Origin of the sequence: Sphingomonas fucosidasi (assembly GCF_036663855.1) — a bacterium.
Classification (GTDB): Bacteria; Pseudomonadota; Alphaproteobacteria; order Sphingomonadales; family Sphingomonadaceae; genus Sphingomonas; species Sphingomonas faeni_B.
This window is the reverse complement of record NZ_JAXOJR010000005.1, coordinates 111,315-168,985: the sequence shown is the minus strand read 5'-3', so window position 1 is coordinate 168,985 and position 57,671 is coordinate 111,315. Positions and strand designations below refer to the sequence as shown.

Below are 57,671 nucleotides of genomic sequence, written 5' to 3'. Positions count from 1 at the left end.
CGCTCGGCATGCTCGGCACCGCCAAGCGCGTCACGATCGACAAGGACAACACCGTTATCGTCGACGGTGCTGGCGATCACGACACGATCAAGGGCCGCACCGAAGCGATCCGCCAGCAGATCGAGAACACGACCAGCGACTACGACAAGGAGAAGCTTCAGGAGCGTCTCGCCAAGCTTGCCGGCGGCGTTGCCGTCATCAAGGTCGGTGGTTCGTCCGAGGTTGAGGTCAAGGAGCGCAAGGACCGCGTCGACGACGCGCTGCACGCAACCCGCGCAGCCGTCGAAGAGGGCATCGTCCCCGGTGGTGGTACGGCGTTGCTGTACGCGACCAAGGCCCTCGACGGCCTGACCGGTGCGAACGAGGACCAGACGCGCGGTATCGATATCGTGCGGAAATCGCTGACGGCTCTGGTTCGCCAGATCGCGCAGAACGCAGGTCATGACGGTGCGGTGGTTTCGGGCAAGCTGCTCGACGGCAACGACACGTCGATCGGCTTCAACGCCGCGACCGACACCTACGAGAACCTGGTGGAAGCCGGCGTGATCGATCCGACCAAGGTCGTCCGCACCGCGCTGCAGAACGCAGCATCGGTCGCAGGCCTCCTGATCACGACCGAAGCGGCCGTGAGCGAAATGGCCGAAGACAAGCCCGCCATGCCCATGGGCGGCGGCGGCATGGGCGGCATGGGCGGCATGGACTTCTGATCTTGGACCGGGCCAGCGAAGGCTGGCCCGGACACAAGATCAGAACGGCCGGCGGGCTGGCGGCGAAGCCACCAGTCCCGTCCGACGAAAAGGGCCGGCTTCACCGGTCCTCCGTTCCAAACAGACGACCAAAGCAAAGGGCCGGGGAGCAATCCCCGGTCCTTTGTTTGTCCGCCCGAAGGGTATACCCTGCCACCCATGGCTGCAGTCCGTCTAGATCCCGCCTATCGCCGAGTCGAAGTCGATGAATTCCTCGACATGGATTTCGGCGGCGCGAAGGCCGAGCTCGAAGACGGACTGATCTACATCATGGCGGGTGGAAACGAGGTTCACGCCCGTATTGCCGCCAATCTTCTGGCATATTTCCACCCCAAGCTCCGTGGCACCGGCTGCCGCCCCTACGGCTCCAACTTCGCCACCCGCACCGGCGAGCGGTCGATACGATTTCCCGACCTCAGCATCTACTGCAACAACCCTTCGGCCCCTGGCAACGACCGCAAGAAGCTTCTCGGCGACCCACAGGTCGTGTTCGAAGTGCTTTCGCCGTCAACCTCCTCCTACGACCAGAAGGTCAAGCTCGAGGAGTACCGCCAGCTCGACGGCACTCGCGAGATCGTACTGGTCGACCCGACCGACGAACGCATCCGCCTCGTCCGGCGCACGCCGAGCGGCGGCTGGACCGACGACTGGCTTCCGGACCGTGCCGATGTCCTTTTGCCGTCACTCGATCTCACCATCCCGCACGCCGAAATCTTCGCCCGGGACTAACGCCTGCCATTTCTTTATCGGACTTTCTCAAGGGCTGCAGGGAGTGTCGCCAGCGGCGCGATAGGATGTCCCAAGAGCCACGCCATCACATGCGAACGCCGGCTTCCAGGCGATCGCGCTGGGCGACGCGAGCCATAGTCCGGTCAGTTTGTTCCCACATCGAGCGCGATCTGGCTGTCTGGCACCGGGACTTTCCTCCAATCTCAGCACCCTGCGCGATCGTCCCGCAGAGCGTGCATCTTGATGCAAGTGAAAGGTGCAACCCAGGCGAGTTCGCGCTACCATCGCGCCATGACCGCAGAACGCATCGAGCAGTTGACCGAGGCCCAGCGCGCCTGCCTGCGACTGGTGCTGACGCATCACAATTCGAAGGAGATCGCGGCACGGTTCAACGTGTCGCCTTCGGCGATCGACAAGCGGATCGAGCGTGCGGTCCAGGTTCTTGGCGTTGGCACTCGGTTCGAGGCTGCGCGCCGTCTTCAGCAGCATGAGCACGGTAGCCCGGTGACATTTGACGGGACAGCCGACGGGGGAGCCGGCGGGGCGGCTGGCTGGGGGGGGGCAAGACCGGGACCAGGCGGTCGGCGAGACGGCGGTGCAGGCCGTTCCGATGCGCCGCCCGCGGCATACGAACGTCTCCCATCCGAACCATTCGACATTCCCAATCCCCCAATTGTCCGGGCAGACAGTGCGGCGACCGGGCCGTGGGGGCTTGTTCGCCGCTTCCTGGGACTGTCCCAGGGCAGTGGTTCGATGGGAGAGGCGCGCAACCGGGTTTCGGTCGGCGACCGGCTCGTCAGACTGATCGGACTCATGGGCCTGATCGCTGTCACGTCGATGGCGATCGTGAACATGGCAATGACGCTGACCAGCCTGTTGCGAGCGAACCGGGGGAACACGGCTCCCATGCACGGTGCCGTAACGCCGGCGCCAACGGGGAGAGTTTCGATGCTGAGACAGCGACGCGACGCCACCAATGCGGTGACGACGATATTCTTGAAGGCGGAGGCTGCGGTCGACCAGGCGGCTATGTTGGCGGCATCATGCGTGTCGACGCTGTTACAGCAGCGTGTAGCCGCCAACCTTCCGGTGGGGACGGGCACGGCGGCGTTGCAAATGGTCTCGCAGGCATCGTTCGATATGATCAATGCGCGTCAGCGCTTCGTCGAAGCGCACCGGGCGCTGATCGATGTCCGTCACGACATCGGGCTGGGCCAGTTCTACGGCTATGGCGATACGGCGGAATGTCCGCCCAACGAGGGTGTGCTTGGCGGAATTTCGCTGGGCGACGCTCCACCCCGCTTGGCAGCAGTCGCCTGAACGACCGGTTTCGGTCCAACCTCGCCGGTTTGGGAGCTATGCGTTGGATCGAGTCTGGGCGTTTTATGCAATTCAACTGGCCGCGTCCGGCTACGCGCTGTGGCGTGGGGGAGCGCCGGAACGGCTGACCGGCTTGGCGTTGCTTATAGCGGCAGCGTCGACCGGTATCCTCCAACGGGATATTCCCTCGCTCTTCTCGGGGTTGGAAATCGGCGTGATGATCGTCGATCTGCTGTTGTTGGCGACGATGATCGCGATCACGTTGCATGCCGATCGGTTTTGGCCGGCCTGGGTGACGGCGCTGCATGCGTTGGGATCAGGCGCGCATCTGGCAAAGGCGGTCAGTCCCGACGTCATTCGGCTCGTCTATGCCGTGCTCGCGGCCGCGTGGAGTTATCCCATCGTCCTGGTGCTCGTGATCGGCACGCTCAGGCATTCGCAACGGATCCGGGCGCGCGGCTGGGATCTCGACTGGAGTCGGCAGGACCCGACGCTCGGCTAATCGCTTTTCGGAAAAGAGGCTCATGAACCACGCACTCTCCACCGCGCCGGTGCTGGCGCCGCTCATCGCCCCACCGGGGAGCCAGATCGTCGCTATGCCGATCTCACTGCCGCGGAACGTCGGGCATCCTACGCTACCGTCGCAGGCAATACTCGTGCAGGTCGCGCGGCGCCTGTACGAAGTGCGCCAGTTGCGGGATACGCTTCTTGGCGGAACGCTCTTTTCCGAACCCGCCTGGGACATCCTGCTCGACTTGTTCATCTCGGATCACGAGGGGCGCCGGCTCAGCGTATCGGCGGTCTGTATCGGTGCCCGGTCGCCTTCCGCCACCGCGTTGCGCTATCTATCGATCCTGCAGGACGCCGGACTGGTCGAACGCACGCGCGACGAACGCGACGGTCGCCGTTCGCACGTACAGCTGACGGTGTCGGGTCAGCGGCGCATGGCGACGTTGTTGAGCCGCCTGACGACGCCGTGAAGATTTTCCGTATGGGGTGTCGCGAACGGGACTAATTGGAGCGGGTAACGGGAATCGAACCCGTGTATTCAGCTTGGAAGGCTGCTGTACTACCATTGTACTATACCCGCCCGGCACGCTTGAGCGAGCGGTGGAACTAGCGTCGCAGAGCGCACTGCGCAAGCGTCCGTGTGGTCGCACCCAAACATGCTTCATGCCTTCATTACCTTATTGCGCTAGGCCGCCGGCATGGATCACGACCCAGCGATTGCCGTTCCTGCCACGACTGATCCCCGACCGAAGTCGGCGGTCAGCCACGGCGCCGGCTTGGCCGGGCTCGCCGGCGTGCTCGCCTGGATCGGCATCGCGCGGCATTTCGGCATGGACGGGCCCTATTCGGCGCTGATCAACGTCGCCGCGTGCGGCGCACCGATGATCGTCTGGTCGCTGCTCGTCGATAAAGTCCATCTGAGCACAAGTACTGGTATCGACTGGTCTGCGGGCAACCCCTGGCGTGATACGTTGGACCTCAGTTTGACCAAGCTGGCCGGGCTATGGGCAACTTGGGCAGCGATCGCGGTGATTTATGGCGCCGGACGTTTCTACTGGCAGGGCAATTTCGCGTTCGCGATGTGGTGCTTCACCAATGCCGCACCGATCCTGTTCGTCGCCTCCATCCCATACGTGCTCTGGATCGACCGCTATCTGGTCGAGCCGCGTGACGGCGCGTGGCATCTCGGGGCTTGGATGACGGGGCAGGCGGGCGTCGACCATGAGGCGATCTATGGCCATCTGCGCGCGTGGGGCGTGAAGACCTTCTTCCTCGCCTTCATGCTCGCGATCGTCCCGCCGGGGTTCGGCGACTTCGTCCGCGGCGATGTCGCATCCGTGCTCCGCGATCCGGTCGCGTTGGCGAGTTGGCTGGTGACGCTGATGTTCCTGATCGACGTGGCGTTCGCAACGGTCGGCTATCTTCTCACCTTCCGCCCCCTCGATTCACACATCCGCAGCGCCAATCCGTTCGCGGCGGCGTGGATGCCCGCGCTGATGTGCTATCCGCCGTTCATTCTCATGACCACGGGCGGCCCGCTCGATTACCATCCCGGCACGTCGGACTGGGCCTACTGGTTTCAGGGCCATCCAATCCTGCTGACCCTGATCGGTGCGGTGCTGGTCGGACTGACCGCGATCTATGCGTGGGCGACAATGGCGTTCGGCCTCCGCTTTTCGAACCTCACCAACCGCGGCATCCTGACACACGGGCCGTATGCGATCTCGCGTCATCCGGCCTATCTGTCAAAGAACCTGTTCTGGTGGATCTCGACGATCCCGGTCCTGACGTTCGGCAGCATGGTCGACGCGGCGCGCGCGACGCTGCTGATGGCAGCGGTCAGTGGCGTGTATTACTGGCGCGCCAAGACAGAGGAGCGACACCTGAAGCTCGACCCGGACTACCGCGTCTATTTCGACTGGATGTCCCGCAACGGCCTAGTGCCGCGCTTCTTCGCGAAGCTGCGGGGGCAAGGGGAGGCGACCACATCCAAGCCGTCACCCTGACGAAAGTCCGGGCCCAGAGCCACGAATGGCGGCGTTCGTAACGCTGGATCCTGACTTTCGTCAGGATGACGGATGAGGTGGTCGGCTACCGCACGCCCGAAGCGACAAGCGAGTTAGAAGCTCGATTCGTCGTACACCTTCGAGACGTCGCCACCCCAGGCCCCGTGATACTTCTCAAGCAACACCTCCGCCGGCACCTTGCCGCTGCGAACGATCTCACGCAGCGGATCGAGGAAGCCGCTTTCGTTGTCGCCAGCCCGGTTGAACCGCGCCCGCGCCGTCAGCCCGGCCCCGGCAATGTCGAGCGCTTGGCCCGCGATGTCGCGCAGCTTGCCGCCGCCCGCGATCGGCGCGTCCAGCCCCAGCTTCGGCACCGCATCGCGCAGCGCCTGACGCTCGTCGATCGTCCAGTCCTTGACCAGATCCCACGCCGCATCGAGCGCACCCTGATCGTACAGCAGCCCGACCCACAAGGCCGGCAGCGCACAGATCCGGTTCCACGGCCCGCCATCGGCACCGCGCATCTCGAGGAACGTCTTCAACCGAACCTCGGGGAACGCGGTCGAGAGATGATCGGTCCAGTCGTCGAGCGTCGGCTTTTCCCCCGGCAACACCGACAATTCGCCCTTCAGGAAGTCGCGGAACGAGAGGCCAGCGGCGTCGATATATTTACCGTCGCGGTAGACGAAGTACATCGGCACATCGAGCGCGTACTCGGCGTAGCGCTCGTACCCGAAGCCATCCTCGAACACGAACGGCAGCATGCCGGTGCGGTGCGGATCGGTGTCCGACCAGATATGGCTGCGATACGACAGCATGCCGTTGGGCCGCCCTTCCGTGAACGGCGAGTTCGCGAACAGCGCGGTGGCGAGCGGCTGGAGCGCGAGGCCGACGCGGAATTTCTTCACCATGTCCGCCTCGGACGCGTAATCCAGGTTCACCTGGATCGTGCAGGTCCGCAGCATCATGTCGAGGCCCATGCTGCCGACGCGCGGCATGTGCCGCAGCATGATCGCATAGCGCCCCTTGGGCATGATCGGCAGTTCGGCCCGCGTCTTGTCCGGCCACATGCCGAGCCCGAGGAAACCGATCCCGAGCTTCTCGCCCGCAGCCTTCACCTGTTCCAGGTGACGCCCGGTTTCGGCACACGTCTCGTGCAGGCTATCGAGCGGCGCGCCGGAGAGTTCGAATTGGCCCGCGGGCTCCAGGCTGATGCTGCCGTCGGGACCCGACATGGCGATCGCGTTGCCGCCCTCCATGACCGGCTTCCAGCCATATTGCTCCAGCTCGCCGAGCAGCGCGCGGATGCCGCTCGGCTCGTCATACGAAGGCGCATGGTGATCGCCGTTCGCATAGACGAACTTCTCATGCTCGGTGCCGATCCGCCACGCATCCTTCGGCTTCTCGCCGCCCGCGAAGCTAGCGATCAACTGGTCGCGCGACTCGATCGTCGGGCTGAACTTTTTCGGAGCTGGAATCGTCGTCATCGCCGCGCCTTACGCGGCGATGAACGTGCCCGCTAGAGGGGATTCGGACCAATCGGTAGGTATTGCGCCGCAGCCCGTTATCCCGCCCCCTTATCTGTCCCCGCCACCCGCCTCGTTGCCGCGCCAGTCGCCCGCCGCCGCCATCCACAACGCGACCGCAGCGCCCGCCGCGGTTTCCGCTCGCAGGATGCGCGGCCCGAGCCCGATTCCAACCGCTTGCGGATGCGCGCGGATCGCCTCGCGCTCGTCGGCATCGAAGCCACCCTCAGGCCCGATCAGGATCGCCGCCGGGCCGGGCCGCGTGCGCATCGCCTCCAGAGCGGGCACGCCGCCGGTCTCGTCGGCGAAGAACAGCGCGCGGTCTTCAGGCCAGTCGCGGAGCAATGCGGCAAACTTCACCGGTTCGGTCACCTCGGGCAGCGCGGTGCGCCCGCATTGCTCGGCCGCCTCGATCATCTGCGTGCGCAGCCGCTCGGTATTGGGCTTGTCGACGATGGTGCGGCGCGTGACGACGGGCTGCAGGCGCGCGACGCCGAGCTCGCACGCCTTCTCCGCCATCCAGTCGACCCGGCTCTTCTTGAGCGGTGCAGCGCACAGCCATAGATCAGGCACGTCCTCGCGCGGTCGCAGCAATTCGGTGACGTCGAGCACGAGGTCGCGCTTGCCGACGCTCGACGCGACGCCGAGCCATTCGCCGGTGCGATCGTCGAACAGCTTCACCGGATCGCCGATCTTCATACGCATCACGCCTGCGAGATAATGCGCGGCGGGGCCGTCGATGTGGAGCGGGCCGTGCGCGAGGAGGCGATCGACGAAAAGGCGCGGCGTGGATTGCGGCGGCCAGGCGGGGGTTGCGGGCATAACTCGCCTCTAGCAAATCCTCCCCGGCACGGGGAGGGGGACCAGCGCAGCTGGTGGAGGGGGGCTTCCGCGAAGTTAACGGCGGCGTCCGGGGCGTTAACAGAAGCGGCACTTGCGAGGCTCTCCGCTACCAGCGGAACGCTCGCGGTGATCCCCCTCCACCCTTCGCCGATGGCGAACGGTCCCCCTCCCCGTGCCCGGGAGGATTTTAGGAGGGGCCTCTCCGGGAAGCGGCGTTCAGCGTTTGCGCCGCACCCACATCTTCCGCGCCACCACCCACGCAACAACCAAAACCACGACGCCGAGGATCAACACCCCGGCAACCGCCCCCGCGACGCGGAAAATACCCCAGAACAACGCCTCGACGAAGCGGCCGACCGCGACCGAAAGGCCGATCATGCGAGAGGGTCCGAACGCGCCACTCCGCCGACCCTAGCCGGCAAAGACTTGCGCGCCAAACCCCGTCTTCCTACGCCTCCGCCATGCAGACCAAGCCGAGCCACGCGGAAATCGTCCCCGACAGCGAACACCGAGGGCTGGTCGGTCGTCTCCCGCCCACTCTCCGCGGCCTCGCGCTGCTCGCGCGTTTCGACCGCCCGATCGGTTGGTGGCTGCTGTTTTGGCCCGGTGCGTGGGGCGTCGCGCTGGCCGGTGGCGCGGTGCAGCGCTGGGACCTGATCCTCTGGCTCCTCCTCGGCAGCATTGCGATGCGCGGCGCAGGGTGCGTGTTCAACGACATCGTCGACCGAGACCTTGACGCGCAGGTCGCCCGCACCCGCGCACGCCCGATTCCCAGCGGCCTCGTCTCGATCAAGCTCGCCTGGATCTGGCTCGTTGCGCTCTGCCTGATCGGCTTTGTAGTTCTCCTGCAACTCACCTTCTTCGCCGCGATCGTCGCGCTCGCCAGCCTCGCGCCGGTCGCCGCCTACCCCTTCATGAAGCGCATCACCTGGTGGCCGCAGGCATGGCTCGGCATCGTCTTCTCCTGGGCATTGTTGGTCGGCTGGAGCGACATCGCCGGCGCGCTCGATACGCCGATGTGGCGGCTCTATGCCGGCTCGATCGCGTGGGTGATCGGCTACGACACGATCTACGCGCTACAGGACCGCGAGGACGACGCGATGATAGGCATCCGCTCGTCTGCCCTCCGCATGGGCAGCCACGTAAAGGCCGGCGTCGGTGCCTTCTACGTTACCGCCGTCGCTCTATGGGCCGCAGCGTTCTGGCAAGTCCGCCCCGATCCGCTCGCGATCGCCGCACTCGTCCCCGTCGCGCTTCACCTAGCCTGGCAGGTCGTCACCCTAAAACCCGACACGCACGACGGCGCCGGCACCGCAGCACTCGCCCGCTTCCGCGCGAACCGCTTCGCCGGACTGCTCATGTTCCTCGCCTGCGTGGTTGTCGGCACGAGCCTGCATCCTTAAGTCGCTGCTATGCTGACCCCAGACCAAGCCCGCGACCGCGCCCACGACATCGTCCAGCGCGCGAGGGCGGCGGGCGCCGACGCCGCCGACGCGGTCTTCGCCGCCGACGCCGCGCTCGACGTGTCGATCCGCCTCGGCAAACTCGAGGACATCGGCCGTTCCGAAAGCGAGGATTTGGGCCTTCGCGTGTTCGTCGGCCAGCGCTCCGCGAGCGTCTCCACCTCCGACCTGTCGACCGCCGCGATGGACGCACTCGTCGAGCGCGCGGTGGCAATGGCGCGTGAAGCCCCCGAGGACCCCTGGGCCGGCCTAGCCCCCGCCGATCGCCTGCTCCACGGCATCGTCCCGATGCTCGGTCTGGACGACGGCGGCGAAGCCAGTCCCGAGCAACTCCGCGACGCCGCCCTCGAAGCCGAAGACGCCGCCCGCGCCGTCCCAGGCGTCTCGAACAGCGAAGGCGGCGGCGCCAGCGCCTCGCGCAGCGTCTGGGCGCTCGCCACCAGCCACGGTTTCGCCGGCGCCTATGCCGCGACCGGCTACGGCGTGTCGGCCAGCGTCCTGGCAGGAGAGGGCGGCGGTATGCAGCGCGATTACGCGCACAGCAGCGCCCGTCTCCGTGCGCATCTCGAAGCGCCCGACGCGATCGGCCGCCGCGCCGGCGAACAGGCCGTCGCACGCCTGAATCCTGGTCGCCTCGTCAGCGGCCCCACCACGATCGTCTACGATCGCCGCGTCGGCGGATCGCTGGTCGGCCATATGCTCGGCGCGATCTCCGGCCAGGCGATCACGCGAAAGACCAGCTTCCTGCTCGATTCGCTCGGCAGCCAGGTGTTCGCGCACGGCATCACGATCCGCGACGATCCGCACCGCCCGCACGGCCTGCGCTCGCGCCCGTTCGACGGCGAGGGCCTTCCAGTCTCGCCGAGCGAGATCATCGAGAACGGCATGCTCGAACGCTGGCTGCTCGACTCCGCCTCGGCACGCCAGCTTGGCCTCGAACCCACCGGCCACGCCGCCCGCGGGGTCGGCGGCGGCCCCGGCGTGGCGACCAGCAACGTGTTCATGGAGCCGGGCCATGTCCCGCTCGAAACGCTGATCGCCGACATCGCATCGGGCGTCTACGTTACCGAACTGATGGGCGGCGGCGCGAACGGCGTGACCGGCGACTACAGCCGCGGCGCCGCCGGCTTCAGAATAGAGAACGGCCAGATCACCACGCCGGTCGCGGAGTTCACGATCGCGGGCAACGTCAAGGACATGTTCCTCGCGATGACGCCCGCCAACGATCTCGAATTCCGCTACGGCGTCAACGTGCCGACCCTGCGCGTGGAGGGCATGACGGTGGCGAGTGGCTGATCCGCGCCGCCGCGGGCCGGAACGGTCGCCGGAATGGCTGCGCGCGATGGCCGACGCCGTCGCGAAGATCGCCATGGAGGCCGGCGCGATGGCGCACGACCGCTTCGACACCGATTTCCAGCGCTGGGAAAAGACCCCCGGTAGCCCGGTCTGCGAGCTCGACATCGCGATCGACCGGATGCTCAAGTCCCGCCTGTCGACCCTGCTGCCCGAAGCCGGCTGGCTGTCCGAGGAAACCGCCGACAACGGCGACCGCCTCGCGCACGACCTGCTCTGGGTGGTCGACCCGATCGACGGCACGCGCGACTATATCCGCGCGCGGCCCGGCTGGTGCGTTTCGATCGCGCTGGTCGACCGCGGCCGCCCGGTGATCGGCATCCTCGACGCCCCCACGCGCGACGAGCACTGGCGCGCCGTGGTCGGACAGGGCGCCACCCGCAACGGCGTGGCGCTCCAGACCGGCACCCGCACCGAATTCGCCGGCAGCCGCACCCCCGTCGACGCCCTCCCCAAAGCCGACCGCGACCTCGTCATGGTCCACAAACCCAACTCGATCGCACTCCGCATCGCCATGGTCGCCGCCGACGAAGCGGACCTCGTCGCCACCCTCCGTTGGGGCAACGAATGGGACATCGCCGCGGCCGTGCTGGTCGCGAGCGAGGCGGGGGCGACGGTGAGCGACGCGCTGGGCGCGCCGCTGGTGTTCAACAAACCACGGCCGCAGGCGTTTGGGGTGCTGGCCTGCATCCCGGGAATTCATGCCGCAGCCGTCGAGCGGTTAGCGCACCGGGCGCGCACAGTGCTGGGGTGACGACGATCATTGGGAAGGAAAGCGGACGTCAAACGTCGTCTGCTAGCCACGCGAAGAGCACATAGCCGCGAAAGAGGACGATCAGAATTATTCCTGCGATTACAGGACCGATGAAGGTCCGGCCGCAGTCGATGGGCGCTGTCATGCCTGATGCGAGGCTTCCTAGGCGAATGTCTACGATTGGGCGGAAGCAAAATGGCAGGGATGAAGAATAATATGATGTGCCCCTCCCGCGCGTCATCCCGGACTTGATCCGGGATCCAGAGCAACGAGCGGTGCCGTCCGAAACTCTGGATCCTGACTTTCGTCAGGATGACGGAATTGGGAGGATTGCCGAAAGCCCGCTTACGAGCGCAAAGACTAACTCGGTTCCAAGGCGCGGTAGCTGGTGCTCGTGTAGGGTGCGCGTCTATGTTACGAGGCCATGATCGACTTTCACGACACAATCGACACCATCAAACGGCATCTGGCTGACGGGTCGGACCGCTCGCTGACCTATGCCGCGCTCGAGTGCCGCCTTGCCATCGAGCGTATCTGCTATGACCGGCTGGCGCGAGCGCACGACTATATATCGCACGAGGAGGTTCGCCGCTGGCAGCCGCATCTCGTGATCAAGCTCCTCACAGAGGATGTCGATCCGCATGTCGCCTCCACCTACACGCTAAGCATCAGCACCCAGCCCGCCGTGGAAGGCGAAGACCTGACGAAAAAGGATTATGTTCCGGTCGGAACGCAGCAGGGCTTCAATGGCGCGCGCCTCGCCAAGCTCTGGAATGCCCTTTCGAATACCGCGCTGCATGTCTCGTTGCCAAAATCGAGCGATGTCGGTGTTACGCAATTTGGCAGCGCCGGCGCGATCCGCACCAAGGTCGAGCAGGCGCTGATCGAGCTCGAACGGATTGCGACCGGAACCATGACTTCGAACGGCTTCGGTCCTGGTGTCTCGTTCACCTGCGAATGCGGTCAACTCGTCAAGCGCCGCTCCGAGCAGCTGTCGGCCGGCAAGGTCGTCCATTGCATCAACCCAGCCTGCAACGAAAGCTACGAGGTCGAAATCGAGGGCGACAACATCAATTTCGGGGTCCGGGCGGTCTATTTAACCTGTAAGTGCGGCGAGGAACGCCGGTTCCCGAAGGCGCCCCTCGATAAAATGAGAGTGAACGAGATAGCACGCTCGCATTGCTCCTGCGGTGCCGAAACCATCTTTTGCTGGAAGCTTTTCAGCGCCGTTCGCGATCCCGATGCGACAAAAAGGGTGACCTAGGCTAGAAGCATCAATCAGCCCACCCGAACCGGCGTCTGCTTTCGCCCGGTCGAGTCCCAAAGCTGCCCGGCAGCTCCCGGCCCACATTACGGTCGCAGCATCACATCTGAAGCAACGTCCGCCCTAGGCGGCGCCGACGACAGCGCAGATAGCCGTCATTGTACGAAAACTAATGTTCTCGCGATCCAACGCCTTTGCCCTTTGTCCTGCTGGTCAAATGAAACTGGCCACAACGGTCGCACCGATACACTTTGAGCGGTACGCGTCCGACTCCCGCCACCACCAGCGCATCAGCCGCCGACACGAAGCGCGCCTTGCGGCGGCAGACGCTGAGCCGGGTGCGTTTCACCGGCTCACTCCTTGTACTTCATCTCCAGGAAGCGCCCTCGCGTCGACAGATTGTCGAGATCGCTCTGTGCCAGGCGCGCGGTCATTTCGCCGATTTCCTGTTCGATCAGTTTCAGCCCGTCGACCAGTTCGGCGTCGGGCGTGCGGCCGTTGCGTGGCGTAGTGCGCAGCGATGCCGGGACCTTTTCGTAATCCTTGACGAAGGCGGGCAATTGTTCGCCGATCAGTTTGCGCACGTCGACCGCTTCCTGCGTGTTTGCGTCGAGCGTCGCGAGTTGCGGCGTCAGCGTTTCGAGGCGCAGGCCGATCTTGTCGACCAAAGTCATCGCCGGCGCGGGGAGGGCGGGGCGCTGTGCCTCCAGCCAGCGTTCGGTCTGCGCGGGGAGGGCGCGGATGTCGACTGCGGCGAGGCGCTCGGGTGTCGGTGCGCGTTCCGCTGGCCAGACCGCGAATAGCACCGTGGCGGCGACCAGCAGTGCCATCACCAGCATCGCGCCACCTATCCCGAGCGGCACGATCCAGCCGATCACCATCGCCGCGATCAGGATCGCCACGTCGGCGACCGCGATCCGGGTCAGCCGCTTGCCGATCGCCTGCGTCTGCCTTGCCCGGCCCCGCGATGGCACGCGTGCGATGACGGTGCCCGTCCGGTCGTCGGAAATGCGCGACCAGGAGGCGCGGGCGCTGGCGATGGCGTCGTCGACTTCGCTCACGAGGGTTACATCGCCTCCAGCTTGAACGGGCTGGCGGAAGGTCCGCCGAGCTGGCCTTGGGTGGCCCCTTCAGCACGCGCGATATACCCGCGCGATTTGTCGACCTCGTTCGACAACGCGCCGACCGTCACTTTCATCGAATCAAGCGCCTTCAGCTTGAACACGTCGATCGCGTCCATCGTGTCGTAGATATTCTGGAACGCGCGTTGCAGCGTCTCCAGCGGGATCGTCGCCGACGCGGCCTGCTCGTGGATCTGCGCGGTCTGCGATTTGAGCAGCTTGCCGGTCGAATCGATGATGTTCGCGGTCGTCGTGTTGAGCGCGGTGATCTGCTCCAGCACCAGCTTCTGGTTGGTCAGCGCCTGCGCCACCGTCACCGCGGTGCGCAGCGCCGAGACGGTCGTGGTCGAGGCGCGATCGACGCCCTTCACCAGCTCGACATTGTTCTTCTTGACCAGATCGAGCGCGAGATAGCCCTGCACGGTGACCGCCATCTGCGTCAGCAGGTCCTGCGTCCGCTGGCGCGTGTAGAAGAGCGCGGTCTCGCGGATCGCCTTGGCCTTGGCGGGATCGCTGTGGTCGAGCTCGCCCGCGACATCCTCAAGCTTGGCGTCCATCGTCTTCGACAGATGGATCATCTGCTCCAGCCGACCCATCGCCGCCCACAGATTGGCACGCTCGGTATCGATCGCGGCATTATCCATCAGCAGCTCGTCCTTGCCCGAGCCGAGGCTCTTCAGGATCTGCGCGATGTGCGTCTGCGACGACTTATAGCCGTCGAAATAATTGCGCATCTTGCCACCGAACGGGATGATCCCGAACAGCTTCTGCGGCGCGGTGAGGTTGCCCTTCTTGCCGGGATCGAGATCCTCGACGACGCGGCGCAGCTCGGCGAGATCCTTGCCGACGCCGGTCTCCTGATCCATCGCCTTGACCGGGCGATCGAGGAAGCGGTTCGACTGGCCGGCGGCCTCGCGGATTTCCTTCGCGCCCATCGCGGTGATCGCATCGACCCGCTTGCCGAACTCCGGCGAATTGACGTCCTGCGCGACGAGATCGGTGACGAACCCCGACACGCGCTCCTCGAGCTGCGACTTCACGCTGGCGTCGACCGGTACCAGCCCGGCGGCCTTTGAGGCGGCCACGGTCGGCACCGGATCGGGCGGGGTCAGCACCAGGCCCGGCTCTTCGTTCAGCGTTTCGGGTGTCGTCGCCATGCGTTATCTCCGTTCGATGGGACATGGTGGCTGCAACCCGTCCCGCGTTCAAGTGGCATATATAGATAGCACACTGCTCTTGCCAACCGCGCCTTGAAACCAAGGGACGGCGTCGACAGCTTGGGGCCGACATCACAGGAGTTCCAGCATGCGCGCCATCGGCTACACCCAGTCGCTTCCGATCGACGATCCGCAGTCGCTCGTCGATCTCGACATCGCCAAGCCCGAAGCGACCGGCCGCGACCTGCTCGTCCAGGTGAAGGCGGTGTCGGTCAACCCGGTCGACACCAAGATCCGCCAGAACCGCGCCGATCCCGACGGCAAGCCGCAGGTGCTCGGCTGGGACGCGGCGGGCGTCGTCGTCGTGGTCGGCCCCGACGTGACCAAGTTCGCGGTCGGCGATGCGGTGTTCTACGCCGGCGCGATCGACCGGCCCGGCACCAATGCCGAATACCACCTCGTCGACGAACGGATCGTCGGCCACAAGCCGCAGTCGCTCGATTGGGCGCAGGCGGCGGCGCTCCCGCTGACCTCGATCACCGCGTGGGAGACGCTGTTCGACCGCCTCGACGTGCGCAAACCCGTGCCCGGTGCGGCCAACGCGATCCTGATCATCGGCGGTGCCGGCGGGGTAGGATCGATCACGATCCAGCTCGCGCGGCAGCTCACTGACCTGACCGTGATCGCCACCGCGTCGCGCGACGAGACGCGCGGCTGGGTTGAGGATTTCGGCGCGCATCACGTGATCGACCACCGCAAGCCGCTCGCTGAGCAGGTCGATGCGCTCGGGCTTGGCGCGCCGGCGTATGTGTTCTCGACGACGCATACCGACGAGCACATTACCGAGATCGCCACGCTGCTCGCGCCGCAGGGCCGCCTGGCGCTGATCGACGATCCCAAGACGCTCGACATCGCGCCGCTGAAACAGAAGTCGATCTCGGTCCACTGGGAGCTGATGTACACGCGCTCGCTGTTCCAGACCGCGGATATGGGCGAGCAGGGCAGGTTGCTCGACGAGGTCGCGGCGTTGGTCGATGCGGGGACGATCCGGACGACGCTTGCGGAGAATTTCGGGAAGATCGATGCGGTGAATTTGCGGCGGGCGCACGAGCGGATCGAGACCCATACGGCCAAGGGGAAGATCGTGCTCGAGGGATTCTGACACCGCCCTAGTCCTCCCTGCGCAGGCGGGAATCCCTACTGGCAAGCCGAGAGATAAAGTCGCCAGCCTCCTGAGAATATGGGTCCCCGCCTCCGCGGGGATGACTTGCAAGGGTGTGCACCACCCCGGCGAAGGCCGGGGTCCAATTGGGGGACGTTGCTAACGGACGGCGGCACGTCGTTATTGCCACCTTCCCAACTGGGCCCCGGCCTCCACCGGGGTGAATAAAATGGATTGCGGAGCGTTGCAGGTCGCCGCCACCTCACGATCCTCCCCCGCAAGGGGAGGTGGCAGGCTTTCGCCTGACGGAGGGGGAGGCAAGCCACCACGCCTGCTCAGTGTCCTCCCCCTCCGTCACCTTCGGCGACACCTCCCCCTTGCGGGGGAGGATTGCGATATCCCCTCTGGCGTCCCGGCAAACACGCGATACTCTACACCATGCTCCGCCCGCTGATCCTCGCGCTCGCCCTCCTCCCCGCGGCCGCCACGAATCATCCCCCGCCAGCGGACCCGCTAACCGCCACGATCCACACCGAGGACGCCGACCGCTTCGCCGGCCTCTATGCCAAGACCAAAGGCAAACCCACCGCCGCACAACTGAAACGCGACTATCTCGACAAGGGCAGCTTCGGGATCGGCGTCTTCACCCCCGGCCGGATCGTCGACGCCGACACGCTCGCGCGCGCGATCGCCGCCAACCCGACCCGCTACGCACAGGCGATCAAGACCTGTCTCCCCGCCGCCAAGGCAGCCACCGACGATCTCCGCGCGATCTATCTCGGCCTCCACGGCGCGCTCCCCGACGTGAAGCTGCCCCAAGTCTATATAGTCTTCGGCGCGGGCAATTCCGGCGGCACTGCAGGTCCCGGCGCGCAGGTCCTCGGCCTCGAAGTGCTCTGCCGCATGTCGCCCACGCCCGAGAAACTCCGCCAGACGCTGCGCCATTTCTTCGCACACGAGACGGTACATTCCTTCCAGCAGGACGCCGGCATGACGCTCGCCCGCGACCCGTTGCTAACCGCGATCCTCGTCGAGGGCGCGGCCGACTTCATCGCGCAACTCGTCACCGGCGAGGAACCGGACGCCGCGCGCGCTGCCTGGGCCGCCCCGCGCGAGGCGGAACTCTGGCGCCAGATGCAGGCCGACATCGCGCTCACTCGCAAGCTCACCGACCAAGACGACCCCGAGGAAGGCTCGCCCGAAGCCAAGGCCTATGCGCGTTGGATCGGCAACTACTCCACGCCGCCCACAGGCTGGCCACCCGAACTCGGCTATTGGATGGGCCTGCGGATCTGGCAGCGTTATTACGCCGCCGCGCCCGACAAACACGCCGCATTGAGAGCGATGCTGGCGGTCCGCGATCCTCGGGTCATTCTCGCCGCCGGACCATACAGGCGCCGATGACCGCAAACGCTCCGTCATCCTGACGAAAGTCAGGAGCCAGGGCCAAGAAACGCTGCGTTCTGTTACCCTGGGTCCTGACTTTCGTCAGGATGACGGGAGGGGTGCGGAGGACCCGAACACCACCCACTCTTCCCGCGGCGCAACAATTACGCTATGGCGCGCGCCAACCCCGTTCCTCGTTTCAAGAGAATACATTCATGAGCCTCCGCAACGTGGCGATCATTGCGCACGTCGATCACGGCAAGACGACGCTGGTCGACCAGCTCTTCCGCCAGTCCGGCACCTTCCGCGACAACCAGCGCGTCGAAGAGCGCGCAATGGATTCGAACGACCTCGAAAAAGAGCGTGGCATCACCATTCTCGCCAAGCCGACCTCGGTCGACTGGACCCCTCCCGGCGAGTCCGAGAGCATCCGCATCAACATCGTCGACACGCCCGGCCACGCCGATTTCGGCGGCGAAGTCGAGCGCATCCTGTCGATGGTCGACGGCGTCGTCCTGCTGGTCGATTCGTCGGAAGGCGCGATGCCGCAGACCAAGTTCGTCACCGGCAAGGCGCTGGCACTCGGCCTGAAGCCGATCGTCGTCGTCAACAAGGTCGATCGTAACGACGCGCGCATCCAGGAAGTGCTCGACGAAGTGTTCGACCTCTTCGTGTCGCTCGACGCGAACGACGACCAGCTCGATTTCCCCGTGCTCTACGCATCGGGCCGCAACGGCTATGCCTCGACCGACATGGACGCGCGCGAAGGCACGCTGATCCCGATGTTCGAGACGATCGTGAAGCACGTGCCGCCTCCCGCCGTGGAAGTCGCCGGCGTGCCGTTCACCTTCCTCGTCACGCTGCTCGACCGCGATCCGTTCCTCGGCCGCGTCCTCACCGGTCGCGTCAATTCGGGTACCGTGAAGACCAACCAGGCGATTCACGCGCTCGATAATGACGGCAAGATCATCGAGACGGGTCGTGCGTCCAAGATCATGTCGTTCCGCGGTCTCGACCGCGTGCCGGTCGACGAAGCCAAGGCCGGCGACATCATCTCGCTCGCAGGGCTTTCGGTGGCCACGGTCGCCGACACGATCGCCGACATCACGGTGACCGAACCGCTGCACGCGCAGCCGATCGATCCCCCCACGCTGTCGATGCGTTTTGCCGTGAACGATTCGCCGATGGCGGGCCGCGAGGGCACCAAGGTGACGTCGCGCATGATCCGCGAGCGCCTGTTCCGCGAAGCCGAGTCGAACGTCGCCGTGAAGGTGACCGAGGCGGCCGACAAGGACAGCTTCGAAGTCGCCGGTCGTGGCGAGCTTCAGCTGGGCGTGCTGATCGAGACGATGCGCCGCGAAGGCTTCGAGCTCGGCATCTCGCGTCCGCGCGTGCTGTTCGGCGAGGACGAGGACGGCAAGAAGACCGAGCCGTACGAGACCGTCATCATCGACGTCGACGAGGAGCATTCGGGCACCGTCGTCGAGAAGATGAACATCCGTAAGGCCGAGATGACCGACATGCGTCCGTCGACCGGTGGCAAGACCCGCATCACCTTCTCGGCGCCGAGCCGCGGGATGATCGGCTATCATGGTGAGTTCCTGTCCGACACGCGCGGCACGGGGATCATGAACCGGCTGTTCGAGAAGTATGGTCCGCACAAGGGCCAGATCGAAGGCCGCAAGAACGGCGTGCTGATCTCGAACGGTTCGGGCGAGGCGAACAACTACGCACTGGGTCCGCTCGAAGAGCGCGGCATCCTGTTCGTGGGCCACGGCGAGGCACTCTATGAGGGCATGATCGTCGGCGAGAACGCCAAGCCGGACGACCTCGAGGTCAACCCGATGAAGACCAAGGCGCTGACAAACTTCCGCGCCTCGGGCGGCAAGGACGACCAAGTCCGCCTGTCCCCGCCGAAGCGTGCGACGCTGGAGCAGGCGATCGCCTACATCGACGACGACGAGATGGTCGAAGTCACGCCGAAGTCGATCCGCCTGCGCAAGCGCTTCCTGGATGCGAACGAGCGCAAGCGGGCTAGCCGGGCTAAGCAGAGCGCGTAAGCCTGACACGGCGAAGCCGGCCAAGCTTACAAGCTCGGCCGGTCTCGCTCAGGCGAGGTCCGACGACGCGGCTTTGCCGCGGCGCGCTGGGCCAGAAATGCAGAAGGGTCGGGGGGAAACCTCCGGCCCTTTTTGTTTGTGCTGAAACCTAGGCGAAGGGGGCCTCCTTCGATCCTCCCCCGCCAGGGGGGGTGGCTGGCGCTTGCCAGTCGGAGGGGGCGGTAAGGGATACGTCTGTTCCGTATCCTCCCCCTCCGTCACCTTCGGTGCCACCTCCCCCTGACGGGGGAGGATCGCAAAGTCACCCGATCAGCCGCATCACCCGCTTAACCCCGCCACCCGGTGCCCCGACCCGGAACGTGTTCCGCCCCGCCGTCTTCGCCGCGTACAGCGCCGCATCCGCCACCGCGAACATCGCCTCCGCATCATAGGCGTAAGCATCGCCCGCCGCCGCGATCCCCGCCGACGCACCAACCCGCAGAATCTCGCCCGCCCACGCGATCGGCATCCGCAGATCGGCCAGTGCCGCAGCGAGTCGCAGTTCGAGCGCCGCGCCCAGCGTTTCCGCGCCGACCAGCACCGCGAACTCGTCGCCACCGATCCGCGCGATCATCGGCGCATCGGGAAACCCCGCCGCCAGCCGTTCCGCCACCACCCGCAGGCACGCATCGCCGGCGGCATGCCCAAATCGGTCGTTGACCTGCTTGAAGCCATCCACGTCGAACAGGATCAGCGCCCCCAGCGGCACGAATCCGGACCCGCCCGCGGGCGCATCAAGGAAACGGCTCTGGAACACCGCGCGGCTCGCAAGCCCGGTCAGCGCGTCATGCTCGGCAAGCTGCCGCATCGCCTCCCAGCGCAGCTTCTCCTCGGTGATGTCCTGCTTGAGTCCATAAAGCCGACGCGCCCGCCCGCCTTCGACGACGACGTTGCCGGTCAGCCGCATCCACCGCCGCGTGCCATCGGTCCGGACGATTTCCGCATCGACCGAAAACCGGCCCCGCTTGGCGTCCCCGCTCGTCCCGGCATCCGCAATCGCCTGAGCGCGTGCCCGTTCCATCGTCTCGCGTGATTCCTCGGCGTACATAGAGACGGTCTCGCGCCGATCGACCCGCTTGTCCGCGGGCAGCCCGAAGAGGTCGTAGATCCCTGCGGTCCACAATAGCGACGAATCCGCCAGGTCACAGCTCCAGGCACCCATTCCCGCCAGCGCGAGTGCGCGTTCTATCAGCGCCGCCTTGTCGAATGTTTCTCCAGACGTCGTCGGCGACCAGATATCGATCGTCGTCGTCATGCCTTGAGCCTGTTTCGCCCGCCCCGTTTTGCCATGGCAGGAGGATATTCGCTCAACCGTTAAGAGCGAATGGCAATACAACGAGTTTGGGTGTTAGTTGCTTACAAGGTAGACCGATTACGGTTCGCCCGCCTCAAGCAGCAGTGATCCGCCCGCCGCGCGACAACCTCTCGCCGCTCGTCACGATCACGCGGTCGCCGAGCTTCACCTGCCCGAAGATCAGCTTGGCAAACGCGGTCGGCACCCCGACACAACCATGCGTGGCATATTTCCCCTCCATCAACGCGCTGCCATGGATCGAAATCCCGTCATTGGTAAGCCGCAGCATGTACGGCATCGGCGCGCCGTAGAGGTTCGACACATGATGCGCGTCCTTTTGGGTGATCTTGAACACCCCCAGCGGCGTCGGTTTCTCGTCCGCGCCATAGATCACCGCAGCCGTCCCGATCTCGTACCCGGCGCGAAAAATCGACAAGGTCTGCGCGACCAGATCGACGGTGATTACGATCGGCCCCTCGGGCACGCCTTCCGTATCCCAGTAATAGGCGCCGTGGCGCAGCGGCTCGGGCACATCCAGCACCCGCTTCACGACATACCCCTCGTCCGGCTCCGCCGCGGCGGCGATGACAGGGGCGAAGACAGTCGAAGGTTTAGGGGCAGGCGGCGCGACCTGCGCCTTGACCACCTGCACAGGCGCTTCCGTCGCGCGCACCATCACCGGCGATCCCGACAAGGCCAGCCCGCCGATCAGCACCGCACTTCCGCCAAGAACGGCAAAAGCGATCGCTCGCGTCGTCATGGTTTTGCGCATCCCACAACTCTAGCCGATATTCGTGAACAATACCCAACCGGGTGCACGCGCCTGAGTCCCCGCCCGGGACCCTCTCCCCCAGCTATACCGTGGGTTAACAACCCGTTCCGAACCAGTTCAGGCCGAATCGCCTAGAGGCTGAAACACGGTCGGACACTTATGCGTTTGTCCCAGGCGGACCGGGCGTAATCAGTAACGGAGTTCGGAAGATGAACGGATTTTTGAAGAAGGCAGGTTTGGGGGTAGCCCTTGCAGCGACCGCGCTGACAGCCGCGGTACCGGCCGATGCACAGCGTTGGGGTCGCGGCGGCTATGGTCGCGGCTGGCACGGTCATCGTGGCGGCGGTAACGCAGCCGGCGCAGCCGTACTCGGCGGTATCTTGGGCCTGGGCGTCGGCGCAGCGATCGCCAGCAGCAAGAACCGCAACCGCTATTACGACCGCGGTTATTACAATGGTGGCTATTACGCGCCGCCGCCGGTAGCCTATTACAACCCGCCGGTCCGTACCTACTACCGCGAGGATTATCGTCCGCGGTGCTGGAACGAGTGGCGGGTCGACCCCTATTACGGCGACCGGGTGTCGGTGCAGGTCTGCAGCTGATCCGATCGAGCGATCGCAGGGAGGCGTCGGGAGGATTCCCGGCGCGTCTTTTGCGTCAGGTGCCTTTTTTCTGGCGCGGGGCGGGCGCTTGCCGCTAGACGCGCGACCATGACCGACACGCCCAACACGCCCGAGACCGAAGCCGCCGCCACCCCGGCCGCAACCGGCGACACGCCCCCCGATCGCCTCTCGATCAACCAGCGCAGCCCGTTCTTCCAGCAGGAGCTGCTCGAGCGCGGCATCGGCATCCGGTTCAAGGACAAGGTCCGCCACGACGTCGAGGAATATTGCATCTCGGAAGGCTGGATTCGAGTCGCGCTCGGCAAGAAGGTGGATCGCAACGGCAATCCCCTGACGCTCAAGCTGGTTGGGCCGGTTGAGGCCTGGTTCGAGCGTCCGGCGGCGACGGACGAAGACGAGGGCTGAGCCAGCCTCCCAAGCAGTCACCGCAGCCAAATTCCGTCACCCCAGCGAAAGCTGGGGTATCCCGGTTGGCGGACGGCGCGACTCCGAACGGGGAGATCCCAGCTTTCGCTGGGATAACGGGGGCGGGGGGAGCCCAGGCTTAGACGTGGCTTAAGCCTCCACGCCCTCCAGCGCCTCGCTAGCCTCCAGCCACTTGGCCTCGCTAGCCTCGAGCTTCGCATGCACCTCGGCGCGACGCTTGCTCAGATCCCCCATCGACATCCGCGAGAACCGCGGTTCAGCATTAGCCGGATCGACCATCGCGCGGTCCAGAGCATTGCGCTCCTTGGTGAACTTCGCGGTCTGCTCCTCGATCTCGCGCAGAGCTTTCCGCAGAGCGGCGTCATTGCTCTTCGCCTCGGCCGCAGCCTTCTTCCCCGCCTTCTTGTCGGCCTTCGACGCAGCATCGCCCTTGCCGCCATCGCCCTTCAAGACGAACGCGATATAATCGTCGAGGCTGCCGTCGAATTCCTTCGCCGTCCCGTCGTCAACCAGCACCAGCCGATCGGCGGTAAGCTCCAGCATATGCCGGTCATGGCTGACCAGCACGACGGCGCCGGTGTACGCGTTGAGCGCCTGCACCAGCGCCTCGCGCGCATCGACGTCCAGATGGTTGGTAGGCTCATCGAGGATCAGCAGATGCGGCGCATCGCGCGTGATCAGCGCCAGCGCCAGACGCGCGCGCTCGCCACCCGACAGCTTGCCGACCCGGGTCGTCGCCTTGTCGCCCGAGAAGCCGAACCGTCCCAATTGCGCGCGCACCGCGGCCGGCGTCGCGCCCTTCATCAGATGCGACATATGCTCGATCGGCGAATCGGTCGGATCGAGTTCCTCGACCTGATACTGGGTGAAATACCCGACCTTCATCTTGCCCGACGACGACATCTCGCCGTCCATCGGCGTCAACTGCGCCGCCAGCAGCCGCGCGAGCGTGGTCTTGCCGTTGCCGTTGCGCCCGAGCAGCGCGACCCGGTCGTCGGGATCGAGCCGCATGTTGAGCCGCTTCAGGATCGGCACGTCGGCATAACCGACCGTCGCCATGTCGAGCGTGATCAATGGCGGCCGCAGTTCGGTCGGATTCGGGAAGCCGAACGACAGCGTCGGATCATTGTAGCTCTCGGCGATCGGCTGCATCTTCGACAGCATCTTCTGCCGCGACTGCGCCTGCTTGGCGGTCGAGGCGCGCGCGGAATTCTTGGCGATATATTCCTGCAGCTTCTCGCGCTGCACCGCCTGGTTGGCGCGCGCCGCCTCGATCTGCGCCAGCCGCTCGGCGCGCTGCCGCTCGAACGCGTCGTAGCCGCCCGGATACAGCGTGATCTTGCCGCCCTGCAGATGCAGGATGTGATCGACCACGTTGTTGAGGAAATCGCGCTCGTGGCTGACCACCACGATCGTCGCCTTGTAGCCCTTGAGGAAGTCCTCCAGCCACATCACCGCTTCGAGATCGAGATGGTTCGAAGGCTCGTCGAGCAGCAGCAGGTCCGGCTGCGAGAACAGCAGAGCGGCAAGCGCGACGCGCATCTTCCAGCCACCCGAGAAGCTGTCGAGCGTGCGCGCCTGCATGTCCTCGTCGAACCCGAGGCCGAGCAGGATCTGCGCGGCGCGCGCGGGCGCGGTATAGGCGTCGATCGCGATCAGCCGCTCGTACACGTCGCCGAGCCGGTCGGGATCCTCGCTCGTCTCGCTTTCGATCATCAGCGCGGCGCGCTCCAGATCGGCTTCGAGTACGGTCTCGAACGGCGTCTTCACGCCGTGCGGGGCCTCCTGCGCGAGGTAGCCGATGCGCGCGCCCTTGGGCATGTCGGCGGACCCGTCGTCGGGCTCGAGCTGGCCTGCGATCACGCGCACCATCGTCGACTTGCCCGCACCGTTGCGCCCGATCAGCCCGACGCGCGAGCCCGGCGGCAACGCGGCGGTGGCGCCATCGAGGATAACGCGTCCGCCCAGGCGCACCGTGATATTGTTCAGGTTCAGCATGGGCGAGCCGTTAGCAGATGCAGCATGGTTTTGCGAGGGGAGGGGAAGGGCGCGTATGCAGGTCGATCGAGGGCTGATCCCGGATCCGACGTTCTTTCTGAATCCTCCCCCGCTAGGGGGAGGTGGCGCCGAAGGCGACGGAGGGGGAGGATACGGAACAGCGGCCGTCTCTAACCTCCCCCTCCGTCTGGCAAGCGCCAGCCACCTCCCCCTTGCGGGGGAGGATCGAGCGCGGATCCGTCGGTAATATATGCCACCACCCCGGCGGGAGGCCGGGGCCCAATTGGGGAACGTCGTTACCGATGGACGGCGCCCCGTTACGACCACCTTTCTAATTGGGCCCCGGCCTCCGCCGGGGTGGTGCTGTGGGTAGGTCAGGTTTCGTCCGAAACGACCGCGTCGGCGCTTTCACCGTTGCCGAGCATCACAGCAGCCCGCCCCCCGACATGAACCCGTACTCCAGAAACCAACCTCGTCTGCACAACCACAGCACCCGGCATGGTCGAGCCAGAACGCGGCACCCCCCGGTGCACCGTCACCCCGTGCAGCACATCAGCCGGCACCGCACCCGAGTCCGCAACGTCATCGCGATTCCCATAATGCACCGAAACGTCAGCAACCTGCGCCGCGGCCACCGCCACGCCACCACCGCTCGGCAAACCAACACCCCGAACCCCAGGCTCCACCCCGGCATAAGCCTGCCGAAACGTCAGCGCCCGCTCCAGCGCCCTCTGCCAGCGATAAAACACATGCGCCCCGACGGTCGTAATCCGCGCCAGGCTCGACGCCCACCACGGCAAAATGCTCGTCGTATGAAACGACGTCGCCGCTCCGACAGGCGCGTACACGCTCCCCCCAAGCGCCGCCGCCGCAACCGTACGCGCGCGATCCCAAGCCCCCAATTCCCGCGGCCGGTTCATCGAGCCATCGCACGTGAAACTGAACTGGCACCCGGTCCGCCGCTCCGCGCCCTGATACACGACTCCGCAGACACTGTTCGGAAAAGCCCGGTCACGCACCCGGTTCAGCACCACCTGCGCCACCGCCCGCTGGCCATCCTCCGATTGCGACCGTGCCTCGTAATACACGGCGGCGGTCAGGCAGTCGGCCGCACGGCTCGCGTCATCGACCGACTGTGAGGTTAGAAAGGGCGGTGCAACCGAAGGAGCCGCTGCCGCAAACGATGCATCAGGCGCAGCCGTTGCAATCTTCGCCGAGATGTCGTCCGGCACATGCAACGCCATCCGGCTCAGTAGCGCGCGGGAGTTCCGCTCGGGCTGGACCCGCGCAATTGCCGCGGGTCGATCCGCTGGCACGCACGACGTCGCCATCACCAACGCAGGCAGGCTAATCAACGCATGCGGATAAAGGCCGTAACCCGACGTCTTCATCCCCCCGGTCTAGGCCGAGGGGTTTAGGGACTGGTTAATGGGGTGCGCTCACTAACGAAGCGGACCCCCGTCATCCCGACGAAAGTCGGGACCTCGTACGGCAAGGGCACCCTTGGAACGGCGAGGTCCCGGCTTTCGCCGGGATGACGGGTGGCCCTAACTTGTCGCGCGCTTGAGATCGGGAAGCGTCAGCCTCAGTGAACGAAGCGCGCCACCACATCGCGATACGACCGCGAAACCTTCACGCTCGCGCCCGAGTTCAGCACCAGGAAGCATTCGCCATTGGTATGCGGCTTGACCTGCTTCACCAGGTCAAGGTTCACGATCGTCGACCGATGCACGCGCTGGAACCGCCTTGGATCCAACCGCTTCTCCAGATCCTTCATAGTCTCACGCAGGATCAGCGTGTTGTCGCCGGTATAGATGCACATGTAATCGCCGGCCGCGTCGATCCGCTCGATCGTGTCGACATCGACGCGGAAGATCTGCCCGCGATCCTTGATGTTGATGAGCTTTTCGAACCGGTTCGCCGACACCGCATCGCCGTCCGGCATGTCCGCCGCCGCATCCGGCGCGACATCGGCGAGCACTTCGCGCAACCGATCGACCTCCTCGACCCCGCGCTTTTCGGACAGTCGCTGCCGAACCCGCTCGATAGTATCGGCCAGCCGCGATTCCTCGACCGGCTTCATCAGATAATCGACCGCCTGCGCCTCGAACGCCCGCAAGGCGTGGTCCGAATAGGCGGTGACGAACACGAACAGCGGCGGCTCGACCTCCATCAACCCTTGCACGACGGAGAACCCGTCGAAGCCCGGCATCTGGATGTCGAGGAAGACGAGGTCGGGCTTGTGCGTCTTGATCGCGCGAATGGCCTCGCGACCGTTCGAGCATTTTTCGATGATCTCGACGTCTTCATGGGCCTGGAGTCGGAGTTCCAGCCCCTGGATCGCCAGCGGCTCGTCGTCGACGAGAATGGTACGGATGGTCATGCGGCCTCTCTGTTCACGTCTTCAAGCTGATACGGAATCTCGATCTCGACCGAGAATCCGCCAGCGGGCGTGGAGCGCGTTTCGAAACGATGGTCGGGCCCATATGCCTGAGCCAACCTGTCTCTAATATTAGCGAGCCCGACGCCTGTCGAATGGCTTGACCCGATCCGCCCCTCGATCAAGCCCGGACCGGTATCGGATACGGCGATCTGCACGCGTTCCCCGGCGAGCCGCACTTCGACGCAGATATCGGCGCCTTCTTCCTGCGGGGTGACGGCGTATTTGATCGCGTTTTCGACCAAAGGTTGCAGCAGCAGCGAGGGCAGCCGGGCGCGTTCGGCGCGCGGATCGATGTCGAATTTGGGTCGCATCCGATCTTCGAAGCGCATCTTCTCGATCTCCAGATATAGCTTCAGCTGGTCCACCTCCTGCGCGACGGTAACGTGCGCGGTCGGCTCGTTGGCCAGCGTATAGCGCAGGAACGACGACAGCCGGCTCAGCATCGCATTCGCCCGTTCGGTCTGTTTCAGCAGCACCAGCGTCGAGATCGAGTTCAACGTGTTGAACAGGAAATGCGGGTTAAGCTGATAGCGCAGCATCGCCAGCTGCGCCGACGACGCCTGGTTCTCGAGATGCTCCATCTGGTCGATCTGTTGCTCGACGATCAGGTAGAAGTTGATTCCGAAATACAGCGCCGACCAGCCGAACAGCACCGTGAAGGTGACATACACCGAGCCGAGCAATCGCGTCAGTGTAACCCCTGGCGTCGCGGTCGCGATGAACGAGAAGGTGAACGCGTCGAGCACCGCGTACAGGAACGTCGCTGCGGCGAGGGTCGCGATCGTCAGGAAGATCCCGACCAGCCGGTTCATCTGGCGATACTGGCCGTACATCGTCGAGAGCAGCAGCGTGATGCAATAGCCGACGATCGCCTCGACGATCACCGGGATCACCCCGTCGAGCGACAGCCCGTTCGAGATCGACACCACCCCGCGCAACAGCAGGTATCCGCTCCACCCGACCGCCTGCAGGATCCAGAACGCGCGCGCCTTGTTCTCGAAGAACGGTCGCGCGGTGAAGGGCAGGCGCCGGGTTTGGCCGGGGAGCGGGGCAGGAGAGTGAGCCATCGGCCTGCGGTCTTACACGCGGGCGGCGATGTGCGCAAAAGCGAGCGTTACGGACAGGACGCGGTCTCGAACGAAAAAGGCCGCCGCTCCCCGAAAGGAACGGCGGCCCGGATCGACCCGATGGCTGGCGTGATGCTTAGAACGTGAAGCGTGCGCCGATACGGATCAGGTAGAGCGAACCGTTGAACACCGGCGAAACTGCGGTGCTCGGTTCGCGGAACGACGAGTAGCGATACTGCGCACATGCCTGACCGGCATTGGTGGCGGCAACACCCGTGGTCCCGGTCGGCGTTGCAGCAGCAAGGCACTGCACCTGCACCACCGAAGCGGTCGATGGGAAGCCGAGCTGGCGCAGACCACCCCATTTGCTGTTGAGCAGGTTCGGAAGGTTCTCGATATCCCCGAAGATCGTCACGCGCGATCCGCCGAGAAAGGTCGGAACCTGCTGTTCGAGATGAAGATCGATACGCGTGAAGGCGCGGCTACGTGCGATGTTGCGGTTCGCGATCTTGCCGCGATAATCCTTCAGTTCGGTGCTATTGATCAGACCCTCGAGCGAAGTCCGCGTTGCTTCGCTGTCATAGCTGACGATCGGATCGCTTGCGCCGGTCGGCACGTACAGCAGATAGCGACCGTTGTTCGACAACGTGCCGAACACTGCGCTCCGCGTGCTGGTGCCACCGGTCTGATCGATCATCGTGAAGCTGTAGTTGCGACCTGCACGCGTCTCGCCGAATAGCTGGATCGCGGTACGATAGTCGCCAAAGAACGCGTGATCGAAGCCGATGTTATACTTGAACGCCCAGCGGGTCTCGTCGTTCGACCGGCCATATGCCGCGAAGTTCGGATCGAGCATCGCCGCATTGCCATAGTTGGACAGTGCGGTCGACGACGTGGCCGGCGTCGCGTCCTTCACGTCCTGCCAAGTGTAACTGCCGCCAAGCGACAGGCCCCAGTCGAAGGTCTTGGAGGCACGAACGTCCCACACATGACCGCGGCCGCGGCTGGTGTTCCCCAGCACGATATCCGTGTTCGGATCGACGACGCTGATCCCGCCGGCGTTGGTCCGCGCGCCATACCGTGGACGGCCATCGGGCAGGCGGCCGATCACCACTGAGCGGGCGTCGCTGAACTGAACCTGCTGGATGACCTTCGAGTAGATATAGTCTGCGCCGAACTCGATTCCGAACAGATCATAATCTGCGGAGAACGTCGCCTTCAGCGTTGAAGGAATATCGAAGCTCGGGTCGATCGCATTGACCGGGGCCGTGCTAAGCGAACCAACGTTGGTCGACAGATAATTCGCGAGCGCCGTCGGAATTGCGCTGCCGTTGACGTTGTTGAGCGCGGCATCACCTACAGCGACCGGCTGGTTGTAGGCCGACGCGCCGCTCAGGGTCCGGTTGACGGTCACGGAGTTGGTCACGATGCCGGTGTTCGAGAAGCTGTTCGACAGGTACACGTCAGGTGCGCCGCCTGCGAAGATGCCGGCACCGCCACGCAGCTTCAGACGCGAGATCGGCGGCTTGAAGTCGAAGCTGATACGCGGCTGGAACGCGCCCAGGCCCTTGAAGTTTTTGGTGTTCGCAAAACCGACGCGGTTCTGGAAGTTGGCGTTATACGGGATGCGGCTCTGCATGTCGTACAGGTCGTAGCGCGCGCCATAGGTCAGGTTCAGCGTATCGCTGACGCGCCAATTGTCCTGCACGCCGAAGGTGTACTGCTGATACCCGAAGTCCGCTGCGGCATCGTCGGTGTTGAGCGACACGGCGTCCTGATAGACGACCTGGTTCGCGCGACGGGCCTGGAAATCGGCAAGCGAGTCGAAATAATACGCGCCGGCGGAATTCTGCAGGAAGAGGTTCTTGATCGTCACGCGCGAGAATTCGCCGAGCAGGCGAATGCTGTGGTCGCCGACCGTGACATTGGCCAACGCCGACCCACCGAATGTTTCGGTCGCGAAGGTGTTCGACTGGCTCGAGGCATCCGGTCCGAAGGCGATGACCGGGGTGCCGGTGCTGCACGACTGGGCCTGGCCGCCAGTGCCGACTGAGGTTGGGTCGAGGCAGACACGGAACTGTGCAAAATCATTGCCGCGCAGCGGATCGCGCGTGCGGGTGTACTTCTTGTATGTACCGCGGACTTCGGTCGAGAACGTGTCGGACCAATCCGAGTTCAGCTGCGCGATACCGGCGCGGAGCAATTCGCCGAGTTCATAGCCGTTCGAGTCGAGCGAGAAGCCCGGTGTCGTGACCGACTGCGAGTTGCTGCCGCTGACGACGAACGAGTCGAACGCGTTGACGTAGGACAGTGCGAGCTTCTGGCCATCGGTGATGTTCCAGTCGAGCTTGCCGACGATCTTCTCGTCCTTCTGCCGCGCAATCGACAGGATCTCGCCCGCGTCATAGCCATAGACCGACTGGGCGATGTTGGCGACGTTGTCGACCTGTGCCGTTGTCAGGAAGCTGCCCTGGCCGAATGGCACCTGCGCCGGCGAAGCGACCGTCAGCGGGCGCGCTTCGGTGTTGCGCTCGGCAGAGACCATGAAGAACAGCTTGTCCTTGATGATCGGGCCCGACAGCGTCGCACCGTAGGTTTCGGATTTGAAGCTCGTCGCAGGACGCGTGAACGACCCGATCTTCTCGCCGTACAGGCCATCGGTGTTCTGCGAATAGAAGCCGGTGCCGTGAAAATCATTGGTGCCCGAGGCGAGCGTCGCGTCGATCGCGCCGCCCTGGAAATTGCCCTGGCGGAAATCATACGGTGCGATCGAGACCGAGACCTGCGCGATGGCGTCGAAGGGGATCGGGCCGCGCGCGGTCGGGCTGGCGTCGGGATTCAGGCCGAAATTGTCGCTGACCGACACGCCGTTGATCGAGAAGCGGTTGAAGCGCGGGTTGCTGCCGGCGAACGACACGGCGCGGCTGTTCGACAGGTCGAGCGTGGCGAAGGGGTCACGGCGCTGGATGTCGCGGATGTCGCGGTTGACCGATGCGACCTTGCTGATGTCGCGCGCGCTGAGCACCGTCTGCGGGCCGTCCGACGACGTGCCGGCGCCGAGGATCGACGATGCGGTGACGACGATCTCGTCGCTGGTGGCGTCGCCGCCTGCCGCGAGTTCGATCGGCAGGTCGAAGGGCTGGCCGACGACGGTGAAGATGTCGGTGACGCTGGTGCTGCCCTGCGCCGACGTGACGTCGACGGTGAACGGACCGCCCGAGCGCAGGCCGGTGACGACGAACGTCCCGCTGGCATCGGTCGTCGCGGTCGACCGCGTACCCGATGGAACGTTGGTGATGACGACGGTGGCGCCGTTGACGGGCGCGCCGGCGGACTGCACCGAACCGCGAATCGTCGCCGTGGTATCCTGTGCCATGGCGGCGGCAGGTGCGACGAGCGCAACGACTGCCACACCCAGGAAAAGGTTGTTCCGCATCAGTAATTACCCCTTTTGAGCCGCGGCTCTGATTTCGCGACTTCATGTCGTGTTAATCCGGCCCTGCACGGGGAATATTTCGGATATGTGACATTGGCGAGTCCGGAAGTGTCACAGACACACTCGGTCATGCCGCGTTGCAAAAAAGCCACGCAGCCAAACCGTTTCGGACCCGATGGAACCGATGCCATCCGGCCCCACCCAAACCGCCTCAGCTCGCGGCGACGATCTCGGCCCACTCGGCCTCGGTGATCACCCGGATCCCGAGTTCGGTGGCTTTCTTCAGTTTCGAGCCGGCGCCGGGGCCGGCGATGACGAGCCCGGTCTTGCTCGATACCGACGCGGCGACGCGCGCGCCCAAAGCCTCCGCCTGCGCCTTGGCCTCGTCGCGGCTGAGCGTTTCGAGGCTGCCGGTGAAGACGAGGATCCGTCCGGTCACCGGCGATTCGCGGGTCTCGTGGACGACGTCCGCGGGCGTCACTTCGCGCAACAGGTCGAACACGACTCGGCGGTTATGCGGTTCGGCGCAGAAGCCGACGATGGCGCTGGCGACTTCGGGGCCGATCCCCGCAGTCTCGATAGCACCGACCAGGAGCTTGTCGCGACGAAGCACGAATTTGCGCTCGGGTTCGCCGATCACGGGTTCGATCCGACTGCGCAGGAACACCGCGTGACGCAACACCGAGCCCAGCGCCTTGGCCGACACATAGCGTCGCGCAAGGTCACGCGCGGTGATCTCGCCGACGTGGCGGATGCCGAGCGAGAACAGGAACCGGTCGAGCGGGATGGTCCGCTTGGTCTCGATCGCCGCGATCACCTTCGCCGCCCACACGCGCCCGTCCTTCTTCCGCGCGGCGAGCTGCTCCTCGGTCAGCCGGAAGATGTCGGCGGGCGACTCGATCAGCCCGTCGCGGAAGAACGCCTCGATCAGCGTCTGGCCGAGCCCGCCGATGTCGAACGCGTGGCGCGAGGCGAAGTGGATCAGCCGCTCGACCCGCTGCGCCGGGCAGATCAGCCCGCCGGTGCAGCGATAGACGACCTCGCCCTCCTCGCGCTCGGCGGCCGACGCGCATTCGGGGCAGGTGTGGGGGAAGATCCAAGCGTCGCGCTCGGCGTCCGGGGTGAGGTTCTCGACGATTTGCGGGATCACGTCCCCGGCGCGCTGGACGAGAACGCGGTCGCCCGGCCGCACGCCGAGCCGCTCGATCTCGTCGGCGTTGTGCAGCGTCGCGTTGGTTACGACCACGCCGCCGACGGTGACGGGCGACAGCCGCGCGACGGGGGTCATCGCCCCGGTCCGCCCGACCTGGATGTCGATCTTCTCCAGCACCGTCTGCGCGCGTTCGGCGGGAAATTTGTGCGCGATCGCCCAACGCGGCGCCTTGGCGACTTGGCCCAGTCGTGCCTGCCAGTCGAGTCGGTCGACCTTGTAGACCACGCCGTCGATATCGAACGGCAGGTCGGCGCGCTCGGCTTCGATCCGCCGGTACACATCGAGTGCCGCCGCCGTGCCTTCGACCCGCGCGAAGCCTTCGGCGATCGGGAAGCCCCAACTGCGCAAGGTGTCGACGACCTCGGCCTGCGTTTTGCCCGGCACGACGCTGGCCTCGCCCCAGCCATGCGCGAGGAACCGGAGCGTCCGACTGGCGGTCACGCTCGCATCCTTCTGGCGCAGCGATCCGGCGGCGGCATTGCGCGGGTTTGCGAACTGCCGCGCCTCCTTGCCGGTTACCTCCGCCTCGGCGAGCAGGCGGGCGTTCAACGCCGCGAAGTCGTCCTTCGCCATGTACACCTCGCCGCGAACCTCGAAGATCGCGGGGATTCTCCCGGCTTCCTCAGAAGTTTGTTCCCCCGCGAAGGCGGGGGTCCAGTCTGGGCCCCCGCCTTCGCGGGGGAACAAGGTCTGGGGGATGTCGCCGATCGTACGGACGTTCGCCGTCACGTCCTCACCGACTTGGCCATCGCCCCGCGTCAACGCCTGCACGAGGCGCCCCTCTTCATACCGCAGCGAACACGACAGCCCGTCGATCTTCGGCTCCGCGGTCAGCGCAACCGGCGCGTCCTCCGCCAGTTTCAGGAACCGGCGCACCCGCGCGACGAACTCCTCGACCTCCTCGTCCGCAAACGCATTGTCGAGGCTCATCATCGCCTTCGCATGCGCGACCTTGGCGAGATGCCCGGCAGGCGCCGCACCCACCGTCCGGCTCGGCGAATCCGGGCGCACCGCCGCCGGAAACGCCGCCTCGATCGCCGCGTTGCGCCGGACCAGCGCGTCATACTCGGCATCGCTGATCTCGGGCGCGTCGTCGGTATGATAGCGGGCGTTGTGATACGCGATCTGCGCGGCGAGCGTCTCCAGCTCGGCGGCGGCATCGGTTTCGGTCGCAGGAAGATCGAACAGCATCGCGCCGGGTTAGGGGAGGGCGCCGCCTTTCGACAAGACCTGGATCAACATGGCGTGAACATTCACCCGACTTAAGCGCTGACATCGCAAGACAATCTTCCGGGACACGCCATCATGACTGACACCAATCGACGCGACCTGTTCAAGGGCGCCGCCGTCACCAGCCTCGCCGCCGCCGCCGCGCCCGCCTTTGCGCAGGGGCAGGCGCCACTCGCCGATCCGCAGACGCGCTTCGTTTCCACGCCCTTCCCCGAACAGCGCCAGAAATGGCCAGCACTTCAGCGCGATATGCGTCCCGTTCCGGATTGCGGTGAGGCGAGCTATCGCGGCTCCGGACGCTTGGCGGGTCGCAAGGCGCTGGTCACCGGTGGTGATTCCGGGATAGGCCGCGCGGCGGTCATCGCGTTCTCGCGCGAAGGTGCGGATGTCGCAATCAACTATTACCCGACCGAGGAGCCCGATGCGCAGGATGTGGCGAAGCTGCTCCGCGCCGAGGGCCGGAAAGTCGTGCTGATCCCCGGCGACCTGACCGACGCGAAATTTTGCAACGACCTGATCGCGCGCGCCGCGCGTGAACTCGGCGGGCTCGACATCCTCGTCAACAACGCCGCGTACCAGCAGTCGAAGGCGTCGATCGCGGAGATCAGCTTCGAGCAGTTCGACCGGACGATGAAGACCAACGTCTATGCGATGTTCCACCTCTGCAAGGCGGCGATCCCGCTGATGAAGCCGGGCGCCTCGATCATCAACACCGGCTCGGTCAACTCGGTCGATCCGGGCGAGGAACTGCTCGACTATGCGACCACCAAGGGCGCGATCCTGATCTTCACCAAGGGGCTGGCGAAGCAGCTCGGCAAGAAGGGAATCCGCGTCAACATGGTCGCGCCGGGCCCGGTCTGGACGCCGCTCCAGGTCGCGGGCGGCCAGTTGCCAGGCACGATGGGGGAGTTCGGCCAGAAGACCCCGCTCGGCCGCGCGGGCCAACCCGCCGAACTGGCGTCGCTGTTCGTGACGCTGGCGGAGACGGGGACGAGCTTTACGAGTGGTAGCGCGTTCGCGGCCACGGGTGGCAGCGGGGTGCTGTAACTCTACTGACGATCCACCCCCGCAAGGGGGAGGTGGCACCGAAGGTGACGGAGGGGGAGGACACGGAACTTAGGTGATCGCTTACCTCCCCCTCCGTCTGGCTAGGGCCAGCCACCTCCCCCTGGCGGGGGAGGATCAGGGGCCGCAAGCTTACCCCGCGCCCAACCGCCGCAGTCCCTCCATATCCACCACGCTGATCCGCGCATACTCGACCGCGATCACCCCTTCGCGTTCCATCGCCTTCAACGCCTTGTTGAGCGTCTGCCGGGACACGCCGATCATCGCGGCGATATCTTCCTGCCGCAGCGCGACGCTGGTCCCGCCAGCCGCCCGCGCCAAGCCGGCCAACGTCCGTGCCAGCCGCACCGGGATCGGTTGCGACAGCGTGTTCATCATGAACGCCAGCGACGCGCGTTGATGCGCGCACGCCAGCAGCGCGATGTCCCACCATAATTCGGGCGTGGCGCCCGCCAGCCGCCGGAACGCCTCGATCCCGATATGCAGCACGCGCGCCGGCCCGAACGCGACCGCGTCATGTGGTCTCGGCCCGGCGTCGAGCGTCGACAGCTCGCCGAACCAGGTCCCCGGTCCCATCATCAGCACCACGAGTTCGGCACCGACCGCGGGATAGCCGATCAGTCGGACCTGCCCGTCGAGTACCGCCCACAGCCCATCGGGCGGGTCGCCGACGCCGTACAACCGCGTCCCCGCCGCGACAGATCGCACACTCGCCTGCGCCAGCAACAGCGCGCGCCGCTCGGCCGGCACCGCACCGAACCAGGAGTCCGATTCGAGCTGCGCATAACCAATCGAAGACATGGCAGGAGTGTCGGCCGATCGCCGGGATTGTCAATGTGGTGACATTTCGGGGACCTGCGCCATGCTATGCCAAGTCGATAATAATAGGAGATGGATGATGGCGACCGCACTCAGGACCGAACCGACCGTACGCGATCTCGTTTCGCCCGAGGAATGGGCGTTGCGCGTCGATCTTGCCGCCGCGTACCGTCTGGTCGCGCATTATGGCTGGGACGATTTGATCTTCACGCATCTGTCCGCGCGCGTGCCCGGTCCCGAGCATCATTTCCTGATCAACCCCTACACGCACATGTTCGAGGAGATCACCGCGTCGTCGTTGGTCAAGATCGACGTGAACGGCGACAAGGTCATGGACACGCCCGCGCCTGTCAACCGCGCTGGCTTCGTGATCCATTCGGCGGTCCATGCCGCGCGCGATGATGCTGTCGCGGTGCTGCATCTGCATACGCCGCACGGCCAGGCGGTGTCGGCGATGGCGGAGGGGCTGCTCCCGCACACGCAGACCGCGATGATCGCCGGGCACGACGTCGCGTATCACGACTTCGAAGGTATCGCGACCGAGCTCGACGAGCGCGAGCGGCTGGTCGCGGATCTCGGCACCAAGCACAGCATGATCCTGCGCAACCACGGCACGCTGACGGTCGGCGAGTCGATCCCGCAGGCGTTCCTCCGCATGTATTTCCTGGAGCGCGCGTGCGAGGCGCAGGTGCTGATGCTGAGCGCGGGCCGCGAGAATCTCAACACGCCGAACCAGGGCGTCGCGGAGAAGGTCGAGGGCCAGTCGAGCGGGCCGGGGATGCGAATGCTCGCCGATGGCCTCGCCTGGCCGGCGTTGCTGCGGAAGCTCGACCGGATCGACCCGAGCTACCGCGACTGATCAGGAGCGGGGCCCGCAAAACTGCCACCCCGGCGAAGGCCGGGGCCCAGGTGGCAAGGCTGCTGTAACGAAGCGCAGCATCTACCAACTACCATCCCCCAACTGGGCCCCGGCCTTCGCCGGAGTGGGAGGGGAAGGGTGCGCAAACGACCGTTTGCTCCGCTTCAAGCCCGCTCGAGCAACCGCTCCGCCTGCGCGCGCGCCTCATCCGTAATCTGCGCGCCCGACAGCATTCGCGCGATCTCTTCGCGGCGTTCGTCCTCGGACAGCGCCCGCACGCCGGTCCGCGTGACCGTCCCGTCGCTGCTCTTGGCGATCAGCAGGTGCTTTGCGCCGCGCGCCGCGACCTGCGGACTGTGCGTCACCACCAGCAGCTGCGTGGTCTGCGCCAGCCGCGCCAAACGTTCGCCGATCGCACTCGCCACCGCGCCGCCGACGCCGCGGTCGATCTCGTCGAAGACCATCGTCGACGCGCCGCCCTCTTCCGCCAGCGCCACCTTCAGCGCGAGGATGAAGCGCGACAATTCGCCGCCCGACGCGATCTTGGTCAGCGCTGCGAACGGCGCGCCCGGATTGGTCGAGATCTCGAACTCGACGCGGTCCTTGCCCGCCGCCGACCAGCCCTCTTCGCCGAGCGGCGCGACCACCGTCTGGAAGCGCGCCGCATCCAGCTTCAACGGCGCCAATTCCCCTGCGACCGCCACATCGAGCCGCTTGGCCGCCGCCAGACGGCGCTTGGTCAGTGCGTCCGAGGCAACGTCAAACGCCTTCCGCGCCGATGCCACCCGCGCTTCAATCACCGGAATTCCGCCTTCGCCCGCATCGAGCCGCTCCAGCCGCGCGCGCATCTCGTCCGCCAGCGCCGCCAGATCGTCCGGCTGCACGCGGTGCTTCCGCGCCATCGCCCGCAGCTCGAACAACCGCGCCTCGTCATCCTCCAGCGCGCGCGGATCATAGGCCAGCTCCGCCCGTGCATCGCGCAACTGCTCTTCGGCCACCGACGCCTCGATCACCGCGCGGTCGACCGCTGCCAGCGCCTCGCCCAGCGCGACATGATCCTCCGCGATCCGTTCCAGCACGCGCGCGGCCTGGCGCAGCTTCGCCATGCCGCCGTCCTTGCCCTCGAGAAAATCGTCGATCGCGGCCAGATCGTCGGCGATCTTCTCCGCGCGCTGCATCGAGCGCCGCGTATCCGCCAGCGTCTCTTCCTCACCAGCGACGGGCGCCAGCGCCGTCAGCTCGGCTACGGTGTGCTCCAACCATTCGCGATCCCGCGCAGCCGTCTCGATATCCGCGCGTGCCGCAGCGAGTTCAGCCTCGGCCGCGCGAAAACCGGCGTAAGCCTTGGCCGTAGCCCCAGGCTCGGTCCGCCCGAAGATATCGAGCAAAGCGCGATGCCCGCGCGCATTCAGCAACCCGCGCTCGTCATGCTGGCCGTGGATCTCGACCAGATGCGGCGCCATCTCGCGCAGCAGCCCCGCCGACGCCGGCTGGTCGTTGACGAACCCGCGACTGCCACCGTCCGCCTTGACGATGCGCTTGACGATCAACGGCTCGCCGCGCTCGATCTCCACGCCATTCTCGTCGAACAGCAGCGCGAGCGGCGAATCGGGGGCAGGGGCATCGAACGTCGCGGTCACCACGGCCTGCGTGGCGCCATGACGGACCAGCCCGCTATCGCCACGTCCGCCCAGCGCGAGCCCCAGCGCATCGAGCAGGATCGACTTGCCCGCCCCGGTTTCGCCGGTGAGCACGCCGAGTCCTTGGCCGAATCCCAGATCCAGCGCCTCGATCAGCACCACGTCGCGAATGGAAAGATCGGTCAGCATCCCGCGGGTCTTAGACGATCCGGACGGGAAGTTGATCCCCCATTGTTCTCACCCGCGGTTCGGCGATCAGTTCCCAGGGCCGATCAGTTCCCAGGGCCGGTCCGTGTCGCGCTGCCCGGACCGACCGGTGCTGGGGTCGAAACGCCGCGGGCGGCGGAGCCGTCGGTGTCGCCGACTGCCTTGGGCAATTCGAGGACACCCGTACCCGGCGTGCCGGCCGTTCCCGACGCCACTACCGGTTCGCCCGGTGCCAGCGGCGCGATCGGTTTCACCGGATGTTCCTGCATCAGCTTGTAGGCATGATCGTACCAGTCGGTGCCGGGATAGTTGCGCCCCAACACCGCGGCGGCCTTCTCGGCCTCGATCGGGACGCCGAGCTGCAGATACGTCTCGGTCAGCCGCATCAGAGCTTCCGGCGTGTGTGTGGTCTGCTGGAACTTGTCGACCACCGTCCGGAACCGGCCGTTCGCCGCGAGCCACTGTCCGCGCGTCTCGTAGAACCGCCCGATCTCCATTTCCTTGCCGGCGAGATGGTCGTTGACCAGATCGATCTTCAGTCGCGCGTCCGACGCGTAGCGCGTATTGGGATAGCGGCGCATCAGCTCACCGAGCGAATCGAGCGCCTGGCGCGTGATCTTCTGGTCGCGCGTCACGTCGGTGATCTGTTCGTAATAGCCGAGCGCGATCAGGTAATAGGCGTAGGGCGCGTCGCGGTTACCCGGATGCACCGCCAGGAAGCGCTGCGCCGAGCTGATCGAGGCAGTGTAGTCCTTGGCAAGGTAATAGCTGAACGCCGACATGATCTGCGCACGGCGCGCCCAGATCGAATAGGGATGCTGGCGCTCGACTTCGTCGAACAGCTGCGCCGCTTCCTTGTAGCGCCCCTGATCGAGCCGTGCCTTGGCGGTCGAATACAGCGTGCCGACATCGCGCGCGACATAGGGCAGATCGCCCTTGGCGGCGCGGCCACCCGCACAACCGGCCATGGGGAGCGCAAGCGCGGCGATGAGCGTGACCGCAAGGGCACGAGACTGGGTGATACGCATCGGCGTGATCCTTAGCGTAAGCGGATAGCCACGAACAATCCTTTTCGCCGGGCGGGTCTTGCCCCTTTCCGTGAGCCGGATCGCACGGCAATAGTCGTGCGTTGGTGCTCGCCATTCGCAGCGCCATTCACGTCGAGGATCATGTCATGCCGGCCACATTGTTGCACACCCACCGCGTCGAGAAGCCTTGGGGTCGCGACACGCTCTGGCCCGGTTTCGAGGATCCGGCCGCAGGTTCCCCGCCGATCGGCGAAGTCTGGTTCCAGGAGCCCGGCAACACCACGCCCGATCTGCTGATCAAGTATCTGTTCACCAGTGAAAAGCTGTCCGTGCAGGTCCATCCCGACGATGATCAGGCGCATGAGCGCGGCCTGCCGCGCGGCAAGGACGAGTGCTGGACGATCCTCGCCGCCGAGCCAGACTCGACGATCGCGGTCGGTACGAAGCAGCCGATGTCGAAGGAAGAACTGCGTGCCTCGGCGATCGACGGCACGATCGAGGACAAGCTCGACTGGAAGCCGGTCAAGCCTGGCGACTTCATGTATTGCGCTTCGGACACGATTCACGCGATCGGCGGCGGCCTGACCGTGATCGAGGTGCAGCAGAACTCCGAGACGACCTACCGCCTGTACGATTACGGCAGCGATCGCGAACTGCATCTCGACGACGGTGTCGAAGTCGCCGACCCGACCCCGTATGTCCCTGTCGCACCGCCGATCGAGATCGAGACGGGCCGCACGATCATGGTCGAGGGGCCGAAGTTCGTGCTCGAACGCTGGAAGGGCGGCGACCATGTGGTCAATTTGCCAGAGGGCACGACCGGCTGGGTGATCCCGATCACCGGCTCGGGCGATGTCGCAGGCGTCGCGTTCAAGGCTGGCGAATGCGCGACGATGACGGGGAGCGAGACGGTTTCGACGAGCGCGGATGCGGATGTGTTGTTCGCGTATCCCCTGGCAAAGCGGATTTGAGCAAGGGATAGACCGAACGAGGGGGGGAGGGGGAGCGCGTTCCAGTCCTCCGTGTTTTCCCGCGAAGGCGGGAGCCCAGTTTGCGGCCCTGCCTTCGCGGGGAAACATTATGGTTCGGACGCGCGCCATTCCCGAGGGCAACCACCCCGGCGAAGGCCGGGACCCGGTTGGGGGACGTTGCTAATAGCTCGCGCCACCCTGTTATTTGCACCTTTCCAATTGGGCCTCGGCCTCCGCCGGGGTGGAAAGCTAGGGGGAACACCCCCAAACTCACCCGCAATTAACCCGCGCTCCGCTATACCCCTGCGAACATGCTCCGCATCCTCACCCTATCGACGCTGTTCCCCGACGCGACCCGCCTCAATTTCGGCGTCTTCGTCGAACGCCAGACGCTAGGCCTGGCCGCGCACCCCGACGTGTCGCTGGTAGCAGTAGCGCCGGTCGGCCTACCCCCGGGCCCCCTCCGCCGCATCGGCCACTATTCCAGCCTCGCTACCCTCCCGATGCGCGAAATCTGGAAGGGCGTCGATGTCCACCGCCCGCGTTTCACCGCGCTCCCGTTCACCAAAGGGCGCCACCACGCCGCCGCGCTGGAACGCGCGCTCGTGCCCGTGCTCGACGCGATCCGCGCAGACTTCGCCTTTGACGTGATCGACGCGTCGTTCTTCTTCCCCGACGGCCCCGCCGCCGTAGCGCTCGGCAGGCGCTACGGCGTCCCCGTCTCGATCAAGGCGCGCGGCTCCGACATCCACCATTGGGGCGAGGTGCCTGCCACCGCCGCGCAGGTCCGCAGGGCCGGGCAGGGCGCCGCCGGCGTGCTGGCGGTCAGCAAGGCGATGAAGGCCGACATGGTTGCGCTCGGCATGCCCGCCGAGCGGATCACGGTCCATTATACCGGTGTCGACCAAAACCGTTTCCGCCCCGTCGACGACCGTGCATCGGCCAAGGCCAAGCTCGGTGTCCGTGGTCCGTTGGTGATCGCCATCGGCGGGCTCCTGCCGCGCAAGGGCCACGACATCGTCATCGAGGCGGTCGCCGCGTTACCCGGGGTCACCCTCCTGATCGCCGGGCACGGACCCGCGCGCGCCAGCCTGGAAGCGTTGATCGCCCGGCTCGGCGTGGGCGACCGCATCCGGCTGCTGGGCGCCGTGCCGCACGCGGATTTGCCCGAATTGATCGCCGCCGCCGATGTCGGCGCGCTGGCTTCCAGTTCGGAAGGACTTGCCAACGTCTGGGTGGAGTCGCTGGCCTGCGGTACGCCGATCGTCATCACCAATGCGGGTGGCGCATGCGAGGTCGTGACCGCACCCGATGCCGGCCGCGTGACGATCGGCGATCCGCTGGCGTTCGCAGCTGCGATCGGCGATCTTCTCGCGGACCCGCCGACCCAAGCAGCAACGCGCGCCGTCGCCGCCCCCTTCACGTGGGAAGCCAACACCGACGCGCTCTACGATCACCTCGTGAGGCTAGTCGCGGATCAACGATAAATGCTCGATCCTCCCCCGCCAGGGGGAGGTGGCACCGAAGGTGACGGAGGGGGAGGACACGGAACAGCGGTTTCACCTTTCCTCCCCCTCCGTCAGGCAAGCGCCCGACACCTCCCCCTTGCGGGGGAGGATAGGGAGGCTCGGCTCACCCCTCGAGAGGGTAGAGCGCCGCCACGATCCAGCGACCTTCGCCGCGCAGCACCGCCCACGCGCGAGCGGCGGCGCGGCTGTCCATCGCCTCGATCCCGAACCCGCGTGCCTCGACCGCGCGCTTGAACGCGAGGGGAGGCTGGCGCAGCGCCGAACCCGTTCCCAGCAACAGGAACTCCGGTGGCGGATCGAGCGCTAGCAATGCTGCGACATCGGTCTCGCCCAGCGCCTCGAACGCCGGCGGCTCCCAGCCATCCGCCCGCTCGGGACTGATCGACAAGGCTGTATAATAGCCGTCGTCGACCTTGAACCCGGCCCGACCGATCGCCGAGATCATCGGCCCATCGGTCTTCTCGCGGTCCATTCTCATTTAACGCTCGACCTTCGGACCCACCCGCTCGGCGCCGTCCTGAACGCCGCCCTTGCGCGGTGCAGGATCGGCGCGCAGCCCCAGCGTGATCAGCAGCGACGACGACACGTATATCGACGAGTAGGTCCCGACGACGATACCCAGGATCATCGCCGCGGTGAACCCGCGCAGCACGTGCCCGCCGAGTACCAGCATCGCGACCAGCGCGAGCAGGATAGTCACCGAGGTCATCACGGTCCGCGGCAGCGTCTCGTTCACCGAAAGGTCGATGATCTCGCGCATGTCCATCTTGCGGTACCGGCGCATGTTCTCGCGGATACGATCGTCGATCACGATCTTGTCGTTGATCGAATAGGAGATGATTGTCAGCACCGCGGCGACGATGTTCAGGTCGACCTCGAAATAATCCCGCATCAGCGCGAAGAAGCCGAGCGTCATCAACAGATCGTGGACGATCGCGACGATGGTCGAGACGCCGAACTGCCACTCGAACCGCACCACCGCGAACAAGGCGATGCCGAGAATCGCGAGACCGACTGCGAGAAGCCCCTTGGTGATCAGTTCGTCAGAGACCTTGCCCGAAATCGTGTCGTATTTCGAAAAAGTCGAGCCCGGGAATTTCGCGACGATGTCGTCCGAGACCTTCTTCACCAGGCGGTTGGTTGCACCTTCGTCACCGCTTTCAGGCAATGGCAGTCGGATCGACAGCGTCTTGGGATCGCTGAACGACTGGATCGAGGCCTCGCCGACGCCAAGCCGGTCGACTTCGGTGCGGACTGCTTCGATCGAGGGCGGCGTCGCGAAGTTCTGTTCGATCAGCACGCCGCCGACGAAATCGACGCCCATGTTCAGGCCACGGAACGCGACGAGGCCGGCAGCGAGAAGCGAGAGGGTCAAAGTAAGCCCGAACGCCCATTTACGGAGCGAAACGAACTTCAGGTTCGTGTTGTCGGGTACGAGTTTCAGCAGGCGCATGGTAATCTCCCGCCTCAAATATTGATCGTGGTGGGGCGGTTCTTCCGCAGCCACAGCGCGACCATCATCCGGGTGAACGTGACGGCGGTGAACACCGACGTGCAAATCCCGATCAGCAGAACGACCGCGAAGCCCTTCACCGGCCCCGAGCCGAGCAGCAGCATGATCACACCGGTGATGGCGTGAGTCACGTTGGCCTCGAAGATCGTCCGGCTCGCTTCCTTGTAGCCGAGCTCGACCGACTGGACGACGCTACGCCCGCGTCGCCGCTCCTCGCGGATGCGCTCGTTGATCAGCACGTTGGCATCCACCGCGGTCCCGATCGTCAACACGAATCCGGCGATACCGGGCAAGGTCAGCGTCGCGTTCAGCATCGCCATGACGGCAACGATGACCAGGATGTTGATGACCACCGCGAGGTTCGCATACAGGCCGAACCGTCCGTAGGTGACGAACATGAACACGATCACGAGCAGCGCGGCGACGATCGACGCCAGCACACCGGCGCGGATAGAATCCTTGCCGAGATCGGGGCTGACGGTGCTCTCGGCGATCGTCTTCAGATTGACCGGCAGCTTGCCCGACCGCAGCGAGATCGCCAGCGCGTTCGCCGACTCGACGGTAAAGTTGCCCGAGATCGATGCGCGACCGCCAAGGATCGGCTCGTTGATGTTCGGCGCGGAGATCACCGAATTGTCGAGGATGATCGCGAACGGCTTGTTGGTGTTCTCGGTCGTGACCTTGGCAAAGCGACGACCGCCGACCGCGTCGAACGTGATCGCAACCTGCGGCGCGTTGGTCTGCTGCTCGAACTCCTGGCGCGCATCGGCGAGCTGATCGCCCGAGATGATGACCGAGCGCTTTACCGCGATGAACGGAATGCCCTGCGGATTGCCCGGATATGGCAGCACCTGGCTACCGACCGGCGCAATGCCCTTGGCCAGGTCGGCCGGGTTTGCGGTCTCGTCGACCAGCTTGAATTCGAGCTTGGCGGTCTTGCCAATCAGTTCTTTCAGCGCCTGCGGGTTCTTCAGGCCCGGCACCTGCACGACGATTCGCGTCGCGCCCTGGCGAATGATCGTCGGCTCCTTGGTGCCGAGCGCGTCGATACGACGGCGGACGACTTCGGTCGCGTCCTTCATCGCCGTATCGATCGCCTGCGTCAGGCCGGCCTGGGTCGGCTTGAGCACGAACCGGCTCGTGTCGACGACGGTGATGTCCCACTCGCGCTGGCCGCTCATGCCGGCACCGCCACCGGTGATCGCCAGCAGACGCTCGCGCGCGGCATCGACCTGCGACGGGTCACGCAGCAGGAAAGTCAGCTGGCTGCCGCGCGTCGAGATGTCGCCGATCTCGATCCGCGGCGTGCCGTTGCGCATCGTGCCCGCGACGCTGTCGCGCATCGCCTCGATCCGCGTCGCGGCAAGGTCGGCGGTATCCGCCTCGAGCAGCAGATAACTGCCGCCGGCGAGATCCAGCCCGAGATTGATGTGCGGATGGGGAATGCTGCCCCATTTGCTCGTGGTGCTCTCGGGGAGGAAACTCGGGATCGCCAGCAGGCAGAGTGCCGCCAGCAACGCGATGATCGACCCGACCTTCCAGCGCGGAAAATCCAACATCAGTCGTTGGCCGGTTTCGTGTTCGGGCTGGTGATGTCGGTCAGCGTAGCCTTGACGACGCGCACGCGGACGTTCGGTGCGATCTCGACCTCGACGACATTATCCTCGACCTTGGTCACCTTGCCCAGGATCCCGCCGGCGGTCACGACGCTGTCGTTCTTCTTCACCGCGGCGACCGAGGCCTGCAGCGCCTTCATGCGCTTTTGCTGCGGGCGGATCATCAGGAAATAGAACACGACGAACACGAGGAAGAGCGGCGCGAGGCTCAGGAACGAGGCGATCCCGCCCCCCGCCGTCGTGGCGCCGTCTGCGGCCTGGGCATAAGCTGGTGAGATGAACATCGAGTTCCGTATCTGGCTGGGCCGTCGCTGGCTGAGGGCCAAGTCCGGCTTGAAGGATGGGTCGGGCAGGACGTCGCGCATCGCGCCCGCATTGGTCCGCCCGCTATCATCGCTTGGAACCTCGCGCAACAGATCGCCACAGGATGAGGCGTTGGCGTCATGCGACCGGGCGCAACGCTGCGTTCGCACTTGCATCCCGCGCGCGCGGCGCGTAGTGCGCCCACCTCGGGTCGCCGTAAGGCTATCCGTTCGGTCGGAGCGTAGCGCAGCCTGGTAGCGCACCACACTGGGGGTGTGGGGGTCGCAGGTTCGAATCCTGTCGCTCCGACCATTTCATGTATTCAGTAGCGGGCCGGACCCGAAGCGAGCACGGCCGGTCAAGCTTTCTCGATGGCGCAGTCTGGTATTGCCACGTGTAAATGCCGCCGAGAGCCTGGCCGGAAGGCGAAGGCGTCGAAAGGCTTAGCGGGTGACACTGCCCTCCTTCCGACGATCATGCCGTCGATGGAAATATCCCATCATCGGTTTCTCGACGAGCACGTACGCGATCAGCCCGATCCCGATCCCGGCCACGAAATGCAACGGGATCGCCGCTGCGCCGAGGTTCAGCCCCGCCGTGGCCTTGGTCGTTACCGACAAGGCGAGCGTGTGCCACAGATAGATCGAATAGCTCGCGTCGCCCATCAGGCGTAATGGCGCAAATTCGGGGATACCGTGCCGGGTGCGTTCAAAGGCCAGTATCGTTGCGACGCTGGCCAGCGCCGGCAAGCCGTAACGGACCGCCTTCGGCCATTCCGCGGGCAAAGCAAGCGCGAGCGCGCCGAGTATCAGCGTCGCCACGGCCAATGCGGGGCCCGTGCGTGCGTGACCGAACACCGGGCCTCGCCACAGTTGCGCCAGCCACAATCCACCGAGAAATTCGAGAATATGCGGGTCCGAGTAGAAGCGCAGCGCCACCTGATCGTCGTCGACCAACGGATGGATCGCCGCGAGTGCGAGCAGGGCGACCGTAAGCGACCGCAGCTGGGCGTTGCGCGGAAGGCATAGCGCCGCGCCGAACAGTAGGTAGAACCCCGCTTCGTAATTCAGCGTCCACCCGGGCACGAGCAACGGCCACGCCTGACCGTTGCTCGGCGAGATCGACGGTATGAAGGCATAGGACGTGACGACGTGCGTGACCGTCAGCCTGACCGCGGGAAACAGCCCGGCGATCGCACCGGCGAGCATGACCGACGTCACGATCCAATAGCTCGGCACGATCCGCTTGGCACGAGCGACCAGAAATTGGCGCGGGCGGCTGTGTTCGTCGGTAATCGCCCACATCAGGAAACCGCTGAGGACGAAGAACAGGTCGACGCCCGCTTCGCCTGCGGCGAACGGACGCTGCGCGCGATCCGCGGCGTGATAGGCCACCACGGCGCAGGCAGCGAGGCCGCGAAGATATTGAAGACCGACCAAACGCTGCATTGCGGCGCAGCATAGCGCATGATGGCGGCGGGAGGCGCAGTCTCGACTTCGGCACGTCGCGCCGATCGGGTCAGGTCACCGAGTAACCACGTTGATCTGCGATAAACGCGAACGCTGCACGACACGTCCCGATCTGGCGGCAAACGACTTGCGCGCTGAACAATGTTGCGGTGCAGTAACGATATGGTCGACGTTTCCGCCCCCGCGTTGCCGATCGTGGCACCCACCATGTCGCCGGTGGCGATGCGGGTGACGAATACCGAAGCGGGGCGGGCGCTGTGCCGCTCGGGCAGGCTTCGTCAAAATGGGCGGCACGCGGGGCGGGCGGACGGCGTACCGGTCCACGCCGATCGATCCCCCTGCGGATCAGTGCCGCACGGATCGATTCTGCGCGGATCGATCCCACGCGGACCAATAATCGTCGCTGGCGAACCGGGCTTGCGCGCCCGTTCGGCGGCATCCCGGCTGCGTTCGCCGACGACTGAGACAGGAACAGCTATGCACATCGTCTACTACAAGGATGCCGTCGGCAATTTTGGCGACGACCTGAACGAATTGATCTGGCCCAGGGTCTTGCCCGAAGACGTCCGATCGGCGCCGGACACCGTGCTGGTCGGCATCGGTAGTCTGTTGGACGAGGCACGGTTTCGTGGTGTCGAAACCGCAAGCAAGCGCGTGTTCGTGATGGGATCGGGCGCTGCCTATGGTCGATTGCCCGACGATTACGCGCGCTGGACCTATTGTGCGGTCCGCGGTCCGCTCACCGCCAGCGTGATCGGGCGCCCGGCCGCGGCGGTAACGGACAGTGCGGCGCTGCTGGCCGCCTTGCCCGATCTCGTCCCCAGGTCCGCACGGCCCGACGAAATCCTGTTCATGCCGCATCACAGGACGCTGGTTAACAGCAACTGGCAGGCGGCGGCAGAGCGCGCGGGCATGACCTTCGTCGATCCGCAATGGACCCCCGACAGGATCCTGGCCTGTTACGGCCGCGCCAAGCTGGTCGTGACCGAGGCGATGCACGGCGCGATCGTCGCCGATACGCTGCGCATCCCCTGGGTTCCGGTGATGATCTCGCCGGAGGTCAGTATCTTCAAATGGCGTGACTGGGCTGGTTCGCTGGATCTGGCCTACCGACCGGTCGCGCTTCCGCCGACCACGCGGCTCGAGTCGTTCCGCTATGACCGGATCAGCCGCCTGACCCAGGCCGGCGGGCGCAGCGTCGCCCGTGCCGACTTTGCCGATGCCGACGATGCGGCGCTGATCGCCGAGTTTCAGGATCGCTTTCGCGAAGAGCCGGCGGTGATCGACGCGGTCAAGGCGCCAGGTGCGATCAAGGCCCTGCTGAAGGTCGCGGCGACGCAATTCGACGGACGTCGGCTGGCGGCGGCGAGCGGTGCCCTCAAGGCTGCGGCGGCCGGGCAGAGTTACCTGAGCGACGACGGCATCTTCGCCGGTCGCCTCGACCAACTCCAGTATGCCGTCGCCGGGCTGATCACGGACGTTCGCCGCGGCTAGCGTTTCAGCAACCGGCGGACGATTCCCCCTGCCTTGACCAATTGGGCACGTCCGCCCGGGAAAAGGGCCAGTGCGCCGATGAACAGCGCGTAGGCCAGCAGGCCGGCAAGCGCGAGCATCGGCAGGCTGGCCCAGGCGAACGCATACGCGGCCAGTGTCAGCAGGCCGCCGGCGATCGCGGTGGCGGCGGCGATCGGAATCATCAACCGGATCGCATCGCCGCGGGTCACCGGGCCGCTCCGCGTGACCGCCCACCACATCATCGGAATCTGGACCGCCGCGCTGGAGATCGCCGCCGACATGGCGATCCCCTTCGGCCCCCAGAAGATACCGATGAGATATCCGATAATGACCGCGGCCGATCCCAGGCCGCCCCATTTCAACTGTTCCTGAGCACGGCCCTGGCTGACGAACAGCCAGGATGCCGCCTGGCGCAACTGCAGGCTGAGCGCCGCGACGCCGAGCCAGGCAAAGGTCGGGGCGGATTCGATCCAGCGTTCGCCGAGCAGGACCAGGATCACCGGCTTGGCAAAGATGATCGCGCACAGGATGCCGGGGGTGGTCAGCGTGAGCACGCCGCCGAGCATCGCCAGATACGCGCCGCGATACTCGGCGGCATCGTTGGACAGCCGGGACAGCAACGGTACGGCAACACGCGCTGCCGGTGCTGTCATCTGCCACAGCGGCTGGAACATCAGCTTGTAGGCACGATCGTAGATGCCGAGCGGCCCTGCACCGAACCGCGCGCCGATCAGGATGTTGTCGAGGTTGGTGATGAGATAGCCGAGCAGATTATAGCCGGTAACCGTCCCGCCGAACCGCAAAAGATGCAGCGCGTCGCGTGAGATTCCGGGTCGCGACGGCCGCCACCGCGAGAACACGCAGGCGAGGACGAGCGTCGCCGCGCCGTTGGTGACCTGCATCGCGACCAGCGACCAATAGCCGAACCCGGCAAGCGCACCGCCGACCCCGACGATCACCCCGGCGACGAGCGCACCGACCTCGATCATCGCGATCGCTCCGAACCGCATGCGTCGGTTGAGCAGCGCCAGATGCTGGGCGGACAGGCTCGACAGCAGCAGCGCGGCCGCCATCGTCATCATCACGGGGGTCACTGCGGGGGTCGCGTAGAAGATCGCCGCGAGCGGTGCCGCGGCCACCGCGAGGCCGGCGAGGGCACAGCCGATCAGCACGTTGAGCCAGAAAAGACTCGACAGTTCGACCTGATTGATCGTCGGTCGCTGCACCGTGGCGGCCGACAGGCCCAGGTCGGTGAGCAGGAGCGCGGCCGCCACCAAGGGGCCGACCATCGCCAGCAATCCGAAATCGGTCGGCAGGAGCAGCCGGGCGAGCGCCACCTGGCTCCCGAACTGAAGTACGAACTTGGTGCCCTGGCTCCCCATCGTCACCGCGGCGCCAACCGCGGATTGCCGCTTGAGCGCGGTGGCGTTGCCATTCGGCGAGAAACCGGCGCCTTCCGACGAGAGACCGGTGCCTTCCGGCGACAAACCGGACGCGGGGATGCGGTCGGTCATCGCGCCACTGTCTTGTAGCCGCCGCGTAACGCCTTGCGCAGGATCAGCGGCAATTGGCGCGCGCTCTCCTGCGTGACGAGCAGCGCGCTGTTCGGGCTGGCAAAGAGGTAGCGAAGCGCGGCACGGGGGCGGCGCGCCTTGGCCTCGTCGGTAAAGCCGCGATAAAAATAGCATCGGTCGACCGTCCGCAGATGACGTCGCAGCAATGCCATCAGCCGGGCGTCGCCGTTGGCGCGCGCTTCGTCGAGCAGCGCCCGTTGGCGACGGCGCAGGGCGTCGAGGTCGCCGGTGGTCTGGATCTGCGTCAACGAGTCCGGCCGCACCAGATAGCGATATAACGGGTCGGGATGGAGCCACCATCTGGCGCCGGCGCGCAGGCAGGCGACATACAGCGCGAAATCCTCGGCGAACCGGACCGTCTCGTCGTACCGCAGGCCGTGTTGAATCAGGAAATCGCGCCGCATCAACGGTTTCAGGAAGCCGTAATTGGTCCGCGGCGCGTCCGGCGACGAAATATTGCGCGCGATGAACTCCGGCAGGTCGATCATGCAGGGTGCAGTCGGCGAACCCGGTGCGAGCATCGGCGTCCGCGACCCGTCAACTGCGTCGACCAGCAGAAGGTTGTCCGCCACCATGTCGGCCTGTTTCGTCTCGCCGAGGGCGATGAGCGTCGCGAGGCGGGTGGGCGCAAAACTGTCATCGGCATCGAGCAGCGCGATCCACTCGCCCCGCGCCGCGGCTATTCCCGCATTGCGGGCAACCGACGGCCCGCCGTTGCGAGGCAACGCCAGCAGTGACACGCGTGGATCGCCACGCGAGATTTCCGCGACAATCGCCGCGGTGTTATCGGTCGATCGGTCATCGACCACGATGACCTCAAGATCGCACTGGTCTTGTTGCATTGCAGAAGCGACTGCCGCCTCGATATACTGCGCTGCATTATAGGCCGGAATAATGACGCTGGCCTGGATCATACGAGCTCCCTTGAAGGGGGTTTCCAGGATCGCTGCTCGAAAGGAGCATGATGTCGAACCCCGAAATTACCGTGATCGTGCCAGCATACAACGTCGCCGGGCTCGTCCTGCCCTGTCTGGCATCCATCGTGGCCCAATCGACCGGGTCGTGGCAGGCGATCGTGGTCGACGACGGCTCCACCGACGCGACGGCGGACGAAATTCGCACGCTCGTCGACCCGCGTATTTCGCTTGTGCAGCAAAGCAACGCCGGGGTTTCGGCGGCGCGAAATCATGGTCTGGCGCTCGCCGAGGGGCGGTTCGTGATGTTCCTCGACGGCGACGACGTACTCAATCCGACCGCTTTTGCGCGGCTCGCGGCAATGCTGGATTCGCGCGAACGGGCGGTCGCGGCGTTCGGCACGTTCCTGAAGATTCTGCCAGGCGGCGCGCCCTATCCAGGGCAGAAGCCGCTCGCGCTGCATCGTTATCCCGATGGCGACGTGCTGGAACCGATGCTGCGCGAGAACTTCCTCGCCAATGGCGGCCACGTCCTGATCCGGACCGAGGTGGCGCGCCGGCTTGGCGGGTTCGATACGCGACTGCGGCTGAGCGAGGATTGGGAGTTCTGGTGCCGCCTCGCCGCGCAAGGCGAATTCGCGTTCATCGGTACCGAGCCGGAAGTGTTCTCGTTGCGGGTACGGCCGGGCAGTTCGTCGGGTGGTCTTTCGGTCGACTGGGCCAATCATCAGCCCTGTCTCGATACGATCGGTGGCAATGCCACGATCCGCGCGCGCTTTTCCGGCAAGGCCTGGCGCAAGCTCGAGCGTACGATGCGGGCCAGCCAGATGTGGGAATGCGGCCGCGTCAATTTCACCATGCGCCGCTTCCGCGATGCGCGTCGGCTCATGCTCGGGTCGCTGCGGCTCGATCCCTTGCCGAAACGGGCGGCGACCTTCCTCGCGGCGATCGCGCAGCGGCACACGAACCATGTGTTCGTGTCCCGTCTGCGGTTTCGTGACGAGGATGTCGCGGCCGATATACAGGCCTGACCGATTCCACATGCACAACACCGGACAATGTCCTATAGTGGGGCAGTAGGCGCATAAGGTCCAGCGGACGCGGTATGGCATTGAGCTATGACGTGCCGCGATCGGGTTCGTCTGACCCAGATAGAATAATGGCCGGAGAGGCAGGATGATTGGCAAGGACCCCACGGGAGCAGGCGGCAAGCCGACACATCCCGAGCCGATCGGCCACGACTCCCTGAACCGGACCGAGGCATGGCACGCCGATGCCGATACGCGGTTCCCGGTCGAGCCCGGATCCTCACGCATGCCGGCAGGGCGGCGCATCTCGTTCACCGCATGGGCGATCGCCGGGGTCGTCGGGGTCGTCCTCTGGATGATCGTCATCCGGCTGGCCTGAGCTTGAGCCCGAGATCGTCTGGTGCCGTACCGCCCCAGATGCACAGCAGGAACAGCAGCACCAGCATCGGCGTGAACAACAGATAGCCGCCCCCGATGATGAAGGTGGTGAGCGCCAGGACGGACAGGATCGCCGTCTCCCGCCGCCAAAGCGTGCCTGCGAACATCGCCAGGAACGCGGTGATCCCGATCGCGCCGTAATCGGTGATCAGCTTGGCGATCGAATTGCCCGTGCCTTCCTTGAAATACAGGTAGCGCTCGGTCGCGCCCGGCCCCCAGCCGATCAGGATGCGCGCCTCGTGGCTGAGCTCGGCGATCGGCAGGAAGGGGCCGATGAAGCGGGCATAGCCGCTCGACCCCGAATAGCTCAGCTCGTTGGTCCGGCTGAGCATCGATCCAACCTGTTCGGGAAAGACGATCGACCCCAGCGTCAGCGCGATCACGCCGGCGATCGCAAAACCCGCCACGCGCCCGAAATTCCGTGCCGACAGACAGGCGTAGAACGGGACCGCCAACGCGAGCGACAGCGCGCCGGTGCCGGAGAAGGACAGCATGTACGCGACCAGGTACAGCGGCAGATATTTCACCCGCCCGAGAATGAAATAATCGATGACGACCGCGATCACGAGCGTCTGCGAGAACATGCTCGGCTCGAGCAGGAAGAAGCCGTTGGAGCGCAGGATCGTCGATCCGTAGTGCAGAATCGGATTGAAGTTGAACTGCGGCTCGACCAGCACCGGTTTCAGCGCGGGCATGGTCACCATGAACGAAAATATCCGGATGCCGACAAACTGCACCGCCCATTGGACGATCCCCGCCGCTGCGATGAACCGGGTATAGGCGAGGAAGAGCCGGAAGACGGTCGTCCGGTCGAACCGCGCGCTCGGGCCGACCATGGTGAAGCTGTACGTGACCAGGATCGCGATCATCGAAGGGACGCTGGTGCCGAACCGACCATCCGGCGTCGTCAGCGCGATCAGCGTCGACAGCAACGTACACGCCGCGAAGACGAAATAGAGCGCCATACCGCGCGGGCGTAACGTGGCGATGCCACTGGCCAGCCCCCATCCGAGCAACAGCGCGAACAGCGGCAGGCTGATGAACAAGGCGCTACCCCCCGGCATCCCGCCGAAGCGTTGCAGGATCAGGCAGGCGATCAAACTACCATGGACGAAGATCCGGCTGTTGCGCGCGGACTGGTCCTGGTCGTCCGCAAGGGCGTCGTCCCGCAAGGCCTGGTATCGAAGCTGCTGGTATGGAAGACGCTCGTCCTGGACGATCGGCGCGGTGCTCATGCCACTACCCCGCGTGCGCCACTCGCCTCGTCGCGCGCGCAGGGCGTCGCGCGGCGCGACGTCTTGCCGTGCGCGCGAGAGAGCGTAACGCTTCGCGAGGGCCGCCAGAGAGTGGGCCGGTAGAGGATCGATCGCCGCCGCCGTCGCCCGGCCGGCCGGTGTCTCGTCTCATTCCGGCCGGGCAGGAGCGCCGCCTCATGGTCCGGACTGCCGTTATGATCGCCCTTGCTGCCACCGCGTTGGCTGCGACCCCGGCGCGAGCCAACCCGTTGATGTACGTCTACAAGGGCGCGGGCTGCGACGGCAAGGATCGGCTGCCCCGCTATCAGGGCGTGATGGGGCGCAAGCTCGATGGGGTGTCCGACTTCCTGTCGGCCGAAAGCTGGGCGCAGATGCAGAGCGGCGCGCAGTGGGCGCTGACCTGCTGGCAGAACCAGCCCGTCCGGCTTGCGCTCGGTGTACCGCTCGTCGTCAAGGGCGGTACGCTGAGTGCTGCCGCCGCGGGAGAATATGACGCGGAATTCCGCAAGATCGGCGAACTGCTCGTAGCCAAGGGGCGCGCCGATACGATCGTGCGGCTTGGCTGGGAGTTCAACGGCAACTGGTATGCCTGGTCGGCTGCAAAGGATCCGGTGTCGTTCGTCGGCGCCTTCCGTCATGTCGTCGGCGTGCTGCGCGCAGTGCCGGGCCAGCATTTCCGGATCGTGTGGAATCCGTCGCTCGGCACCGGCACGAACAAGCCGCAATCCTTGTGGCCCGGCGACGACGCCGTCGACCTGATCGGTATCGATATCTACAACCAGAGCTGGCGTCCGCAGGATACCGACCCGGCGACCCGCTGGCAGGGCTATCTCACCGCCAATTACGGCCTGAACTGGCTGGCGAGGTTCGCGGCCGAGCATCGCAAGCCGATCGTGGTTCCCGAATGGGGCACCGGCACGCGACCCGACGGACATGGCTATGGCGACGATCCGCTGTTCATCCACAACATGGCCGCCTGGATGCGCGCGCACCGTGTCGCCTATGAAAGCTATTGGGATTTCACCGCGTCCGATTACGACGCCACGATGTCCGCGGGCAAATTCCCGCTGGCGCTGGCGGCCTACAAGGCGGAGTTCGCGAAGTGATCGGCCAGCCGACTTAGGCATAATAGGCCCCATAGTCGGCGTGATCGCGATCGACATCGCCGTGGCCGAACGCAGCCAGCGCGCGCATGTCGACACGGGTTGCGATCACGCCGAGCGGCTCGATGTCGAGCGCGCGCATCCGCTTCAGAGTCGCTGCCGCGGTCTGGCTCGGCGTATCGTTCCAGCGCAGCACCATCAGCACCTCGTCGACCTGACGGAGCAGCAGCCGGGCGTCGGTCACAGCGAGGGCAGGCGCCGCATCGAAGATCACCAGATCGAAGCGCTCTTCCGCCGCGGCCAGCAATGCAGCGATATTGGCCGCAGCGAAAAGATCCTGCCGGTTCTCGGTCGTGTCGCCAGCGGGCAGCACGTACATGCCGCTCACCGGATCGTGGATCAGCGCCTCGTCCAGCGTCGCCGTGCGGCGCAGCACCTGCACCATGCCGGCATGCGGCGGCAGACCCATCACCCGGGATACGGATGCGCGACGGATATCGGCATCCACGAGCAACGTCCGGCTGCCCGCCATTGCCGACGTCCGCGCGAGCGAGATCGCGAGCGTGGTCTTGCCTTCACTCGGCCGTGCGGAGGTTATGCCGACACTCGTCATGCCGGTGCGACCATTGCGCACCAGCGCAAGCCGCACGGCGCGTAATTGCTCGGCGTAGAGCGACAGGGGACGCTCCACCGGGAAGTCGATCGGCGAAATTCCTTCTTCGCCGAGCCGTGCGATCGACGCGATTTCCGGGACGTTGGCGATATGCGGCAGCCCAAGCTTTCGCTCGATGTCCGCCGACGAGATCAGCTTGCGATCAAAGGCTTCCGCGATCCACACCGCCGCACCCGCGACGATCGTCGCCAGCACCAGCCCGATCATCAGGATCAGCGGCTTGTTGGGCGACGTCGGTCGCTGCGGCAGCGCGGCCGGGGAAAAGATCCGCGCGTCCTCGTCGGCGACCAGCGCCTGGCTGCTGATCAGGTTCTTGCGCTCGAGCAGGGCCTGGTAGGTAGCGCGCAGGCCATCTGCCTTGCGCTGGAGTTGCGACAGCTGGACCGAGGCGTTGTTGTCGTTGGCAAGGGTGCCGGTGGTGCGCGCGACGATACCGGCGGCGTTGGCGACCTGGTCGCGGGCAATCTGCGCATTGGCGTTCAGATTGGCGAGCTGCCGGCTGGTTTCCGCGCCGATCGCCCGGTCGAGCGAGTCGAGCTGGTCCTTGGTCCGGATCAGATCGGGGTGGTCGGGCTGATAGCGGCCCTGCATGTCGGCATAGGTGGTCGCCAGCACCGCGCGCTGATTGCGCAACTGCTGGATGACGGGGGATTGCAGCACCGCGCCGACACCGCCGGTGTCACCCTTGCGCGTCTGCCCACGCGCGGTACTGAGTTTCGCCTGCGCATCAGCCAGTGCGGCCTGCGCTGCGGCCTGCTGTTGCTTGTAGAGCGACAATTCCTGTTGCGTGAAGGTCGCGCCCTGGCTGTCGAACAGGTCGTGCTGGGCGCGGTATCGGGCAACCTCGATATCCGCGGCCTCCAATTGGATGCGCAAATTGTCCAGTTCGTTGCCCAACCCCCGGCCGACCTGCTCGACGGCGGCGCGGCGGGACTTCTCCTTCACGGCCAGATACTGGTGGCCGATCTGATCGGCGACCGCCTTGGCCAGCATCGGGTCCGACGACGTATAGGCGATCGAGACGACGCTGGATTCGCCGGGGCGGATGATCTTGGTCCCGCCGATCACGAGGCCTGTCGCCGCGGTTTCCCGATCGGTGCCGGGCAGCTTGGGGAGGCTTGCGGCGAAGACCGGATTGTCGACGAGGTTCAGCGCGCGGACGGTGCCGAGCGCGACGGCGGACGAGCGCATGATCTCGACTTCGGTCGCAACCGCGGTCTCGGCGGTGGACAGACCGGGCAGGACCTCCTTGTCCTTCTCCGACACGTTCAACTCACGCGAATTGACCACCATGCCCGCCGACGCGGTGTACAGCTTGGTCCGCGTGAACCCGTATGCCAGCACCAGTGCCAACGCGCTCGCGAATACCCCGATCGCGAGCCATTTCCGGTGACGTACCGCGGCGAATGCGTGGCGGATGCTGTCCATCGGATCGCCGATGGTCGCGGCCAATCGTCCCTTCGAACGGGGTTCGGCAGTCTGGCCGGAGCGGAAGTCGTCCATGGCGTTCACCTTGTCAGCGTCAGGCCGATCGTCGCGCGGTTGTCCTTGAACGCGCGGTAACGATCAGTGCCGTTGGAGGATTGGTCGAGCCGCTCGAGGCCGAACTTGAGCCCGGCATAGCGGTTGATACGATAGGTCGCGCTGGCCTTGGCGCTGATGCGACCATCGGTGCGATCGAGGTTGTTGAAGCGACTGTCCTGATATCCGATCGATGCGGACAGGATCAGTTGACGCAGCCATTCGTGATCGACCTGGATGCTGCCCTGCGTCGACAGATAGCCGCCCGAGCCTGGAATGCCGGAGTCGAGCACCGATCGGTTGCCCCTGATCGTGACGGTCGTTAGCTGGGTCGGGAAGAACTGCACCGTGGCGTTGAAGCCGAGGCCACCGAGATCATTGTAGAAGGGCAGGCGGAAGCGCTGCTGGATATAGCCGACGCCGATGCTGCCGCGGATCAGCGCGGCCGGCTCGAAACTCACGCCTGCGAGCAGTTCGAACCCTTCCGAATTGCGCTTGGGCGTTTCGATCGTGCCGACCCGGAACCGGCGGACATTGTAGCTCGCGCTGGTGAACCACGCGATCGACGGCGTCTGCGCGTAGGACGCACGCATGCCGACGCGGTAGCTGGTATTGTCGCTCGGCTGGTAGTCCGCGATCGTGCCATCGGCGAGTTGGCCGTCGCGGAAATCGAAGCGGGCCACGCGCGC

The 57,671-nt window shown here is 65.6% G+C and carries 50 protein-coding genes and 2 tRNA genes (2 of these 52 cut by a window edge); 25 read left to right on the top strand and 27 right to left on the bottom strand.

The genetic code is table 11. The features are described from left to right. The 5 genes from groL to U1737_RS10770 form a co-directional block, all read left to right on the top strand. A protein-coding gene (gene groL / locus U1737_RS10790) for a chaperonin GroEL (RefSeq protein ID WP_332796779.1) crosses the window boundary here: on the top strand, positions 1–707 show its 3' portion. Its footprint begins 937 nt before the window's first position; 707 of the gene's 1,644 nt are visible here — the last part of the coding sequence; the start codon falls outside the window, past its left edge; it ends in the stop codon at positions 705–707. Positions 708–905: 198 nt separating this feature from the next. Then, positions 906–1,475, top strand: a complete 570-nt coding sequence (locus U1737_RS10785) for a Uma2 family endonuclease (protein WP_282580497.1) — start codon at positions 906–908, stop codon at positions 1,473–1,475. 291 nt (positions 1,476–1,766) lie between these two features. Continuing rightward, the gene (locus U1737_RS10780; RefSeq protein ID WP_332796778.1) at positions 1,767–2,795 is read left to right on the top strand and encodes a sigma factor-like helix-turn-helix DNA-binding protein; all 1,029 of its coding nucleotides are present in this window, start codon (positions 1,767–1,769) and stop codon (positions 2,793–2,795) included. A gap of 43 nt (positions 2,796–2,838) precedes the next feature. Then, the gene (locus U1737_RS10775; protein ID WP_248522640.1) at positions 2,839–3,297 is read left to right on the top strand and encodes a hypothetical protein; all 459 of its coding nucleotides are present in this window, start codon (positions 2,839–2,841) and stop codon (positions 3,295–3,297) included. Positions 3,298–3,319: 22 nt separating this feature from the next. Next, positions 3,320–3,775 carry a helix-turn-helix domain-containing protein gene (locus tag U1737_RS10770; RefSeq protein ID WP_248522641.1) on the top strand — a complete coding sequence of 152 codons (456 nt, stop codon included), beginning with the start codon at positions 3,320–3,322 and terminating at the stop codon, positions 3,773–3,775. Between the two features lie 36 nt (positions 3,776–3,811). On the opposite strand, the gene U1737_RS10765 is transcribed toward U1737_RS10770, so the two are convergent. Then, a tRNA-Gly gene (locus tag U1737_RS10765) sits at positions 3,812–3,885 on the bottom strand. A 118-nt stretch (positions 3,886–4,003) separates the two neighbouring features. Between U1737_RS10765 and U1737_RS10760 the strand changes: the two genes are divergently transcribed. After that, on the top strand, positions 4,004–5,311 hold the full coding sequence (locus U1737_RS10760; RefSeq protein ID WP_332796777.1) for a methyltransferase family protein: 1,308 nt from the start codon (positions 4,004–4,006) through the stop codon (positions 5,309–5,311). A gap of 113 nt (positions 5,312–5,424) precedes the next feature. On the opposite strand, the gene U1737_RS10755 is transcribed toward U1737_RS10760, so the two are convergent. The 3 genes from U1737_RS10755 to U1737_RS10745 all read right to left on the bottom strand — a co-directional run bounded on the left by U1737_RS10755 (position 5,425) and on the right by U1737_RS10745 (position 8,058). Next, positions 5,425–6,798, bottom strand: a complete 1,374-nt coding sequence (locus U1737_RS10755) for a glutamate--cysteine ligase (protein ID WP_332796776.1) — start codon at positions 6,796–6,798, stop codon at positions 5,425–5,427. Positions 6,799–6,888: 90 nt separating this feature from the next. Next, positions 6,889–7,659 carry a 16S rRNA (uracil(1498)-N(3))-methyltransferase gene (locus U1737_RS10750; protein WP_248522644.1) on the bottom strand — a complete coding sequence of 257 codons (771 nt, stop codon included), beginning with the start codon at positions 7,657–7,659 and terminating at the stop codon, positions 6,889–6,891. A gap of 237 nt (positions 7,660–7,896) precedes the next feature. Continuing rightward, entirely contained in the window at positions 7,897–8,058 is a 162-nt protein-coding gene (locus U1737_RS10745; protein ID WP_248522645.1) for a hypothetical protein, read from the bottom strand. Between the two features lie 83 nt (positions 8,059–8,141). Here U1737_RS10745 and ubiA point away from each other — a divergent pair, with 83 nt between their 5' ends. From ubiA to U1737_RS10725, 4 genes are all read left to right on the top strand, one after another. Further along, the gene (ubiA, locus tag U1737_RS10740; protein WP_332796775.1) at positions 8,142–9,083 is read left to right on the top strand and encodes a 4-hydroxybenzoate octaprenyltransferase; all 942 of its coding nucleotides are present in this window, start codon (positions 8,142–8,144) and stop codon (positions 9,081–9,083) included. A 9-nt stretch (positions 9,084–9,092) separates the two neighbouring features. Continuing rightward, positions 9,093–10,439: a TldD/PmbA family protein gene (locus U1737_RS10735; RefSeq protein ID WP_332796774.1), complete on the top strand. Its 1,347-nt coding sequence runs from the start codon at positions 9,093–9,095 to the stop codon at positions 10,437–10,439. A 46-nt stretch (positions 10,440–10,485) separates the two neighbouring features. Beyond that, positions 10,486–11,250: a 3'(2'),5'-bisphosphate nucleotidase CysQ gene (locus U1737_RS10730; protein ID WP_248522972.1), complete on the top strand. Its 765-nt coding sequence runs from the start codon at positions 10,486–10,488 to the stop codon at positions 11,248–11,250. Positions 11,251–11,674: 424 nt separating this feature from the next. Then, a complete protein-coding gene (locus tag U1737_RS10725; protein WP_248522648.1) occupies positions 11,675–12,514 on the top strand; it encodes a hypothetical protein in 840 nt (279 codons plus the stop codon). Positions 12,515–12,867: 353 nt separating this feature from the next. Here U1737_RS10725 and U1737_RS10720 read toward each other — a convergent pair whose 3' ends face one another. Both U1737_RS10720 and U1737_RS10715 read right to left on the bottom strand, forming a co-directional pair. Next, positions 12,868–13,575, bottom strand: a complete 708-nt coding sequence (locus U1737_RS10720) for a hypothetical protein (RefSeq protein WP_248522649.1) — start codon at positions 13,573–13,575, stop codon at positions 12,868–12,870. A gap of 5 nt (positions 13,576–13,580) precedes the next feature. After that, on the bottom strand, positions 13,581–14,792 hold the full coding sequence (locus U1737_RS10715; protein ID WP_332796773.1) for a toxic anion resistance protein: 1,212 nt from the start codon (positions 14,790–14,792) through the stop codon (positions 13,581–13,583). Between the two features lie 148 nt (positions 14,793–14,940). Between U1737_RS10715 and U1737_RS10710 the strand changes: the two genes are divergently transcribed. From U1737_RS10710 to typA, 3 genes are all read left to right on the top strand, one after another. Continuing rightward, positions 14,941–15,954, top strand: coding sequence for a zinc-binding alcohol dehydrogenase family protein (locus tag U1737_RS10710; protein ID WP_332796772.1), 1,014 nt, complete (start codon positions 14,941–14,943; stop codon positions 15,952–15,954). A gap of 390 nt (positions 15,955–16,344) precedes the next feature. Further along, complete coding sequence (locus tag U1737_RS10705; RefSeq protein WP_332796771.1) at positions 16,345–17,358, top strand: DUF2268 domain-containing putative Zn-dependent protease; 1,014 nt, start codon at positions 16,345–16,347, stop codon at positions 17,356–17,358. A 197-nt stretch (positions 17,359–17,555) separates the two neighbouring features. Continuing rightward, positions 17,556–19,400, top strand: coding sequence for a translational GTPase TypA (gene typA, locus U1737_RS10700; protein WP_056674093.1), 1,845 nt, complete (start codon positions 17,556–17,558; stop codon positions 19,398–19,400). A gap of 301 nt (positions 19,401–19,701) precedes the next feature. Here typA and U1737_RS10695 read toward each other — a convergent pair whose 3' ends face one another. Both U1737_RS10695 and U1737_RS10690 read right to left on the bottom strand, forming a co-directional pair. Continuing rightward, positions 19,702–20,694, bottom strand: a complete 993-nt coding sequence (locus U1737_RS10695; protein WP_332796770.1) for a diguanylate cyclase — start codon at positions 20,692–20,694, stop codon at positions 19,702–19,704. Between the two features lie 133 nt (positions 20,695–20,827). Beyond that, positions 20,828–21,505 carry a L,D-transpeptidase family protein gene (locus tag U1737_RS10690; RefSeq protein ID WP_332796769.1) on the bottom strand — a complete coding sequence of 226 codons (678 nt, stop codon included), beginning with the start codon at positions 21,503–21,505 and terminating at the stop codon, positions 20,828–20,830. Between the two features lie 209 nt (positions 21,506–21,714). Here U1737_RS10690 and U1737_RS10685 point away from each other — a divergent pair, with 209 nt between their 5' ends. Further along, on the top strand, positions 21,715–22,107 hold the full coding sequence (locus U1737_RS10685; RefSeq protein WP_332796768.1) for a hypothetical protein: 393 nt from the start codon (positions 21,715–21,717) through the stop codon (positions 22,105–22,107). 108 nt (positions 22,108–22,215) lie between these two features. Further along, positions 22,216–22,533 carry a DUF3297 family protein gene (locus tag U1737_RS10680; protein WP_332796767.1) on the top strand — a complete coding sequence of 106 codons (318 nt, stop codon included), beginning with the start codon at positions 22,216–22,218 and terminating at the stop codon, positions 22,531–22,533. 150 nt (positions 22,534–22,683) lie between these two features. Here the strand turns inward: U1737_RS10680 and U1737_RS10675 are convergent, their stop codons facing one another. The 6 genes from U1737_RS10675 to ligA form a co-directional block, all read right to left on the bottom strand. Then, entirely contained in the window at positions 22,684–24,552 is a 1,869-nt protein-coding gene (locus U1737_RS10675) for an ABC-F family ATP-binding cassette domain-containing protein (protein WP_056051982.1), read from the bottom strand. 374 nt (positions 24,553–24,926) lie between these two features. Next, positions 24,927–25,784, bottom strand: a complete 858-nt coding sequence (locus tag U1737_RS10670) for a cell wall hydrolase (protein WP_332796766.1) — start codon at positions 25,782–25,784, stop codon at positions 24,927–24,929. Positions 25,785–26,137: 353 nt separating this feature from the next. Next, on the bottom strand, positions 26,138–26,935 hold the full coding sequence (locus U1737_RS10665; protein WP_031393111.1) for a LytR/AlgR family response regulator transcription factor: 798 nt from the start codon (positions 26,933–26,935) through the stop codon (positions 26,138–26,140). Further along, a complete protein-coding gene (locus U1737_RS10660; RefSeq protein WP_248522659.1) occupies positions 26,932–28,062 on the bottom strand; it encodes a sensor histidine kinase in 1,131 nt (376 codons plus the stop codon). Before U1737_RS10660 ends, U1737_RS10665 begins: the two co-directional genes overlap by 4 nt. A 136-nt stretch (positions 28,063–28,198) precedes the next feature. Next, entirely contained in the window at positions 28,199–31,498 is a 3,300-nt protein-coding gene (locus U1737_RS10655) for a TonB-dependent receptor (protein WP_332796765.1), read from the bottom strand. Between the two features lie 211 nt (positions 31,499–31,709). Beyond that, the gene (ligA, locus tag U1737_RS10650; RefSeq protein WP_332796764.1) at positions 31,710–33,902 is read right to left on the bottom strand and encodes an NAD-dependent DNA ligase LigA; all 2,193 of its coding nucleotides are present in this window, start codon (positions 33,900–33,902) and stop codon (positions 31,710–31,712) included. A 114-nt stretch (positions 33,903–34,016) separates the two neighbouring features. Between ligA and U1737_RS10645 the strand changes: the two genes are divergently transcribed. Continuing rightward, positions 34,017–34,988 carry an SDR family oxidoreductase gene (locus U1737_RS10645; RefSeq protein WP_332796763.1) on the top strand — a complete coding sequence of 324 codons (972 nt, stop codon included), beginning with the start codon at positions 34,017–34,019 and terminating at the stop codon, positions 34,986–34,988. A gap of 150 nt (positions 34,989–35,138) precedes the next feature. On the opposite strand, the gene U1737_RS10640 is transcribed toward U1737_RS10645, so the two are convergent. After that, a complete protein-coding gene (locus tag U1737_RS10640; RefSeq protein ID WP_332796762.1) occupies positions 35,139–35,807 on the bottom strand; it encodes a Crp/Fnr family transcriptional regulator in 669 nt (222 codons plus the stop codon). Between the two features lie 97 nt (positions 35,808–35,904). On the opposite strand from U1737_RS10640, the gene U1737_RS10635 reads away from it, so the two are divergent. Beyond that, complete coding sequence (locus tag U1737_RS10635; protein ID WP_332796761.1) at positions 35,905–36,684, top strand: class II aldolase/adducin family protein; 780 nt, start codon at positions 35,905–35,907, stop codon at positions 36,682–36,684. A 164-nt stretch (positions 36,685–36,848) separates the two neighbouring features. On the opposite strand, the gene recN is transcribed toward U1737_RS10635, so the two are convergent. Both recN and U1737_RS10625 read right to left on the bottom strand, forming a co-directional pair. Beyond that, the gene (gene recN / locus U1737_RS10630) at positions 36,849–38,513 is read right to left on the bottom strand and encodes a DNA repair protein RecN (RefSeq protein ID WP_332796760.1); all 1,665 of its coding nucleotides are present in this window, start codon (positions 38,511–38,513) and stop codon (positions 36,849–36,851) included. Positions 38,514–38,596: 83 nt separating this feature from the next. Beyond that, entirely contained in the window at positions 38,597–39,559 is a 963-nt protein-coding gene (locus tag U1737_RS10625; RefSeq protein ID WP_332796759.1) for an outer membrane protein assembly factor BamD, read from the bottom strand. Positions 39,560–39,705: 146 nt separating this feature from the next. On the opposite strand from U1737_RS10625, the gene U1737_RS10620 reads away from it, so the two are divergent. After that, on the top strand, positions 39,706–40,530 hold the full coding sequence (locus tag U1737_RS10620; protein ID WP_332796758.1) for a class I mannose-6-phosphate isomerase: 825 nt from the start codon (positions 39,706–39,708) through the stop codon (positions 40,528–40,530). A gap of 311 nt (positions 40,531–40,841) precedes the next feature. Further along, positions 40,842–42,017: a glycosyltransferase gene (locus tag U1737_RS10615; protein WP_332796757.1), complete on the top strand. Its 1,176-nt coding sequence runs from the start codon at positions 40,842–40,844 to the stop codon at positions 42,015–42,017. Positions 42,018–42,162: 145 nt separating this feature from the next. On the opposite strand, the gene U1737_RS10610 is transcribed toward U1737_RS10615, so the two are convergent. From U1737_RS10610 to yajC, 4 genes are read right to left on the bottom strand one after another with little or no spacing between them, the layout of a single operon-like run. Continuing rightward, entirely contained in the window at positions 42,163–42,537 is a 375-nt protein-coding gene (locus U1737_RS10610; protein ID WP_332796756.1) for an MTH938/NDUFAF3 family protein, read from the bottom strand. Beyond that, the gene (gene secF, locus U1737_RS10605) at positions 42,538–43,512 is read right to left on the bottom strand and encodes a protein translocase subunit SecF (RefSeq protein WP_332796755.1); all 975 of its coding nucleotides are present in this window, start codon (positions 43,510–43,512) and stop codon (positions 42,538–42,540) included. Positions 43,513–43,526: 14 nt separating this feature from the next. Beyond that, the gene (gene secD / locus U1737_RS10600; RefSeq protein ID WP_332796754.1) at positions 43,527–45,131 is read right to left on the bottom strand and encodes a protein translocase subunit SecD; all 1,605 of its coding nucleotides are present in this window, start codon (positions 45,129–45,131) and stop codon (positions 43,527–43,529) included. Beyond that, the gene (yajC, locus tag U1737_RS10595) at positions 45,131–45,601 is read right to left on the bottom strand and encodes a preprotein translocase subunit YajC (RefSeq protein WP_332796753.1); all 471 of its coding nucleotides are present in this window, start codon (positions 45,599–45,601) and stop codon (positions 45,131–45,133) included. Before yajC ends, secD begins: the two co-directional genes overlap by 1 nt. Before the next feature lie 125 nt (positions 45,602–45,726). Between yajC and U1737_RS10590 the strand changes: the two genes are divergently transcribed. Next, positions 45,727–45,803, top strand: a tRNA-Pro gene (locus U1737_RS10590). Positions 45,804–45,934: 131 nt separating this feature from the next. On the opposite strand, the gene U1737_RS10585 is transcribed toward U1737_RS10590, so the two are convergent. Continuing rightward, complete coding sequence (locus tag U1737_RS10585; RefSeq protein WP_332796752.1) at positions 45,935–46,939, bottom strand: acyltransferase family protein; 1,005 nt, start codon at positions 46,937–46,939, stop codon at positions 45,935–45,937. A 278-nt stretch (positions 46,940–47,217) separates the two neighbouring features. On the opposite strand from U1737_RS10585, the gene U1737_RS10580 reads away from it, so the two are divergent. Further along, positions 47,218–47,424, top strand: coding sequence for a hypothetical protein (locus tag U1737_RS10580; protein WP_332796751.1), 207 nt, complete (start codon positions 47,218–47,220; stop codon positions 47,422–47,424). Positions 47,425–47,437: 13 nt separating this feature from the next. Beyond that, positions 47,438–48,454, top strand: coding sequence for a polysaccharide pyruvyl transferase family protein (locus U1737_RS10575; protein WP_248522674.1), 1,017 nt, complete (start codon positions 47,438–47,440; stop codon positions 48,452–48,454). Here the strand turns inward: U1737_RS10575 and U1737_RS10570 are convergent. Together U1737_RS10570 and U1737_RS10565 are read right to left on the bottom strand one after the other, a co-directional pair. Beyond that, positions 48,451–49,989, bottom strand: coding sequence for a lipopolysaccharide biosynthesis protein (locus U1737_RS10570; protein WP_248522675.1), 1,539 nt, complete (start codon positions 49,987–49,989; stop codon positions 48,451–48,453). The two genes, U1737_RS10575 and U1737_RS10570, sit on opposite strands and share 4 nt — an antisense overlap. Next, entirely contained in the window at positions 49,986–50,963 is a 978-nt protein-coding gene (locus tag U1737_RS10565; RefSeq protein ID WP_332796750.1) for a glycosyltransferase family 2 protein, read from the bottom strand. The genes U1737_RS10570 and U1737_RS10565 overlap by 4 nt, the downstream gene beginning before the upstream one ends. A 50-nt stretch (positions 50,964–51,013) precedes the next feature. Between U1737_RS10565 and U1737_RS10560 the strand changes: the two genes are divergently transcribed. Beyond that, the gene (locus U1737_RS10560) at positions 51,014–51,994 is read left to right on the top strand and encodes a glycosyltransferase family 2 protein (protein ID WP_332796749.1); all 981 of its coding nucleotides are present in this window, start codon (positions 51,014–51,016) and stop codon (positions 51,992–51,994) included. Between the two features lie 145 nt (positions 51,995–52,139). After that, positions 52,140–52,370, top strand: coding sequence for a hypothetical protein (locus tag U1737_RS10555; RefSeq protein ID WP_332796748.1), 231 nt, complete (start codon positions 52,140–52,142; stop codon positions 52,368–52,370). On the opposite strand, the gene U1737_RS10550 is transcribed toward U1737_RS10555, so the two are convergent. Next, positions 52,354–53,664 carry a hypothetical protein gene (locus U1737_RS10550; protein WP_332796747.1) on the bottom strand — a complete coding sequence of 437 codons (1,311 nt, stop codon included), beginning with the start codon at positions 53,662–53,664 and terminating at the stop codon, positions 52,354–52,356. The genes U1737_RS10555 and U1737_RS10550 overlap by 17 nt on opposite strands. Positions 53,665–53,861: 197 nt before the next feature. On the opposite strand from U1737_RS10550, the gene U1737_RS10545 reads away from it, so the two are divergent. Continuing rightward, positions 53,862–54,791, top strand: a complete 930-nt coding sequence (locus tag U1737_RS10545) for a glycoside hydrolase family 26 protein (protein WP_332796746.1) — start codon at positions 53,862–53,864, stop codon at positions 54,789–54,791. 13 nt (positions 54,792–54,804) lie between these two features. Here the strand turns inward: U1737_RS10545 and U1737_RS10540 are convergent, their stop codons facing one another. Beyond that, entirely contained in the window at positions 54,805–56,964 is a 2,160-nt protein-coding gene (locus U1737_RS10540; RefSeq protein ID WP_332796745.1) for a GumC family protein, read from the bottom strand. Positions 56,965–56,969: 5 nt separating this feature from the next. Next, on the bottom strand, positions 56,970–57,671 hold the 3' portion of the coding sequence (locus U1737_RS10535; RefSeq protein ID WP_248522682.1) for an outer membrane beta-barrel protein. 540 nt of this gene lie beyond the right edge of the window; 702 of the gene's 1,242 nt are visible here — the last part of the coding sequence; its start codon lies off the right edge, out of view; its stop codon occupies positions 56,970–56,972.

Bases quoted from the DNA above. Each gene is read 5' to 3' on its own strand.
- U1737_RS10785 (WP_282580497.1), top strand. From the start codon at position 906: ATGGCTGCAGTCCGTCTAGATCCCGCCTATCGCCGAGTCGAAGTCGAT.
- U1737_RS10780 (WP_332796778.1), top strand. From the start codon at position 1,767: ATGACCGCAGAACGCATCGAGCAGTTGACCGAGGCCCAGCGCGCCTGC.
- U1737_RS10770 (WP_248522641.1), top strand. From the start codon at position 3,320: ATGAACCACGCACTCTCCACCGCGCCGGTGCTGGCGCCGCTCATCGCC.
- U1737_RS10760 (WP_332796777.1), top strand. From the start codon at position 4,004: ATGGATCACGACCCAGCGATTGCCGTTCCTGCCACGACTGATCCCCGA.
- U1737_RS10755 (WP_332796776.1), bottom strand. From the start codon at position 6,798: ATGACGACGATTCCAGCTCCGAAAAAGTTCAGCCCGACGATCGAGTCG.
- U1737_RS10750 (WP_248522644.1), bottom strand. From the start codon at position 7,659: ATGCCCGCAACCCCCGCCTGGCCGCCGCAATCCACGCCGCGCCTTTTC.
- U1737_RS10745 (WP_248522645.1), bottom strand. From the start codon at position 8,058: ATGATCGGCCTTTCGGTCGCGGTCGGCCGCTTCGTCGAGGCGTTGTTC.
- ubiA (WP_332796775.1), top strand. From the start codon at position 8,142: ATGCAGACCAAGCCGAGCCACGCGGAAATCGTCCCCGACAGCGAACAC.
- U1737_RS10735 (WP_332796774.1), top strand. From the start codon at position 9,093: ATGCTGACCCCAGACCAAGCCCGCGACCGCGCCCACGACATCGTCCAG.
- U1737_RS10730 (WP_248522972.1), top strand. From the start codon at position 10,486: ATGGCCGACGCCGTCGCGAAGATCGCCATGGAGGCCGGCGCGATGGCG.
- U1737_RS10725 (WP_248522648.1), top strand. From the start codon at position 11,675: ATGATCGACTTTCACGACACAATCGACACCATCAAACGGCATCTGGCT.
- U1737_RS10715 (WP_332796773.1), bottom strand. From the start codon at position 14,792: ATGGCGACGACACCCGAAACGCTGAACGAAGAGCCGGGCCTGGTGCTG.
- U1737_RS10710 (WP_332796772.1), top strand. From the start codon at position 14,941: ATGCGCGCCATCGGCTACACCCAGTCGCTTCCGATCGACGATCCGCAG.
- typA (WP_056674093.1), top strand. From the start codon at position 17,556: ATGAGCCTCCGCAACGTGGCGATCATTGCGCACGTCGATCACGGCAAG.
- U1737_RS10695 (WP_332796770.1), bottom strand. From the start codon at position 20,694: ATGACGACGACGATCGATATCTGGTCGCCGACGACGTCTGGAGAAACA.
- U1737_RS10690 (WP_332796769.1), bottom strand. From the start codon at position 21,505: ATGCGCAAAACCATGACGACGCGAGCGATCGCTTTTGCCGTTCTTGGC.
- U1737_RS10685 (WP_332796768.1), top strand. From the start codon at position 21,715: ATGAACGGATTTTTGAAGAAGGCAGGTTTGGGGGTAGCCCTTGCAGCG.
- U1737_RS10680 (WP_332796767.1), top strand. From the start codon at position 22,216: ATGACCGACACGCCCAACACGCCCGAGACCGAAGCCGCCGCCACCCCG.
- U1737_RS10675 (WP_056051982.1), bottom strand. From the start codon at position 24,552: ATGCTGAACCTGAACAATATCACGGTGCGCCTGGGCGGACGCGTTATC.
- U1737_RS10665 (WP_031393111.1), bottom strand. From the start codon at position 26,935: ATGACCATCCGTACCATTCTCGTCGACGACGAGCCGCTGGCGATCCAG.
- U1737_RS10660 (WP_248522659.1), bottom strand. From the start codon at position 28,062: ATGGCTCACTCTCCTGCCCCGCTCCCCGGCCAAACCCGGCGCCTGCCC.
- U1737_RS10655 (WP_332796765.1), bottom strand. From the start codon at position 31,498: ATGCGGAACAACCTTTTCCTGGGTGTGGCAGTCGTTGCGCTCGTCGCA.
- ligA (WP_332796764.1), bottom strand. From the start codon at position 33,902: ATGCTGTTCGATCTTCCTGCGACCGAAACCGATGCCGCCGCCGAGCTG.
- U1737_RS10645 (WP_332796763.1), top strand. From the start codon at position 34,017: ATGACTGACACCAATCGACGCGACCTGTTCAAGGGCGCCGCCGTCACC.
- U1737_RS10640 (WP_332796762.1), bottom strand. From the start codon at position 35,807: ATGTCTTCGATTGGTTATGCGCAGCTCGAATCGGACTCCTGGTTCGGT.
- U1737_RS10635 (WP_332796761.1), top strand. From the start codon at position 35,905: ATGGCGACCGCACTCAGGACCGAACCGACCGTACGCGATCTCGTTTCG.
- recN (WP_332796760.1), bottom strand. From the start codon at position 38,513: ATGCTGACCGATCTTTCCATTCGCGACGTGGTGCTGATCGAGGCGCTG.
- U1737_RS10625 (WP_332796759.1), bottom strand. From the start codon at position 39,559: ATGCGTATCACCCAGTCTCGTGCCCTTGCGGTCACGCTCATCGCCGCG.
- U1737_RS10620 (WP_332796758.1), top strand. From the start codon at position 39,706: ATGCCGGCCACATTGTTGCACACCCACCGCGTCGAGAAGCCTTGGGGT.
- U1737_RS10615 (WP_332796757.1), top strand. From the start codon at position 40,842: ATGCTCCGCATCCTCACCCTATCGACGCTGTTCCCCGACGCGACCCGC.
- U1737_RS10610 (WP_332796756.1), bottom strand. From the start codon at position 42,537: ATGAGAATGGACCGCGAGAAGACCGATGGGCCGATGATCTCGGCGATC.
- secF (WP_332796755.1), bottom strand. From the start codon at position 43,512: ATGCGCCTGCTGAAACTCGTACCCGACAACACGAACCTGAAGTTCGTT.
- secD (WP_332796754.1), bottom strand. From the start codon at position 45,131: ATGTTGGATTTTCCGCGCTGGAAGGTCGGGTCGATCATCGCGTTGCTG.
- U1737_RS10585 (WP_332796752.1), bottom strand. From the start codon at position 46,939: ATGCAGCGTTTGGTCGGTCTTCAATATCTTCGCGGCCTCGCTGCCTGC.
- U1737_RS10575 (WP_248522674.1), top strand. From the start codon at position 47,438: ATGCACATCGTCTACTACAAGGATGCCGTCGGCAATTTTGGCGACGAC.
- U1737_RS10570 (WP_248522675.1), bottom strand. From the start codon at position 49,989: ATGACCGACCGCATCCCCGCGTCCGGTTTGTCGCCGGAAGGCACCGGT.
- U1737_RS10565 (WP_332796750.1), bottom strand. From the start codon at position 50,963: ATGATCCAGGCCAGCGTCATTATTCCGGCCTATAATGCAGCGCAGTAT.
- U1737_RS10560 (WP_332796749.1), top strand. From the start codon at position 51,014: ATGTCGAACCCCGAAATTACCGTGATCGTGCCAGCATACAACGTCGCC.
- U1737_RS10555 (WP_332796748.1), top strand. From the start codon at position 52,140: ATGATTGGCAAGGACCCCACGGGAGCAGGCGGCAAGCCGACACATCCC.
- U1737_RS10550 (WP_332796747.1), bottom strand. From the start codon at position 53,664: ATGAGCACCGCGCCGATCGTCCAGGACGAGCGTCTTCCATACCAGCAG.
- U1737_RS10545 (WP_332796746.1), top strand. From the start codon at position 53,862: ATGGTCCGGACTGCCGTTATGATCGCCCTTGCTGCCACCGCGTTGGCT.
- U1737_RS10540 (WP_332796745.1), bottom strand. From the start codon at position 56,964: ATGGACGACTTCCGCTCCGGCCAGACTGCCGAACCCCGTTCGAAGGGA.